A 57,409-nucleotide genomic window follows, 5' to 3' on the forward strand; every position below is an offset into this window, starting at 1 on the left:
GAAACACAAGTATAATCGTCGTTCCTTTTCCAACTTCACTATCAATGAAAATCGTTCCGTTATGGGCATGAACGAGCTGTTTTGTAATGGCGAGACCAAGTCCAGTTCCGATGTTGCTTTCTTCTGTATTCGTTCCTCTGTAATATCGCTCGAATAGAAGTTCTTTCGTTTTATCATCCATACCTTTTCCATTATCTGAAATAGATAGTGTAAATGAATTTGCATTTTGCGAAAGTTTTACGATTACGTATGTCGTTTCATTATTATGTTTTACAGCGTTTGCGAGTAGGTTTTCGATAATACGTTGGAACCATTTTTCTTCAATAAAATATTGGATTTTGCTTGAACTTGGCACGAATTCAATGTTTTGATTTTGTAGTGTCGGGTTATTAATAAATTGTAATAGTACTTTTCGGACGAACTGATTAATTTCAACATTTACATGTTGCGCAGGAAGAGTATCATTTTTTAATTGATATGTTAAGCTTAAGTCATCAATTAATGTAGTCATATATTGAGATTTTTCTTTCATTACATGGCCAAATTGTTGAATGTCTTGATCCGTCCAATTATATTGCTTCGATTCTAGTAATAATGCATAGCCGTATATAGAGCTAAGCGGTGTTTTTAGATCATGCGTCAGGCCGGTAATCCACTCTTCACGTGTTTGTTGCAGTACTTTTCTCATTGCATCGTTCTTTTTCAAAGTAATAGAAAGGTGCTCTAGTGAGTTTGTAACATCTTTAAATATGCGGAACGACCATTTTTCTTTACCGGAGCGCCGAAACCGAACAGGTTTGCCTTTTTTACTAACAGGTTCTTCATATTTTCCTCCGGCTATGTTTTTAAGCCAGCGCATCGTGTGTAATAAAGGCTTTCCAAACTTATTTCCATACCAAATTGAAAGAATGACTAAATAAGCAAACACAATAAGGAGGATTAAGCTGCATCCGATTAGAAGTTTCTTGGTAAATATATCATCTAATTCATCATCTGGATAATAATGAGCGTTTGGGGCGGATACAACGACGAGATGACCGCTATTTGAATCGTAAAAACTAGATGTATTTTCTTTATAATTCCACGGTTCTTTTTCATTAAGAGCCGTTTTTATAGCCGAAAATGTTTTTTTCTTCCCAGTTGGATAGGAAAAAACTTCTTCGCCATTGTTATTAAATATTTGCAGTGTTGCTTTTTCTTTAGAAAGTAATTGTTTTTCTTGTTCAGTTAATGCAAATTCATTTAATGATAAAGAAGGGTGTCCTTGTTGTATCGTTTTTAGTAATACATTACTTTTTAGTTTGGCACCGTAAATAACGATCACTGGTTTCTTTTCTAATTTAATTTCCCAATAGTTAAATTTATAAATGTTGTTGTTACTATTCTGTAAATACGTAAGTAAGGATGTCTTTGTGTAAGAGGTCGGAACATCGTTAGGCGTATTAAAGTTGTAAAGGACCTTTCCATCTTCATCTACAATTTGAAGCCAATCACTCTTTTCTGTTATTAAATCTTTTACCTCAGATTTTAAAGTAATGTTATTGTCTTCAGAAGAAATATATTCGGAGATTGTAAAGGTATCATAATCAGAAATATTAGGTTCATATAAAGTACTATTAAGAAGAAAAATTAAATAAGAAAAAGAAGCAATTACTGCGATAAGTAACGTAACTAAGACAAAAACGTGTTGTAAAATAAACTGGATTATAAGTCGTTTATTAAAATTCATATCTTTAACCTACTTTGTAATGAACTTATAGCCAAGTCCACGAACTGTTTTTATGTATTCTGGTTTACTTGGATCTTGTTCAATTTTTTCACGTAGTTTTCGAATGTGAACCATAACAGTATTATCATCTCCATTATAGGCAGGTGCTCCCCAAACTTTTTCATATAATTCTTCCTTCGAAAATACGTAGTTCGGATTCTCACAAAAGAATAGTAGTAGTTGAAAGAGTTGAGCGGAACATTCGACAACGTTTCCATCTACTGTTAGTTCCGCAGAATGTTGATCAATTTCAAATCTCCCAAAAGAAAAGGAGTATATTCTTTGTTCTTGTATGTTTTGTTTCATATGTCTTCGGAGTTGAGCTTTCATACGAGCGACTACTTCTAGTGGATTAAATGGTTTCGTAATGTAATCATCCGCACCGTATGAAAATCCGGAAATTTTATCTACATCAGATGTTTTTGCTGTTAGGAAGAAGATAGGGCAATCCGTTTTTTGGCGAAGGATTGGACAAATGTCAAAACCGGATTGTCCAGGAAGCATTACATCTAAAATAATTAAATCGTAATTGTTTTGCTCGGTGAGAGATAAGGCTATTTCCGCAGATGTTGCAGTTGTAATATGAGAAAAACCTTCTTTTTCAAGAATGGTAGTTAGTAATTGTAAAATTGCTGTTTCATCATCAATGAGTAGAATATTTGCGTGATACATATGAATCCCTCCTAATTTCCTCGAATATCATATCATCTTTTTGTAACTTATGGAATTTTTAAGGAAATTTTAAGGTTTTCTTTCACAAAAAATTAAGATTCAAATGATATGATAAAAGTAACATGGGGAGGAGATGAATGTGAATCCGTTTCAAACGATGCGAGCTAGATATTTTTTAATTGTATTTGCATTACTAATTTTAATAGCACGAAGTAGTAATGAAGTGCTAGAAAATACATTTCATATACAGAATTCATCTTTTATAAATATGCTTATATTTTATATCCTTCCAATAATATGGCTTTTTTACGGATATAGAAAGCATCGTGTTTCATTTTCATTATTTATTAATAGAAACGAAACATTTAACCTAGTGCAAGTTTTGTACATCGCGATTATGCTTTGTATGTTTAGTTACGGCTATCTTATTTTATATATGTACAGCTTTGCATGGATTACACCAGATTTTATTATGAATGCCTTGCATGAACCGATTATAGATAGTACCGGGGGATATGTATTTCAATTTATTAGGGTTGTATTTATTGCGCCTATTGTCGGAGAGTTTGTTTTTCGAGGGTTTTTACTGCAGCGTTTTGCAGCAAAATGGGGTACTAGTATAGCAATGGTCGTTGTAGCACTTTTATTTGCTTGCTTACATGTTGATTTCCTTGGTGCAGTTGTGTTTAGCATCGTACTATCAATTGTATATATTCGTACGAAAAGCTTACTCATGCCAATTGCTATTCATATGTTAAACAATGCGTTTGTGCTTAGTTCTTCTTTTTTAGTAAGTAGAGAAAAGATAATGAGTTTTGCCGATTTTTCGCACTATACGACGTTCTTTCCAGGACTTATTATTTTTATAACGGGATTAAACTTAGTACTCATCTTTTTATTTGTTAACCGCAAATATTGGAATAAAGAAATGCCAGCTATATATGTAGAGCAGGGAAAGAGTTTTTCAGATGTAGTGGGGGGTAAGTAAGATGAAGAAAACGTTTGAAAAAATATTGAAAGACATTATAGAGTCTACGTCTCTTACAGATATGTGTGATAAAAGCGTTTGTCATTGGGTGCAACCTGTAGTAGATACAATTGTGTTTCCAGAGTATTACTTATTTTCTAGTACTCATTTAAAAGGAAATATTATTTCTCTTCTTATTGTGTTAGGGGTTTTACTAATATTTGGTCTAATTGTAGAAGAAATGATGAAGCGCATCTTCAAAAAAAATGAAGAGAAGTATATGTGGGTTCATAAAGTATTCGAGAAAGTAATGGTGGCTTTCCTTTTGTTTTATGGCATGAAAACAATCATTTACTTTATAGCTTTGAAACATCATTAATTCGAAATTTGAAAGGGATGTATAAAATTATATGAATGAAACAATATCATCAAATAAGTTTTTTTATTTGATTGTGCTTAGTATAGTGCTGATAACGACAGTCAATGTTATTCTTCGCTGGGAGGAAGCTTATTTCTTTATGTATTTAGCACTCCATTTGTTAGGAATATTATGTATAAGCGGCGGAGTAGTTGCTGAGAAAAAGCATGAAGAAAGTATTAATTATATGTGTGTGATGGGTCTTATTTTACTTCTAACTGTACAAGGTATTATGAAATATAGTTCTTTTTCTTTGCAAGATTTTAGTTTGTTAATAGATGTACTTCCTTAAGGAGAGGCTCTTTATTTTATCTAAAAGGCGGTTTGCCAGTGCATTTCTTATCCCAGATTATGAACCGAATAAAGTGTCTAAAGGTAGGTGAAACTCTTCTTATGTAGAAGAGTTTTTTTATGTAAGTAGAAGGCTCTCGAGCAATTCTCATAATAAGCTTGTTCTAATTTAGCATGTACGAACTTACAATAATAATAGACAGGCAGCATAGAGGAGGGAATAGCGTGAGGAAAGTTATTGGGTGGTCGTTTTTTTTGTACGTTGGGTTTGCGTTACTTATATATTGGTATTTATTTGGATGGAATCATGAACTCATTCCGGACATGTATAAAGGAACGAGTGCAGATCCAGAAACTTTTATGAATGCGAGGGAGCTTACGCTAAGCCAAGATTATTCGCGCGTGAAAAACTTACTGTTCTTTTTAGCGACGCCTCTTGAATGGATTATTTTATTGTTTGTACTTGTGCTCGGTATTTCAAAAAAGTTTGAGAAATGGTCGAAGGAAACGACCAAAATAAATGTCTTACAAGTTGCGATTTATTTCTTTTATTTATCACTACTAACAACAGTTCTTGCATTACCGATGCAATGGATCGGGCGTAAAGTATCCGTTGATTACGGAATATCTACGCAAAGCACACAAAGCTGGATAAAAGATCATGTCATCGATTTTTGGGTGAACTATGCGACTATGTTACTCATTGTTTCGGTTCTGTTATGGCTCATCCGTAAATTTCCGAAGAGATGGTGGCTAGCAGGATGGGCGCTCTCTGTTCCGTTTACGATTTTCTTAACGTTTGTGCAACCTGTTGTAATTGATCCACTTTATAATGATTTTTCAACGCTGAAAAATAAGGAATTAGAAACGAAAATTTTAGCGATCGCAGATAAAGCTGATATTCCAGCTAAACACGTATATGAAGTAAATATGTCGGAAAAAACGAATTCGTTAAATGCGTACGTAACGGGAATTGGCCCTAACGCCCGTATTGTAATGTGGGATACAACACTTAAGCAATTAAAAGATAAAGAGATTTTATTTATAATGGCTCATGAAATGGGACATTACGTAATGAAACATATATATTGGGGCGTTGCGAGCTATGTGTTGCTATCGTTTATAGGTATGTATTTAATTAGTCGTATTATAAATATGTGTATTCGAAAATGGGGAGATACACTGCAAATTCCAAAATTAGCATGTTTCTCAATTTTACCTTTATTTTTCTTAATTTCCTCTTTATTATCTTTTGCAGCACAACCAGCAACAAACTACGTTTCTCGTATAGAGGAACGAGCGGCAGATCAATATGCTTTAGATATGACGAAAGATGGAAAATCAGGTGTGAAAACTTTTCAATATTTATCAAAAACGAGCTTAAGCCAAGTGAATCCGCCTGCGTTAGTGAAGTTTTTCTTATATACACATCCACCAATTTTTGAAAGAATTCATACATTTGAACAATATGAAAAAGAGAAGAAGCAGTAGTGTACTGCTTCTTTTTATTGTGGATGATTCGAGTTTTGGAAAATTATAGTGTATAATACGTAGAATATTCAGTTAAATATTTAGGAGGTTAATATTTTGTTTCATTCAAAATCAATGCCGGCTATAAAAATGATCCTTTCGATGTCTATTTTCGGATCGATTGGATTTTTTTCTGTCCAAACGGGTTTACCATCTTTTGAATTAGTATTTATTCGTTGTATTTGTGCGACTTTATTTTTAACGCTATGTTGGTTTGCAACAGGACAATATAAAAATGAGAAATGGAATAAAAAAGAAATTGTACAAATATTAGCGTGTGGCGTATTTCTCGTTTTTAACTGGGTGTTTTTATTTAAAGCGTTTGAAGTCATGTCGATTACAATTGCGATTTCTGTATATCATCTTGCACCGATCATCGTATTAATGATTGGTAGTATTGTATTTAAAGAGAGGTTAACAGCATTTGCGGTTCTGTCCATTACCATATGTTTCATCGGTACAGTTTTAGTAGCTGGGGTAGATGGAAGTATGTCGCTTGAGAAACTTATGTCGTCTGGAATGGTGTGGGCGCTTCTTGCGGCTTTATTTTATGCATTTACAACGTTGCTCGGAAAAGGAATTAAGCATACGAGTGCATATGCGATGACATTTTTACAAACTTTTTTGGGTATATTTTTATTGCTACCATTCGTAGACTTCGGGAAGTTTCAAGGATTAACAGAGATGAACTGGATGATGATCACAGCGACAGGACTTATACATACGGGATTTGTATATTACTTATTTTTTGACAGTTTAAGAGATTTATCGACGAGATTAATTTCGGTATTAGTGTTTTTAGATCCTGCGGTTGCAATTTTGTTAGATACGGTCTTTACCGGTTTTAGACCGACTAGTATGCAAATTGTAGGGATTATTCTTATATTTGTAGGAATGGCGTTTACTTTTCGAAAAACGAAGGATGAAAAAATGGTGGTAAAAGAAAATACGTATTATGAAGTGTGAAAAATTACCTCCTAACGTATTGAGAATTTTCTTATTTTTTGTACAATATAAAAGTAGGAAAATAAAGGAAGAGGCGGATGAGAGAGATGAAAAAGTTATTAAAGATAGCGACATCATTAACTTTAATAGGGGGGATATTTGTTAGCGGTAATATTGTTTCAGCAAATACAGATGGAATTCAACAATCTCCACCTCCACCTGATATTATGCTAGAATTTGATGATTTAGCAAATGATCATTGGGCTTATAATGAAATTATGAATTTAGTATATCACCGTATTATGTATGGATATGGAAACGGTAAGTTTGGGGTAGAAGATAATATAACACGTGAACAAGCAGCAGCAGTACTACATCGCGCACTCAATTTAAAAAGAAGTCCATTTGAAGAGAATCCATATGGAGATATTAGTGGGAAATCAACAATGTTCCCTTACGAAATTTTACATTTAACAAGCCTTGGTATTTTTAAAGGAGACGAAAATGGGAATTTCCGTCCGAAAGCAACATTGACTCGTGCAGAATTAGCACAAATTTTAACGAAAGCATATACGTTAAAAGCAAAGCATCCGCATACATTTACAGATATACTAGAAAACTATTGGGCAAGAGATGCAATTAGTGCATTGCAGTCTAATAAAGTCGTAGTAGGAACCGGAGATGGTAAGTTCGAGCCTGAAATGCTCGTTACACGTGGGCAATTCGCTAAGTTTCTACAACAAGCAATTTATAATTCACCAGGGAAATGGGAATAAATAAGAGTATAAAAAAGTACAAGTAGATTATACTTGTACTTTTTTGTCTGAAAGGTGAAGTTTTTAGAAATAAAGGTTTTCTAAGTGAAAGAAAAACATACATTTACTGACATACCAGAAAACCATTGGGCTAAAGATGCGATAAGCACCTTACAATCTAATAAAGCTATAGTTGGAACGGGTAATGGTTTATTTGAACCAGAAAAACTTGTAACCCGTGAGCAGTATGCGAAGTTCTTAAATAATGCACTTCATAGATTCTACGCAAACGATTAATCTATGAAGCTCGAAAAAAGCGCAAATATGATATTTGCGCTTTTTTTGTCTATAAAGTGAAATTTTTATAAGTGAAGGACTTGATTAGTAGATAGTAGAATATTGTATATATAACATCTTTGCAAAAGCTTTTGTTTATCCTTTTTGAAAATCAAACAGAGAAACTAGAGCGCAAAGATAAGAATATTTCTTCAAATGATTTGCATGCAATTCAGAATACCAATTGGAATTGAGAGCGAATTGGCTCACCTAGTAATCTTCAAAATAATAGATGTTAAAAATGAAATATATTACATACGGTTTGCAAATGCAGCATATGTAATATGGGAAAAGAATTTAGTCTATTATTTTCCACTTTTAATAAAGTGGAAATGAAGGAGAGAGGACAATGAAGAAAAAAGTGTTCCGTATAATGGCGGCAGCGACTATTATGGGTGGATTATTGGTAAGCGCAAATGTTCCTAATATAAAAGCAGAAGAATATCCAGAAATGATTGTATTTGATGATGTTCCAGTAGACCATTGGGCATATGAATATATTATAGAAGTGGCGTATCATAAAGTTATGCTAGGTTATGGAAATGGAAAGTTTGGTGTAGGTGATAATGTAACCCGTGAACAAGTGGCGGCAATACTGTATCGCGCACTTAATATAAAACATGAAGGCCCATTAAAAAATCCTTATAAGGATATTTCTGAAAGATCAACAATGTTTCCAAATGAAATTTTAGCATTAACAGAGCGCGGTATTTTTAAAGGTGATGAGAAGGGGAACTTTAGACCTAGAGAAACAATAACACGTGCAGAGGTAGCGCAAGTTCTTACACAGACATATTCCTTTGAAGCGAAGCAACAGCATACATTTAAAGATGTACCAAATAATTACTGGGCAAAAAATGCAATTAGTGCTCTGCAAGCTAATAATGTCATAGTAGGAACAGGGAATGGAAAGTTTGAACCAAATAAAGTTGTAACACGTGAGCAATATGCAACATTTTTAAATAAAGCTATTATTAATTTTAATTTGAAAGATGAATAACATGAAACGGAAGTTTTTAAAAATATAGTACAAGAAAAACAAAATTATATTAATATATCATATTTCTTTAAAAAAAAGCGCGGAAATTACGCGCTTTTTTCTTATTTTAAATTGTTTATCTGTATGTTTATTCTACTGTTCATAGTTCGGTGGTTAGTATTTATGGAAAAAACAGGTTAATTATAGTTACTTTTTATGAGTGAAAAGTACGGTTTAGTAACTTTATTGTTAATTAAGTATAAAGATAAGTATGTGAAATACAGTTCACAAATTAGACAAATATTATATGGATAAGTGTATTGTTAGTTTTCCATAAATTCTTTATATTAGAAAAAAATATGTTTTTTTTAGGGAGAGAATACAGTGAAGAAAAAGATTTTAAAAGTAGCAACAGCTTTAACAATTATGGGTGGAATTGGATTAAGCGGACAAGGTACTACAGCAAATGCTGAAGTAGCTGTGAAACAACAACAAGCTACTCCTGTTACATTTAAAGATGTACCGAAAGGGCATTGGTCTTATGGAGCGATCCAAAATCTAGCAGATTGGGGAATTATTGCTGGTTACGGAGATGGAAGATTCGGTTTTGGTGATAATGTAACACGTGAGCAAGTAGCGGCGTTAATTTACCGTACAATTGATGGGGACCAATACTTTGATGAAGATCATGAGTTTGTAAGTACATATAAAGATATCGTTGATGATAACTCAACAATGTTCCCAATTGAAATTTTAGCATTAACAGAATTAGAAATCTTTAAAGGTGATGGTAGTGGAAACTTCAGACCAAAAGATACGTTAACACGTGCAGAAATGGCACAAATTTTAACGGAAACATTTGAGTTACAAGTGAAAAGTACACCAGGATTTAAAGATGTACCAGCAGGACATTGGGCAGCTAAAGCAATTAATGCAGTAGGTTCAAATGGCATTTCAGCAGGTGATGGTTCAGGTAACTTTGCACCAGGTATGAAAGTAACACGTGAACAATATGCACAGTTCCTATACAAAGCAATTTTAAATGATCAGCAACAATAATTTATCCCGCTATTTGAGGGCAGTAAGACTCCCACCTCAAAATTCGGCGAATGCGAGGGAGTTAGGTGGGAGATCAACTGCCCGTAAAAGCCCGATTGGTGAGAGCCAATAATCAGTGGGGGATGAACAACCCCCCCACTGATTATAGTTTCACTTTATAAAAAAGAGCCAGTGTTATATAACACTGGCTCTTTTTTTGCTTGGAATCATAATGGATAAGCACAGTTTTGTAAAAAAATCATTAAATTTTCAAAAAAAACTTCCTTTTCTGAAGATTTGTTATATAATATAAAACATAAAATCAAACCTGTTATAAGACAGTTTAAAAAGGGGATGCTAATATGTCGACGCAAACTTCACGGGTTACACTGGCCGGAGAAATGTTACCAGCGTACAACGAAATATTGACACCTGAGGCGCTTAGTTTTTTAAAGGAACTGCATGAAAATTTCAATGAACGCCGCACGGAACTTTTACAAAAGCGTGTGGAGAAACAAAAAAGAATTGATGCAGGGGAGTTTCCTACGTTTTTAGAAGAAACAAAGCATATACGTGAAGGGGATTGGACAATCGCCCAGCTTCCGAAAGATTTAGAGGATCGCCGCGTGGAGATTACTGGACCGGTGGATAGAAAGATGGTCATTAACGCTTTAAATTCAGGAGCACATCTTTTTATGGCAGACTTTGAAGATTCGAATGCACCAACTTGGAGAAATGCTGTCGAAGGTCAAATTAACTTACGAGATGCGAGTAAGGGAACGATCTCACATAAAAATGAAAACGGAAAAGAATATCGTTTAAATAGTAAAACAGCTGTATTAATTGTGCGTCCGAGAGGGTGGCATTTAGAAGAAAAACATATGCAAGTTGACGGCAAGAACATGTCTGGCAGTTTAGTAGATTTTGGTTTGTACTTTTTCCATAATGCGAAGACGCTTTTAGCAAAAGGAAGTGGCCCATACTTTTACTTACCGAAAATGGAAAGTTACTTAGAGGCAAGATTATGGAATGACGTTTTCGTATTCGCTCAAAAGTATATCGGTATTCCGAACGGAACGATTAAAGCGACTGTGTTAATAGAAACGATTCACGCTTCATTTGAAATGGATGAAATTTTGTATGAACTAAAAGATCATTCTGCTGGTTTAAACTGCGGACGATGGGATTATATATTTAGTTTCTTAAAGAGCTTCCGTAATCATAATGAATTTTTACTTCCGGATAGAGCGCAAGTCACGATGACAGCGCCGTTTATGCGCGCGTATTCTTTGAAAGTTATTCAAACGTGTCATCGTCGTAACGCGCCAGCAATCGGAGGGATGGCGGCGCAAATTCCAATTAAAAATGATCCAGAAGCAAATGAGGCAGCTTTCGAGAAAGTGCGTGCTGATAAGGAGCGCGAAGCTTTAGACGGTCATGATGGGACTTGGGTTGCCCACCCGGGACTTGTACCGGTTGCAATGGAAGTATTTAATCACATAATGAAAACGCCAAATCAAATTTTTAGAAAGCGTGAAGAAATACGTGTAACAGAAAAGGATTTATTAGAAGTACCGATGGGAACGATTACAGAAGGTGGTCTTCGCACGAATATTAACGTCGGTATTCAATATATTGCATCTTGGTTAAGCGGGCGGGGAGCAGCTCCAATTTATAACTTAATGGAAGATGCAGCAACAGCGGAAATATCAAGAGCACAAGTATGGCAGTGGATTCGTCATGAGGGTGGAAAGCTAAGTGATGGCCGTAATATCACTTTTAAATTAATGGAAGAATTGAAAGAAGAAGAACTAGCAAAAATAGAAAGAGAGATTGGTAAGGAAGCATTTAATAAGGGGAGATTTGAAGAAGCTACAAAACTGTTTACAAACCTTGTTCGTAATAACGAGTTCATGCCGTTTTTAACATTACCGGGTTATGAAATTTTATAAGAAACAAGAAAAGGGGATGGAACATATGAAAAACGAAAGAATTGATAAATTGCAGGAAAGCTGGGAATTAGATACGCGCTGGAAAGGGATAACACGTCCATATACAGCTGAAGATGTAATTCGTCTGCGCGGATCGATTGATATTGAACATACGTTAGCGCGCTGCGGTGCAGAGAAGCTTTGGAAATCACTTCATACAGAAGATTATATTAATGCACTTGGGGCATTAACAGGAAACCAAGCGATGCAACAAGTGAAGGCTGGATTAAAAGCAATTTATTTAAGCGGTTGGCAAGTAGCGGCAGATGCGAATCTTTCTGGACATATGTATCCTGACCAAAGCTTATACCCAGCGAACAGTGTGCCAGCTGTTGTAAAACGAATTAACCAAACACTTCAACGTGCTGATCAAATTCAGCATATGGAAGGTAGCGGTGATACGGATTATTTCGTTCCAATTGTGGCGGATGCTGAAGCTGGGTTTGGTGGACAGTTAAACGTATTTGAATTAATGAAAGGGATGATTGAAGCGGGTGCATCTGGCGTGCACTTTGAAGACCAATTATCTTCAGAGAAAAAATGCGGGCATTTAGGCGGAAAAGTATTATTACCGACGCAAACAGCGGTGCGTAATTTAATTTCGGCACGTCTTGCTGCGGATGTAATGGGTGTACCAACAATTATCGTCGCAAGAACAGATGCAGATGCGGCAGATTTAATTACGAGCGATATCGATCCAGTTGATCAAGAGTTTATTACAGGTGAAAGAACGCCAGAAGGGTTTTATCATACGAAAGCAGGTCTTGATCAAGCAATTGCACGTGGTTTAGCGTATGCGCCGTATGCAGATCTCGTTTGGTGTGAAACGTCGGAGCCAAATTTAGAAGATGCAAAACGCTTTGCGGACGCAATTCATAAGAAATATCCAGGGAAGCTACTTGCTTACAACTGTTCCCCTTCTTTTAACTGGAAACAAAAATTAGATGAAAAAACGATTGCAAGCTTCCAAAAAGAAATTGCATCGTACGGTTATAAATTCCAGTTCGTAACGCTTGCTGGATTCCATTCATTAAATTACGGCATGTTTGAATTAGCGCGTGGTTATAAAGAGCGCGGCATGGCAGCGTACTCTGAATTACAACAGGCAGAGTTCGCAGCAGAGAAATACGGTTACTCTGCAACGCGCCATCAACGCGAAGTAGGAACAGGATACTTTGATGAAGTAGCACAAGTGATTACAGGCGGTACTTCATCAACGACTGCTCTAAAAGGATCCACAGAAGAAGAACAGTTTACGAAATAAAGGTATAAGTAGGTGCCCCAAAAAATATTTTTGGGGCACTTTTCTTATTTATTATTACGTCGCTGACATTGTTAAACTTTGTCGGAAAGTTGATGTAATTTTATTTGTCGTCGTATTGTGGGACGTTCACTTCTATTTAAAATATCCAATCCAATATAGTGAATATACCAACGATAGCAGTAAAAAGAAGGAATGCGAATAATGATAGACAGCCCCATGTAAATAGTTTGTCTTTCCATGTTTCTTCATAATCATCAATTAGTTCCTCTATCACTTTTTTCTGCAATGGCTGTAAGGGACGTTCGGTGTGTAGTCCTGTAATAATGTTACGATCTCCTTTGAATTTTAAAGCACGTACAATATGATAAGAGTCGTTTCCCATCGATTTTTCAAATTGTAGACATGCCGCGTGCATAACATCTGTTTTCTCTTTTTCAAGATACCAATACCGTCCAGCCATTTCTGGGTATTGTAATGTAAAGTAAATGTCACCGAGTTTTTTCCTAAGTGCTAATTCATTCGGATAAGTAGTGATTAATCCGTGTAATCTATCTCTTGCTTTTCCAAGGTTGTTATTTTCAATATCTTTTTCAATTCTCTTTAATGTTTTTTTAGGGATTATTTCTGTCATACACGCCTCCTTATTAGAATAGGTGTGGTTATATTTTATAAGAAATACTAAAATTTAGAAATTTTATTTTTAAAAAGGATTGTACATTCTATTTTAAGTATGTTATGATAATACCAGTTGAATAATTAAATTAAGCAATCCATATATTATCAAATGCCGAAAACAAACGGGAAAAAGTATGTGAGAACTAGTTTATGTTTCGAATTTGATAATGTGTGGATTCTTTTTTTATACATGAAGACTAAATAAAATGTATTTTCGTAGGAGGAAATAATTATGACAGTTACAGGACAAGTAAAATGGTTTAACAACGAAAAAGGCTTCGGTTTCATCGAAGTTCCAGGCGAAAACGATGTATTCGTACATTTCTCTGCAATCGAAACTGATGGTTTCAAATCTTTAGAAGAAGGCCAAAAAGTTAGCTTCGAAATCGAAGATGGCAACCGTGGACCTCAAGCTAAAAACGTAATCAAACTATAATTTTATAGTTTATTATAGAAAAAAGGATGGCTTATGCCATCCTTTTTTTTGTTGTTGAGATATACGATATTTATATTAGTAATAAAGACAGCCTAAAAAGTACGATTGAAGAAATAAAGGCGTACTCGAAAACTTATGAAAATGATAAAGTGACGGTAATTGATTTGAGGAAGTCTCATTCTCGGTATTTAGATCAAGAACCATATATAATCATAGTACAGGTTGAAAGAGATACAGAGAATATTGGAAGAAAAAATAGTAGGTTTTTTTGAGGATGAAGAAGAATGAAGGAAATGGCAATCAGTATGTAAAAAGGGCTTTCCGTAAAGGAAGGCCTTTTAGTGTTCTTTCACAGCTTTTTTCTTTTCACGTTTCTTGCATTCTGGACATTTAGATTTACGAAAAGGCTTCGCGAAGAACAGTAAAATAAAAAATAAACCGAATATAATACTCGCTGAATTTTTTACGATAACAATGCTACTATTTTTCATTTGAATTGTTGGATGATCTTGCTTTTCTTCCATGAGAGACCTCCGTATATTTGATTTATATTTTAATTATAGCAAAATTAATTGCTGTAATTATATGAAAAGGGGAATGTGTTAAACATATTACAAATGATATAAATTCTTTTTTCGTATATAGAATCCTCTTTTTATACAGATTATTCTTTTGATATCCATACATTGTTATTAATAGATTTGTATTATATTTGATTTATTATAAGTATTTGTAAAGAATCGCAGAATGTAAACCATTTCCTTTTCGTAGGTGCTACTATAAAAGGGAAATGAAGAAGGGAAATTAAATAGCAATCGAAAATTAAAAAAAGAGAGGTGAAAAATCTGTTACTAACAAAAGAGCGAGTATAGATAAAAATATTCTTAGCGTGCAAAAACTACATACTCTAAGGATATACATTTGCCTATATTTGTAGTAACAGACAGTAGACTATGGAAAGTAAAGTAGAACGTTATGTCGAAAACTATGTTGTAAGCAAAAATACAATGGCCTTACTTCCTGTTGTTCTAGGAGAAAAGAAAGTTGTTACGCGAATTGTAGAAATGGAAGATTCTTTTTTCGTATTTCAAAAGCCTCTTGATATTATAGAGAGAAGTTGCCGGAAGCATGGTTCTAGTTTCTTTGGAAGAAAAGAAGGAACGAAGGAGTTAACTCGTATTACACATAAAGCTCCTATCGCAATTAGCCCGACAGATCAACTTTATTTTTTCCCTACGTATTCTTATTCTCGAAAAGAGTGTGCGTGGTTGTCTCATTTTCATATTGAAGATAATAAAGAATTAAAAGATGGAAATCTTATTATTAGATTTATAAATGGTTTCGCTGTGAAACTAGAAATGTCAAAAAGTAGCTTTGAAAATCAGCAAAATCGTACAGCGAAATTACGGACAGAGTATGAAGATCGTAAGAAAAAACAAGGAAATCCTTGCTTTAAAGAGATTGATAAAAATGAAGAATCTAAATTAACACCAGCATATGAGAAAGTGTATTTTGTGAAGGAAGGCGAAGTGTGAGAGGGAAAGGATGGGGAGACTCATCCTTTTTATTTGTCTGTTTTTGTCGGAAAGTCGATAAAAATCAAATTGTGGTCGATGTATTCAGAAAATCACCGCTGTAATTTCATTTACCGAAAAATCATCAAAAAATATTGTTCCTCAAACAACCAAACGTACAACAAACCTTGTCGAATATTGAAAGATTATCATAGCATAATAATGAAGGAATTCTAGCGAACGATATGGAAACTTTAATAAATACATCTCCATATGTCGTATCTACCATTTCCTCTTTCATTTAAGCAATGATACAGTAGAGGTAGTAATTAGAGTAAAGGGGTAAAGTGTAGAATGGATTTTCAAAAGATCAAAGAGTATTTTTCACCAGAAAATATGGATCATATTGTTGAAAGTTATCGTGCGTTCGGACCGCTTCTCGGTATTGGCTTACCGATGATTGAGGCGCTTATTCCGGCATTGCCACTCATTGTGTTTGTGTTGGCGAATGCTGTTGCATTTGGTTTTTGGTTCGGTTTTCTTTATTCATGGATTGGGTCAGTAATTGGTGCAATGCTTGTATTTTTCATTATTCGTAGCTTTGGAAGAAGTCGTTTCTTTTCTTTTGTAAATAAGCATGAGAGAGTGCGAAAAGCGATGGGATGGATTGAAAGAAAAGGGTTCGCGCCAATCTTTGTTATATTTTGTTTTCCGTTCACACCATCTGCGCTTATAAATGTTGTAGCTGGTTTGTCTCGCATTAGCGTAAAACAGTTTGGACTAGCATTAGCATTCGGAAAGCTTGTTATGATCTTTATTTTAACGTATATCGGTCATGATTTAGTGTCATTTATTCATAAGCCGGTGAAATCGGTTATTGTGGGCGTTGTTATTTTTATTTTATGGTATGTCGGTAAAAAAATTGAAGTAAAGTTAGAACTACATTAGGAAAAGTCTTCTTTGTAAAGATAAGCTTCATCATTAAAGGGCGAGGGGAGAAGCGAATGAAGAAAACTTTGAAAAAAGAAGGGCTAGAGTGGGTAAGAACAATTTTAATTGGTGTACTATTAGCTGTATTTTTTCGAACGTTTTTCTTTTCAACGTACGTTGTAGAGGGGAAGTCAATGATGCCGACATTGCAAGATGGAAATATGCTCGTTGTGAATAAGGTGAGTTATCAAGTAGGGGACTTGAATCGATTTGATGTCGTCGTTTTTCATGCGAATAAAAAAGAGGACTATGTAAAGCGAATTATCGGTTTACCTGGGGATCATATCGAATATAAGCATGATAAATTATATATAAACGGACAATTCGTGGATGAACCTTATTTAGAGACGTATAAGAAAGAGACAAATGGACGGCAATTAACAGGCGATTTTAAACTAGAAGAGTTAACGAAAGAAAAGTTTGTACCACCCGGTTCTATTTTTGTAGTTGGTGACAACCGCCTTGGTAGCTGGGATAGTAGGCACTTCGGTTTTGTGAAAGCTGATACAGTTGTCGGTAAAGTTGATTTACGATATTGGCCGATTCAAGAGGTACAAACGAATTTTTCAAAAGGCTGATATAATAAAATGAAGTATAAGGAAAAGACAAACGAGTATGTTTGTCTTTTTTATCGTCCTATAATACAATTGTGATAGCAAACTAACGTTCGTTATGTAAGTGAAAGGTGGGGTTTCATGTCACTTCGATTTGTGATTGGTAGAGCTGGAAGTGGAAAAAGTACACTTTGTTTACACGAAGTGCAAGAAGAGTTAAAACAGCGCCCAAGTGGGAAAACAATATTATATCTTGTGCCAGAACAGATGACATTCCAAACGCAGCAGGCGTTAATTGGGAGCGAAGATGTAAGAGGTTCTATTCGGGCACAAGTTTTTAGTTTTTCGCGATTAGCGTGGAAGGTGCTGCAAGAAGTTGGCGGAGCGAGTCGTCTTCATATTGATGAAGCGGGTGTACATATGTTGCTTCGTAAAATTGTAGAATCTCGTAAAGATGGACTATCTGTGTTTCAAAAAGCAGCGGAGCAAAACGGTTTCTTTGAACACCTTGGTAGTATGATTGCTGAGTTTAAACGTTACAATGTGACGCCGTCTAACGTATATGAAATGTGGCAACAATTAGACACGCATAGCAGTAGTGCAGAGCAAAAGCTACTAGCGAATAAAGTGTATGATTTACAGTTACTATATGATGATTTTGAACGTGCTTTAATCGGAAAGTATTTAGATTCAGAAGACTACTTACAATTATTAATTGAGAAGCTTTCAGACTCTGAGTATGTAAAAGGCGCGGAAATTTATATAGATGGATTCCATTCATTTTCTCCTCAAGAGCTAGAAATCGTTAGAGGGCTAATGAGATTAGGAACAAGAGTAACAATAACATTAACGATAGATGAAAAAACGTTAGCGCAGCCAGTGAATGAACTAGATTTATTTTATGAAACGACATTAACGTATGAAAAAATAAAACAAGTAGCGCGTGAAGAGAAAATAGAAATTGAAAAAACAATTCCACTTATGGAACAACCGCGTTTTCATTCTCCAGCATTAGCTCATTTAGAAACGCATTATGAAGCGCGTCCGAATGAAAAGTATCATGGTGAAGCGAGTGTAACAATTAGTACAGCAGCTAATTTACGAGCTGAAGTAGAAGGTGTAGCTCGTGAAATTAGAAGACTTGTGGCGGATGAAGACTATCGTTACCGAGATATCGCAGTCCTTCTTCGTAACGGAGAAAGTTATTACGACGTAATGCGAACGTTATTTACGGATTATAATATCCCGCATTTCATCGATGAAAAACGCCCAATGTCACATCATCCGCTAGTAGAATGTATTCGTTCTGCACTCGAGATTATTAGCGGGAATTGGCGTTATGATGCAGTATTCCGCTGCGTGAAAACAGAGCTTTTATATCCATTAGATGTAAGAAAAGAAGCGATGCGCGAAGAGATGGATGAGTTTGAAAACTACTGTTTAGCGTACGGTGTACAAGGGAAGAGATGGACTTCTGAAGATCCGTGGATGTATCGTCGTTATCGTTCTCTTGATGATGCGAGCGAAATGATAACAGACAGTGAGCGTGAAATGGAAGAGAAAATAAATCGACTTCGCGACGTTGTAAGAACGCCAGTTATTCGTATGCAAAAAAGACTGAAGCTTGCTGGAACAGTTATGCAAATGTGCGAAGCGGTATATTTATTTTTAGAGGAGCTTGACGTTCCGAAAAAACTAGAAGAATTACGTGTTCGTGCAGAAGAAAATGGAGATTTCTTATTTGCGACAGACCATGAGCAAGTATGGGAAGAAGTGATGAATCTTCTTGATACGTTCGTTGAGATGCTTGGCGAAGAGAAGATGTCCCTTTCAATGTTTACGGAGGTTATGTCGACAGGACTTGAGGCACTTCAATTTGCGAACATTCCGCCGTCACTAGATCAAGTGTTAGTTGCTAATATTGATCATTCTAGATTATCAGATATTAAAGCGACGTTCATTATTGGAGTAAATGAAGGAGTGATTCCAGCAGCGCCTATGGATGAAGGTATGCTTTCTGATGAGGAAAGAAATGTTCTCACCGCTGCAGGTATCGAATTAGCACCAACGACGAGACAAACTTTATTAGAAGAACAGTTCGTTATGTATCAAATGGTGACGAGAGCATCTGAGAAGTTATACATTTCCTGTCCGCTTGCGGATGAAGAAGGAAAGACGTTACTTGCTTCTAGTTTTATTAAAAAAATAAAAAGAATGTTCCCTGATGTGAAAGAATCGTTTATTACGAATGATGTAAATGACTTATCGCGTTCGGAACAAATCTCATATGTAGCAACGCCAGAAGTAACGTTGTCTTATGTCATGCAGCAACTGCAAACGTGGAAGCGATACGGATTTGAAGGCAATTTAGACTTTTGGTGGGACGTATATAACTTCTACGTTACTTCAGATGAATGGAAGCAAAAAAGTAGCCGTGTGTTATCAAGTTTATTCTACCGAAATCGTGCACAGAAACTAAGTACAGATGTAAGTAGGGATTTATATGGAGATACAATTAAGGGAAGCGTTTCTCGTATGGAACTATTTAATCGCTGTGCGTACGCTCATTTTGCTCAGCACGGTTTATCGCTAAGAGAGCGTGATATTTTCAAACTTGATGCGCCAGATATCGGTGAATTATTCCATGCAGCGCTGAAGAGAATTGCAGACAAGCTATTACGTGAAAATCGGACTTGGGCGGATTTATCAATAAAAGAGTGTGAACACCTTTCTGCTTTAGTAATAGAAGAAATTGCACCGTTATTACAAAGACAAATTTTATTAAGTTCGAACCGTCATTTCTATTTAAAGCAAAAACTACAACAAATCATTTTCCGTACGTCACTTATTCTTCGTGAACATGCGAAGTCGAGTGGATTTGTACCAGTTGATTTAGAAGTACCGTTCGGTATGGGCGGGACTGGATCTCTTCCGCCAATGGAATTTGCGTTGCCAAATGGTGTGAAGATGGAAGTAGTTGGCCGTATTGACCGTGTTGATAAGGCGGAAGATGAGAGTGGTACGTTCCTTCGTATTATTGATTATAAATCAAGTTCGAAAGCGTTAGATTTAACGGAAGTGTATTACGGACTCGCACTTCAAATGTTAACGTATTTAGATGTTGTTACTTCAAATGCACATACGTGGATGAAAAAGGGCAGTACTGCATCACCGGCGGGTGTATTGTATTTCCATATTCATAACCCGATTGTTGAGATGAAAGGCGATGCATCTGAAGAAGAAATTGAGAAAGAAATTTTAAAGAAATTTAAAATGAAAGGTCTCGTACTAGGAGATGCTGACGTTGTGCGTTTAATGGATAATAAACTTTCAACAGGAAGCTCTGATATTATTTCTGCTGGTCTGAAAAAAGATGGTAGTTTTAGTGCGCGTTCTAGCATTGCAAGTGAACAAGAGTTTAACGTACTTCAAAAATATGTACACCACTCGTTTGAAAATATCGGAAAAGACATTACAGAAGGTGTTATCGATATTGCTCCTTACAAAAAGGGGAATAAAGCGGCATGTACGTTCTGTAACTTCAAATCTGTTTGTCAATTTGATGAATCACTTGAAGATAACCAATTCCGTACGTTAAAAGATATGAAAGATAGCGAAGCGATGGAGAAAATTAGAGAGGAGGTTCGCGGAGAATGGTAGAAAATTGGCCTCAGAAACCAGAAGGTAGTCAATGGACAGATGACCAGTGGAAAGCGGTTGTAGCGAACGGACGTGATATTTTAGTCGCAGCGGCAGCTGGATCAGGGAAAACAGCGGTATTAGTTGAACGTATTATTAAAAAGATTATAAGTGAGGAAAATCCAGTCGATGTCGACCGCCTGCTCGTTGTAACATTTACGAATGCAGCGGCGCAAGAAATGAAAAATCGAATTGGGGAAGCGTTAGAAAAAGTATTAATTGATGGGCCAGGTTCACAGCATATAAGAAAGCAGCTTAGCTTATTAAATAAAGCTTCCATTTCTACAATTCATTCATTTTGTTTACAAGTTATTAGAGGATATTATTACATGCTTGATGTCGATCCTCGTTTTCGTATTGCGAACCAAACAGAAAATGAGTTATTAAAAGAAGAAGTGCTAGATGACATATTAGAAGAAGAATATGGAATCGAAGATAATAGTATTTTCTTTGAACTAGTTGATCGTTATACGAGTGACCGTAGTGACGATGACTTACAACGAATGATTTTAGCGCTTCATACAGAATCAAGAGCGCATCCAAACCCGGAGAAGTGGCTTGATAAATTAGTAGAAGCATACGACGTTGAAGGAAAGACGATTGAAGATTTAGTGTACGCTTCTTACTTATTAGAAGATGTAAAATTCCAGCTTGAAACAGCGGAAAAGCATATTCGTAAGGCGACTGAACTCGCAATGCTTCCTGATGGTCCAGCGCCTCGCGTTGAAACTTTACAAGCGGATTTAGCTTTACTTGGAACGTTATCCTCAGCAGCGCGTGGATCGTGGACAAGCGTTTATGAAGCGATGCAAAATGTATCGTGGCAAACGTTAAAGCGTATTAAAAAAAGTGATTACAACGAAGATGTTGTAAAACAAGTAGATTCTCTTCGTAATAAAGCGAAAGATGAAGTGAAGAAATTACAAGAAGAGCTATTTAGCCGCAGACCCGAAAGTTTCTTACGAGATTTTCAAGATATGCATCCTGTATTAGAAAAACTCGTGAAGCTTGTAAAAGTATTTACAGAGCGTTTCCAAGCGATTAAGCGAGATAAAGGAATGGTCGATTTCACAGATTTAGAGCATTTCTGTTTGCAAATTTTAAGCGAGCAAAGTGAAGGCGGTGAAATGAAGCCATCAGCAGTAGCGCTTCAATATCGTAATAAATTTGCTGAAGTACTAGTTGATGAATATCAAGATACGAACTTCGTACAGGAATCAATTATTAAATTCGTAACGAAAGATTCTGAGAGTGAAGGAAATTTGTTCATGGTTGGTGACGTAAAACAGTCAATCTATCGTTTCCGACTAGCAGAGCCTGGTTTATTTTTAGGAAAATATAAACGTTTCACACAAGAAGGATCGGGCGGCGGAATGAAGATTGACTTAGCGAAAAACTTCCGTAGCCGTCATGAAGTGCTAGCAGGTACGAACTTTATTTTCAAACAAATTATGGGCGAAGAAGTCGGCGAAATCGATTATGATGCTGACGCTGAATTAAAGCTAGGTGCTAGCTATCCAGAAGGTGAAGATGTAGCGGCAGAGCTATTATGTATTCAGCAAACTGAGGAAGAAGTGCAAGACGGTGAAGAAGGTGCCGAAGTAGAAAAAGCGCAGCTTGAAGCTCGTCTTATGGCGCAGCGTATTAAAGCAATGGTCGATTCAGGCTATGAAGTGTATGATCGAAAAACTGATAGTATGCGCCCAGTGCAATATCGTGATTTCGTTATTTTACTTCGCTCCATGCCATGGGCGCCGCAAATTATGGAAGAGTTAAAACTACAAGGAATTCCGGTATATGCTGACCTTGCGACTGGTTACTTTGAAGCGACAGAAGTAAATATTATGATGAACGTATTCCGCGTCATTGATAACCCGATGCAAGATATTCCGCTTGCAGCTGTACTTCGTTCACCGATCGTTGGACTAAATGACGAAGAACTTGCGACGCTTCGTGCTCATGGAAAGAAGGGCTCGTTTTATGAAGTGATGAGCTCATTCTTAAAGGGAGCGCCGCTTGAAGAAGAACAAGAACTGCATGATAAATTAGAGTGGTTTTATAACTTACTGCAAGGGTGGCGTGAATTTGCGCGTCAACAATCTCTTTCTGATTTAATTTGGAAAGTGTACGGTGAGACAGGCTATTACGACTTTGTCGGCGGTTTACCAGCCGGAAAGCAAAGGCAGGCAAACTTACGCGTACTATATGATCGCGCAAGACAATATGAAGCAACATCGTTTAGAGGATTATTCCGCTTCTTGCGCTTTATTGAGCGTATTTTAGAACGCGGAGATGATATGGGAACGGCGAGAGCCCTCGGAGAACAAGAAGATGTTGTTCGCATTATGACGATTCATAAAAGTAAAGGGCTAGAGTTTCCAGTCGTATTTGTAGCTGGACTTGGTCGCCGTTTTAATACACAAGATTTAATGAAGCGTTTCTTACTTCATAAAGATTTCGGTTTCGGTTCACAATTTATCGATCCTCGTAAACGAATTAAATATACGACATTATCGCAACTAGCGATTAAGCGTAAAATGAAGATGGAATTAATTGCGGAAGAAATGCGCGTACTATACGTAGCGTTAACACGTGCAAAAGAGAAGTTAATTTTAATTGGAACAGTTAAAGATGCAAATAAAGAAATGGAAAAATGGCTCGATGCAAGAGAGCATAGTGAATGGTTATTACCAGACCATATTCGTGCCGGAGCGTCTTGCTACTTAGACTGGATTGCACCTTCCTTATATAGACACCGTGATAGTGAAATGCTTCTTGAATTAGGACAAGGAAATATTCCAGGCGAAATTTATGAATATAGTGCTAGCTGGAAAGTAGAAGTTGTTGAAGGAAAAGATTTACTTGCACCAGAACCAGTTCAAGAAGAGAAACAAGAGTTATTAGAAGCGCTTCGTGATAAAAAAGCTGTTCCGTTAGAAAGTGAACGGAAAGAAGAAGTGTACGACAGATTGATGTGGGAATACGGGTATGCGGACGCGACATCTCACCGTGCGAAGCAGTCTGTTACAGAAATAAAGAGAAATTATCAATCTGAAGAAGGTAGCGATAACGCCTTTATTAAAAAACTTCGTGCACCAATTAAAACACGTCCGCGCTTTATGGAGAAAAAAGGGCTAACATACGCAGAGCGAGGAACAGCAGTCCATGCCGTTATGCAGCATGTAGATTTGAAGAAACCAATTACGATTGAAGTTCTTCAAGAACAAATTGCAAGAATGGTAAATGAAGAACTATTAACATTTGAACAAGCTGAAGAAATAGCGATTGAAAAGGTAATTTCATTCTTTGACAGTAACTTAGGTAAAAGGGTATTAGCAGCAAAAAGTGTTGAACGTGAAGTACCATTTACGATGATGCTTTCAGCAGAAGAAGCGTATCAAGATTGGCAAGGGAAGAAAGGCGAATCAATACTTGTCCAAGGGGTTATCGACTGCATGATCGAAGAGGAAGACGGAATTACTTTAATCGACTTTAAAACAGATACGATTGAAGGAAAGTTCCCAGGCGGATTTGATCAAGCGAAACCAATTTTAGAAGACCGATACAAAGTACAGCTTTCACTATATGCAAAAGCACTCGAGAAAAGCTTAAAACATCCTGTGAAAGAGAAATGTTTATATTTCTTTGATGGAAATCATGTTGTAAATATTGACGAATAGAGCTTAGAAAGAGGTTATGGATTATGGCGACGTTAAGAACTTGTGATCAAGGACACGAGTACTACAAAAGTAGCGATTGTCCAACTTGCCCAACCTGTGAGAAAGAGAGAAAGCCAAAAGAAGGCTTTCTTTCTCTTCTTTCAGCACCAGCAAGGCGAGCGTTAGAGCACCATGGAATAACGACTGAAGCAGAACTTTCAAAGTATAGTGAAAAAGAAATTTTGAAACTGCATGGTATAGGATCAGCATCTTTACCTAAATTGAGAGCGGCTTTAGAAGATAAGGGATTATCATTTAAATAAAAAAACTAATCACTAGCGGGGAGTAGAATCTTCATTAATGATTAGTTTTTATAATCGGTATTAATTAGCTAGATAAACGCGTATAACGAAATCCCATTTTGAAAATCGTAAATCGATGGACAAAACGCTTTAAAAGATGGAGTTATGAAGTATAGAGAACTTGATAAAGAAGATAAGCGAATTGATTATAATATTAAGGAAGGAAGTGCAACACGATGGATTTTGAAACAGTAATGCAAGAGCTTGAAACTCTCGGCAAGGAACGAACTAAAAAAATATACATATCCAATGGTGCAAAGGAACCACTTTTTGGAGTAGCTACAGGTGCTATGAAACCAATCGCGAAGAAAATAAAAATCAATCAAAGTTTAGCTGAAGAGCTTTATGCTACGGGTAACTATGATGCGATGTACTTTGCAGGCATTATTGCAGATCCAAAAACTATGAACGAATCGGATTTTGATCGTTGGATGGATGGGGCGTACTTTTATATGCTGTCCGATTATGTGGTGGCAGTAACTTTATCAGAATCAGATTTTGCACAAGACGTTGCTGATAAATGGATTGCAAGTGGTGACGAACTAAGAATGTCAGCGGGATGGAGTTGCTACTGCTGGCTTTTAGGGAATCGAAAAGACCATGAATTTTCCGAAAGTAAGATTACCAATATGCTAGAAGTTGTGAAAAATACAATTCACGATGCGCCAGAACGAACGAAATCCGCTATGAATAATTTTCTAAACACCGTGGGGATTTCATATGTGCCGCTACATGAAAAGGCGGTTGAAACTGCAAAGGAAGTAGGCATAGTGGAGCTAAAACGGGACAATAAAAAAAGCAGTTTTCTAAATGCTTACGAAAGTATTCATAAAGAACTTGATAGAGGAAGACTCGGATTCAAACGTAAATATGTAAGATGTTAAAATTAAAAGAAACAGCCCTAGCTCTACACAAAATAGAGCTAAAGCTGTTTCTTTTTTACGCTGTTCCAATTTGATCTTGGTCTGCAACGTCCGAATCAAATGTATTTGTTGCGCTAACGCCGCTAAAAGTGTTGACGACAAATCCGACATTGGAAGCCCCAGAGCCGTTATAAGCTTTCGTATTTTCTTTCGGAGACACGTTATAAAAATCTCCTAAGTTGAAAGAGCCGTTACTGTTTTGAACGACAAGATTTCCTACAACCGAAGGCATACCATCCACCTACTTTACTAAGCTTTTTAATTACTATATGAATTATTTATTGGAAGGTTCATCAGTAATGTATTGGCGGATTTGCATAATACGAGAGTTATTAAAAGCATAATCAACATTTCCAATTTGAAAGCAACCAGAATTTAAAAGTGTCCGCAAGTGAACATCATTTACTTCAATAAAAGGGCACTCATTTACAATATTCATTCTTACATCTGTGGTTCGTTTTGGAATAGTAATGTGTTCATCTGTGAAAATTTCAAAAGCATCTAAGCGACCTTCTCCTTTTAAATAACAAGGAATTTCCCGATGAACCAAAAGCGCCCTGCTTTTTAATTCCATTTGATTTGCATCACCAACTTGAAATACTGCAGCAATCCCCAAAGAAATAATAGAAACATTTTGGACAACTGAAACATGATGTAACATAATTTTGAGTCTCCTCAACCTGGAGTCGTAGGGACAGCTGTTACTAATGGTACAAATGGCCCCTCTGTAACGGATTCGAATGGCGTATCAAGAATAGAAGAAAGGATGAGAAGGTTAGCATCTCCAATTAAAAATAATGCGGAAGAAGAAACCCCGTTCATTTTAATCTGACCTACTTTTAACTCGCGGTTTACAACATTTAAATTCATGCATACTCACTCCTTTCGGAAATTGCCCGGTATGTGTTGAATAAAGGAAAGGAACGCCTTGTCAATATCTTGTTTCATCGCTTGAATAATGATGTCTCGTAAATAATCGGGATCTGTGGAAATACCCTCATACGATTGAACTTGTGATAAATAATATGGAAGTCTATGTTCCATCTGTTTTTTTATGTCATCCACCATCATTTGTCGATACATCTCATCAAGCGGCGTTCTCTCTTCTTGTTCAAAATGGAGAATTCGACTATATGCTTCTTCATCTAAATAGCGATGCATTTCTTGAAGGATACCTTGATAAAAGTCTGGATTTGTTTCTGTTTCAGGATTTACTTTTAATGTTTCTGTATCCACTTGAAAATCTTCAATTTGTTGCCCCTTTGATGAAAATGGATTCAAGCCAATATTTAAAGTGCCGTTTAAATTTTCTACTTTTAATTGATCGAATTTATATTCCACTTTTCCTATAGAAGAGGAGGGACGACTTTTTAACTCATTAAGCTCTTCTTGTAGTAGGCGAACTTGCTCTTCAAGGTTTAGAATAGTTTGCTGCTGTATTTGGAGAGCTTGTTGAAGTTGGTGTAGGTAAGTATATATATCTTGATTCATTTGTGAAACCTCCTTTTCAATAGGGAGGGGAAATATATTCCTGCTATATATTTATGACAAGGATACCTTAAGAAGAACTAGTTGATGGTTTGATGGAAATAATTTGTCCTTTCGCATGTAAAGGGCGAAGCGGTTCTGTAAATCCGCCAGAATTTGAGAATTTAGAAAGAGCCTTAATACTACCTGCAGTTCCAATTTGAAAAACGGAAGAGGTCGTAATGCTATCGATTTTAATGCTGTTAATGATGATACTTTGGTTCACATAAAAATTCAATGCAATCGCCCCCTTTAGTTCGAACCAATTATTGCTTGATCAATTACATCTGAATCATTGACGGTCGTTGAGCTTTGATAATTGTAGACAGAGACGTTATCCCCAACATTAAATGAACCGGCTCCGGCAAAAGCGCGTGAATAACTAATAGGCCTAATCGCAAATACATCTCCAATATGAAAAATACCACTTGATCCAATATTAACGATACGAATATGTCCGACCATAGCTGGCATACAAAACACCTTTCGTTTTTAAAATTTTCTTTTCTACTATTGTATGGGCGTTTTCAATAAAATGTGTATTTTTTCGAAATAAAAGAAACACATACGTTATTGAGTATGTGTTTCGAACATTTGAGTATGTGTGCAATCTGTATGTATAGGCCAAACAACATTTAAGAGCCTGTCCAATTCCTGGCTACAATCTACTGTTTTTTGAGAAGTCATTCCGTAGCGTTCAGCAAAATAGATCATTTTTTCGCGTTTTTTTTCGATAGCTTGCTCAAACATTGAAATCGGCTCCATCTCTCAATAAATTTTATGTATATATGTAGTACATATTATACAAAAATCCCATAAAAAAGAAACATCTTCGCTAAAAAAAGTATAATTTCTACATTTTATGTCAAATAACGGATGAGGAACAAATATAATAACGGTTGAATATTGTAAAAATTAGCGTGTATAAGAAGGTTTTTTTCTTAAGGATGCGAATACAATTATAGGGTATGAGTTTTAGGATGGAGAGTGGAAGTATTGCGTTTTGTAACGGCTAAGAAAGAAGAAAAAGTATTTGTAGGTATTGTGGATGAAGAGGAAGAAAAGGTATTACATTTAAGAGAAGCGCAAAGACAAAAAGGGGAAAAGGTTACTATCCCAATTACCATGTTAGAGTGTATTGAAAGAGGAAGTGAATGTCTGGAGAAAGTGTACGATATTGTAAATTGGGCGAAGGAAAATGCGGGATCGGCGTATTATCCGTTAGCAGAGGTGAAAATATTAGCACCGATTCCAAGGCCGAGAAAAAATATTCTTTGTGTTGGAAAGAACTATCGTGAGCATGCGGTAGAAATGGGCGGAGTAGAGTCTATCCCTGAAAATATAATGATTTTTACAAAGGCGCCAACAACAGTGATTGGAATTGATGAGCAAATTAATGGTCACCCTCACGCGACGAATGAACTTGATTACGAAGGTGAACTAGCAATCGTTATCGGTAAGCGAGGGAAACAAATAAAAATAGAAAAAGCTCTTGATCATGTTTTTGGATATACAGTTATAAATGATGTAACTGCTCGGGATATTCAAAGAAAACATAAACAATTTTTCCTAGGGAAAAGTTTCGATACATTTTGTCCGATGGGACCGTATTTAATTCATAAATCGATGGTTAGAACGCCGAATGCATTACACATTGAAACAGTGGTAAATGGAGAAGTAAGGCAAACTTCAAATACGAGAGAAATGATTTTTTCAGTAGAAGAAATTATTTCAACTATAAGTAAAGGCATGACATTAGAGCCAGGAGATATCATTGCAACAGGGACACCAGCTGGTGTTGGTAAAGGTTTTACACCACCGAAGTTTTTACATGCTGGTGATGAAGTTGTTATTACAGTAGAGGGAATTGGTACGTTAAGAAATATAGTGAAATGAAAAAAGAGCTATCTTGTGAAAAGATAGCTCTTTTCTATGGGCGTGGATTAACGGAGTAATCTATGATGGCGAAAATATACAATCCGATTAATGCTAAAGTACAAATTCCAATTAGCATAACTGCAAGTGCGCTTCTCTCACGGCCAAAACCGATAATTGTAAGGAAAACAGCAGCCCAAAATGATGTTTTGAGTAGTGTGAATGTATTAGGAGTTGAATAATGACTGAGTAAAGTTGTAGATAATATGAAGCCGATGAATGTCATAGAAATAAAAATTGTAGCTAAATTGTTAATGTGTTTACCGTATTTCAATAGCATACAGTTACCCCCTTTTTGACGAAAAACAGAATATTCAATTTTATTTTACGATAAACTACTAAAAAAAGAAAGAGGTTGTCCTATATTTAGGACAACCTCACTATGATTAAGATAGTACAGCTTTAATTTTTTGGAACGCCCACTCTAAATCTTCTTCAGAGATTACTAGAGGTGGTGCAATACGAATTACGTTTTCGTGTGTTTCTTTACATAATAGACCAGCTGCTTTTAGTTGTTCACAGTAAGGACGAGCTGGCTCGTTTAATTCGATACCGATGAATAAACCTTTACCGCGAATGTCAGTAATCATTGGGTTATCAATTTCTTTTAATTGCCCAACTAGTTTTTCTCCTAATTGAAGAGAACGCTCTGTTAATTTTTCTTCTTCTAATACTTCAAGAGCTGCAATAGAAACAGCACATGCAAGTGGGTTACCACCGAATGTAGAACCGTGAGAACCTGGCTCGAATACACCTAAAATGTCGCTGTTTGCTGCAACACAAGAGATTGGGAATACGCCGCCGCCAAGTGCTTTACCAAGTATGTACATGTCAGGAGTTACATTGTCCCAGTCACAAGCAAATACTTTACCCGTACGGCCTAAGCCTGTTTGGATTTCATCTGCTACGAATAAAACGTTTTCTTTTTTACATACTTCAAAAGCTTCTTGTAAGAAACCAGCTGGTGGAATGTTAATTCCTGCTTCACCTTGGATTGGCTCTAAAATGAATGCAGCTGTATTTGGTGTAATCGCAGCTTTTAATGCTTCTAAATCACCATAAGGAATTACAATAATGCCAGGAAGCATTGGACCGAAGCCGCGCTTGTACTCTTCGTTTGATGACATAGAAACAGCACCCATTGTACGTCCGTGGAAGTTATCTTCACAAACGATGATTTCTGCACGGTTTGCTTCTACCTTTTTCACATCATAAGCCCAGCGACGAGCTGTTTTAATTGCAGTTTCAACAGCCTCTGCACCTGTATTCATAGGAAGTACCATATTTTTATTTGTTAGTTTCGCAACTTTTTCGTACCAAGGACCTAATTGATCGCTATGGAAAGCACGAGAAGTTAACGTCACTCGATTAGCTTGGTCAATTAAAGCGTTAATGATTTTTGGATGACGATGACCTTGGTTTACTGCAGAATATGCACTTAATAAGTCCATATAGCGGTTTCCTTCAGGATCTTCTACCCAAACGCCTTCTGCTTTAGAAATAACGATTGGAAGTGGATGGTAGTTATTTGCCCCGTATGTGTCTGTAAGTTCGATAATATCCTTAGTTTGAATCATGATTGTTCCCCCTTTTGTTATTACAAGAAGTTTGTAAATACTCTAAATATTATAGCATTTAAATATAAAAAAGCGAAACATTTCCTGAAAATATATGAACATGTTATCATATAGAGTGAAAAAGTGTGAAAAAGAGGAGGTAGGGATACGATGGTACATATGCATATTACAGCATGGGCGTTAGGATTAATTTTATTCTTCGTTGCGTATTCACTTTATTCAGCAGGAAGAAAGGGTAAAGGTGTACATATGGGGCTTCGCCTTATGTATATCATCATTATTGTGACAGGTTTCATGTTGTACATGAGTATTGTGAAGACGGCAACAGGTAGCATGCACATGTGGTACGGCATGAAAATGCTAGCTGGTATATTAGTAATCGTTGGAATGGAAATGGTTCTTGTGAAAATGAGCAAGAACAAAGCAACAGGGGCATTTTGGGGATTATTTATTGTTGCACTAGTAGCGGTATTTTACCTTGGACTGAAATTACCGATTGGTTGGAAAGTATTCTAATAAAAAATAAAACCACCTTATGATCTCAAATATTTGGGAGATAAGGTGGTTTTTATTTTATGTCGCATCAATATGCAACTCTTCTCCGTTTGCTTTCGTAAACCGCAAAATATTTTTATTAGAGGAAGAGTGGCGTACAAAATGATGCTGCAATGTACAAATCATTTCGTCGTTATCGAATAAAAGAATATTTACTCCTTCGCATGCTTCCTCTTTTGGCAAGAAGGATAAATAATTATGACAATACATGCAATCATATAAAGAGTAATTAAGTGATTGCAATGATTCGGTTAATAATGTAAAGACAGAGTCAGGTAATTCCTCAAGCCATTCATTATAGCTAAGAAGTAATTTTTTTCGAATTCGTATCATTTCCCCGTTTTGGAGAGAATGTTGTTCATTTGCAATTTGTAATATATCTTGTTCATAAAAACGAGCTGGTAGCCAATTGTTGTTATATAAAATTTCAAAACCATCTTCAGCAATATCTTCTAATAGAAAAGCCTCATCATTTTCATCATCAAAGAATACCCATTCTTTGTTTATATATTCTACATTACCGACTGTATGAGCGCGCGGTTGGTTATACAAAATGTGTTTGCGTTGTATCATAGTTCATTTCTCCTTTTATAGAAATAGTTATTCTTGTTATGGACAGTTCGTACGTTCTTTATAACTAGACACACCTAAAGATAGATGGGCATACAATAAAACACGCTTTACACTGTGAAACTGCTATTCCATATGTGGATAGTTAGTTATCGTCAAGTTTGTTGTTTTTATGTATCCGCACTCATAGGGTGGGGATTACTGCACGTTCAGAAACAGATATTAGATTAGGAAGGATGATTCTTATGTGCGGGATTACAGGATGGGTAGATTATAAACGCTCATTAGAAGGGGAAAGGGACATCGTGACGAAGATGGCGGAAACGCTAGCGAAACGCGGTCCAGATGATAATAAAGTTTGGATTAAAGGGAACGTCGCATTTGGGCATAAACGGTTAATCGTTGTAGATCCTGAAGGTGGTAAACAACCCATGACTTGTTTAAAAGACGAAACGAGTTATGCGATTTGCTATAACGGAGAGCTCTACAATACAGAAGATATTCGCAAAGAGTTATTAAGAAGAGGTTATACATTTAAAGGGCATTCCGATACAGAAGTACTATTGGCATCTTATATTGAATGGAAAGAAGAATGTGTCGATCATTTAAACGGTATATATGCGTTTGCAGTATGGGATGAGAAAAATGAACGAGTCTTTATTGCCAGAGATCGATTAGGTGTAAAACCGCTTTTTTATAAATATGATAGCGGACGATTATTATTTGGTTCAGAGTTAAAAGCGATACTAGCGCATCCAGATGTGAAGGCGGAAGTAACGTTAGAAGGGTTGTCAGAAATATTTGGCCTCGGACCATCTAGAACGCCTGGTCATGGTGTATATGCTGGTATTCAAGAACTGCGTCCGGGTCATGCAATGACGTTCTCAAAAGACGGTTTATGCATATGGAGATATTGGAATGTAGAAAGTAAAAAACATGAAGATTCATTTGAAGAAACAGTAGAGAAAACTCGTTTTTTATTACAAGATGCGATTACGAGACAATTAGTTTCTGACGTACCACTATGCACTTTTTTATCAGGAGGTGTAGATTCAAGTGCTATCACAGCAATTGCCGCGAAAGAGTATGAAAGATCAGGGAAAGGTCAATTGCACACGTATTCTGTTGACTATGAAGATAACGACAAATATTTTAAAGCGAATGCGTTTCAGCCAAATTCAGATGCACCATTTATTAATTTAATGACAGAGACATTTCAAACAATTCATCATCGCTGCGTCATTTCTAATGAACAACTAGCACAGTATTTAACAGAAGCAGTACTCGTTCGCGATTTGCCTGGTATGGCAGATATTGATTCTTCATTATTATGGTTTTGCCGTGAAATAAAACAAGATTTTGTCGTCGGTCTATCTGGAGAATGTGCAGATGAAATATTCGGAGGTTATCCGTGGTTTTATAGAGAAGATGATTTACAATCAAGTGCATTTCCGTGGATGCGTTCTACAGAAGCGCGTGAACAACTTCTGAAGAAAGAATGGAGAAATAAATTAAATTTACAACAATATGTACAACAACGCTATGAAGAATCCATTCAAGAAGTTCCTATTTTAGAGGGAGAAAGCCCATTAGAAGCGAAGAGACGACAATTATTTTATTTAAACATGGTATGGTTTATGACAACATTATTAGACAGAAAAGACCGTATGAGTATGGGGGCAAGCTTAGAAGTACGCGTTCCATTTGCGGACCACCGACTTGTCGAATATGCGTGGAATATTCCTTGGGAAATGAAAATGTATAAAAACCGCGAAAAAGGTCTATTGCGTAAGGCTTTAGAAGGATTACTTCCAAATGATATATTGTATAGAAAGAAAAGTCCGTATCCGAAAACGCATAACCCGCACTATACGAAAGCAGTAACAGTATGGCTCCAAGATTTATTAACGGATAAAGGCTCAATTTTGCATGAATTGTTCGATAAGGAGCAATTGAGCGGATTGATCGAGTCTGGCGGCAGTGCATTTCAAAAACCATGGTTTGGTCAATTAATGACTGGGCCGCAGCTTTTAGCTCATTTAGCGCAAATTCATGTTTGGTTTAAAGAGTATGGGGTAAATATTAAGGAATAGGGAAAGAGCGGCTTATATTTATGTGAGCCGCTCTTTTTCTTAAATAAATTGTCATATAAAATTCGAAATCATATTAGAAATAATACTTATTTATAATTATTATTTTGACGTACTTATTATTGCTTGTTATAATTGGAAACAAATGTTCTTGAAAAAGATTCTCATTTCCAAAATTGAGGTGCTATATAGATGACGAAGAAGAAAATAGGTTTGCTTGTAATGGCATATGGAACACCGGAGTCATTAGATGATGTAGAAGCTTATTATACTCACATTCGTCATGGCCGTAAGCCATCTGAAGAAGCGCTCCAAAATTTAATCGGACGGTATAAAGCAATTGGTGGAATTTCACCGCTTGGGAAAATAATGAAAGAGCAGGTGCATAAATTAACAGATTCAATGAATAAAATGTTTACAGAGTATGAATTTGTTTGTTACTTAGGTTTAAAACACATTGCTCGATTTAGGAGTTTTATATGACACCGATTATGAATGTAAAGTTGTAACTGATGAATTAAATGCCGCATATTTTAGACTAAATATGCCCAATTCACAATCTGTATTTATTGATTGTTTAGCTGAAATTGTTTCCAAAAAAATGAAGGAAATAGTTGACAAGGATTTAAATTTGAATAATAATTAGTTTATAATAATTTTAAATAAATAATAATTACTATGAAGGAAAGAGGAGGATCACCCTTGATGAATCCAAATAAGCGCTTAACAACAAACCAAGGTGCTCCAGTTGGAGATAACCAAAACTCTCGTACAGCTGGTCGCCGTGGACCGGTATTGTTAGAAGACTATCATTTAGTAGAAAAACTTGCTCACTTTGATCGTGAACGTATTCCTGAGCGTGTTGTGCATGCACGTGGTGCAGGTGCTCACGGTGTATTCGTAACGAAAAACAGCATGCAGCAATATACGAAAGCAGCGTTTTTACAAAATGAAGGAACTGAAACACCTGTATTCGTTCGTTTCTCGACGGTTATTCATGGTCAAGGTTCTCCAGAGACAGCTCGTGATCCGCGTGGGTTCGCTGTTAAATTTTATACAGAAGAAGGAAACTATGATATCGTAGGTAACCATTTACCGGTTTTCTTCATTCGTGACGCAATTAAATTCCCTGACATGGTGCATTCTTTAAAGCCAGCACCTGATACAAATGTTCAAACACCAGATCGTTACTGGGATTTCATGACGTTAACTCCAGAATCTACACATATGATGACGTGGGTATTTTCTGATTATGGTACACCGGCAAACTACCGTGAAATGGAAGGATTCGGCGTACATTCATTTAAATGGATTAATGCAGAAGGTAAAATTGTTTACATTAAATACCATTGGAAGCCACAGCAAGGTGTACGTAATTTAAGTGCGAAAGAAGTGCAAGAAGTGCAAGGGAAAGACTTCAATCATGCAACTCGTGATTTATTCGATGCAATCGAAAAAGGAAACTATCCGAAATGGGATTTACACGTACAAGTAATGCAACTAGATGAAACGGACTCTTTAGACTTCGATCCACTAGATCCAACGAAAGTATGGCCAGAAGATCGTTTCCCATTAATTGAAGTAGGGACGATGACGTTAAATCGTAACCCGAAAAACTTCTTTGCGGAAGTAGAACAAGTGGCGTTCTCTCCAAGTGCAACTGTAAATGGTATTGAACCATCTGAAGATAAATTATTACAAGGTCGTTTATTCTCTTACCCAGATACACAGCGTTACCGCCTTGGTGCAAACTATTTACAAATTCCTGTAAACTGCCCATACGCAGCTGTTCGTAATCAACAACGTGATGGTGCGATGCAAGTGGATCAAAACCCATCTACAATAAACTACGAACCGAGCCGTCATACTGAAAATCCAGTGGAAGATCCGGCTTACCGCGATTCAACTATGAAAGTAGAAGGCTATGTATCTCGTGAAAAAATTGAAAAACCAAATGACTTCAAACAAGCGGGTGAGCGTTACCGTTCATTCTCTAAAGAAGAGCAAGACAACTTAATTGCGAACTTAACAAACGACTTAAAAGGCGTAAATGAGCAAACAAAATTACTAGCTATTTGCAACTTCTTCCGCGCGGATCATGACTACGGAATGCGTTTAGCAGGGGCGTTAAATGTTGATATTACGCAGTATGTAGGGAATGTTCCGAAGTAAATAGGAAAAGACGACTGTTAAACGGTCGTCTTTTTTGTGTAAAATCATGCAGGGTATTTTGCGTTTTAGCTATGTCGGAATTCGTCGGTAAATCGATATATTGAAAGAAACGATCGATATATTTATGGGAATACAGGGTGGGGTATGCTAATCAGTGCGATAAAAGAGATGCAATCTACTATTAATAGATTGCATCTCTTTTTTAATTTACTCGCTCTGTATACTCATAAGCTTTCTCTCCGTGCATCGAAATATCAAGCCCCATTTGTTCTTCGTGCTCATCGACGCGAACAGGAAGGAAGAAGTTAATGGCTTTAATAATGGCGTACGTCATTATGATTGTGAATGCATATGTTGCTCCGATTGCTACAAGTTGTTTGAAAAGGAGAGTGGCGTTTCCGTAAAATAATCCGTTAGCACCATCGCTATTTATAGTAGTAGTAGCAAATAGTCCAGTTGCAATACCGCCCCAAGTTCCTCCGATGCCGTGGCATCCAAATGCATCGAGTGTATCGTCGTATCCGAACTTGTTTTTTAAGAAGAAGACAGCTCCGAAGCATAATATACCGCCGATTGCTCCGATAAGAAGAGCGGAGAAAGGTGTAACGAATCCACAAGCCGGCGTAATTGCGACTAAACCAGAAACAACCCCGGAAGCAGCTCCCATCGCAGTCGGTTTTGATTGGAAGAACCATTCAGAAAGCATCCAAGTTAGAGCTGAGGCAGCGGCGGCTATATTTGTATTAATAAATGCGGTTAAAGCTACGTCATTTAAAGATAATGCACTACCGACGTTGAAACCGAACCAGCCGAACCAGAGTAAGCCTGCGCCTAACATTGTAAATGGTAAATGATGAGGGGAGGTACCGCTTATGTTTTTTCGTTTTCCAAGGAAAATAGCTAATACAAGACCGGCAACGCCAGATGTGATATGAACGACATTACCGCCAGCGAAGTCTAATGCGCCGAGTTCTCTCAGCCATCCGCCAACGCCCCATACCCAATGAGCAACAGGATTGTAAACGATTGTTGTCCAAAGAAGGATAAAAATAAGAAAGGCAGAAAATCGCATTCTTTCGGCGAATGCCCCTGAAATTAAAGCGGGAGTTAAAATAGCGAACATGAGTTGGAACATCATAAATAAATTGTGAGGAATAGTAGATGAGTAGTCTGGGTTTGGTGCGTAGGTAACTCCGTTTAGACCGAACCAATCGAGATTGCCGATAAGTCCGTGCCAATCTGGCCCGAATGATAAAGAATAACCGATAACAATCCATTGAATCGAAACGATAGCCATTGCGCTATAACTGTGCATTGTCGTGCTGAGTACGTTTTTACTGCGAACCATACCCCCATAAAAAAGTGCCAATCCTGGTGTCATCAACATGACCATTACTGTCGTTACAAAAATAAAAACTGTATCTCCCGTATTCATTCTCTCTCCTCCTATGATGTTAGAAAAAATAACATCTATATGTTATGTTTCGTATCATATTCGAAATAAAAAGAAAAATCAACTAAAAATTCAGAAAACTTTTTAGGAGATGTTAGAAAACCTAACATTATGTATTTTTTGGGGATAAAATCAACGTATGCGATTTGTTCTAAAAATTGGTATAATATTCTTACAATTGTAAGTTTGGGGGATGCGTGTGAAAAAAATATGGACTAAGGAACTATTCATTTGTTTTTGTTTAGCTGTTATTTTGTTTGTACCAGTACATACTTTTGCGGAAGAAAAAAGGGAATGGCGAGATGAAGTTATATATTCCATTATGATTGATCGCTTTAATAACGGAGAATCGAAAAATGACAAACAGTTAGACGGTGGTAATTTAGAAGGGTATCAGGGCGGAGATATACGTGGGATTATAAAAAGATTGGACTACATAAAAGAAATGGGATTTACTACTATTATGCTTTCGCCGCTTTTTGAAAGTGAAAAGTATGATGGATTAAGCGTTCGAAATTTTCGAAAAGTAAATGAACATTTCGGAACAGAAAATGATGTGAAAGAACTTGTAAATGAGGCTCACAAAAAAGGAATGAAAGTTGTCTTTCAATTTCCGTATGAAGAAAATGAACAACAATTAATAGACTCGATGAAATGGTGGATAAAAGAAGTCGATTTAGACGGAAGTTATGTGATACATAGTGAAAAAAAGTCGCGTGCTTTTTGGGATGAAGTGCAAAAGGATTTGCAGAAGGTAAAGAAAGATTTTCACATTATGACAAAGGAAGATAATGAGTACTATAAAAAAATAGTAGAGTCATTTTCAAAAGCAGATATGTCTGTGAAACCTTTATATGATGTGAGTGGAAAAGAAGAGGAATTCGCTACGTTTTTAGATAATCAAGAAACAAAGCGATTTGCACGTATTGCAAAAGAAAATATGTATTACCCGCCGTCTCGTTTAAAACTAGCGATCACTTACTTATTAACATCCCCGGGGATACCGAATTTTTATTACGGAACTGAAATCGCATTAGATGGGGGAGATGCTCCAGATAATAGACGATTAATGGATTTCAAATCTGATGAAAAGTTTATGCAGCACATAACGAAGCTAGGTGAACTTAGACAAACGAGACCATCTTTACGACGTGGTACGTTTGAACTTCTATATGATAAGGATGGAATGAGTATACTAAAAAGAAAGTATAAAGATGAAGTAACACTAGTAGCGTTTAATAATACGAAAGAAACGCAAAAGGTCTCCTTACCTGTAAGTGCAATTGGTGAAAAACAAGAGTTAAGAGGATTGTTAGAAGACGAAATTATAAGAGAAGAAAACGGAAAGTTTTATCTTGTTTTAAAGCGCGAAGAGTCGAATGTGTATAAAGTTAGCGAAGAAACAGGTGTGAATTGGTTGTTTATCTCCTTAATAGTCGGTGTGAACGTATTATTTATTGCTTTTTTAATTGCGGTTAAAAAGAAAAGATCCTCTGTATAGATAGAGGATCTTTTTTTCTTAGCGATAGTTAATGAATTGTACGTCGATTGGTAAGTCGACGCTGCGAACGGCTGCGATTACTGCTTGTAAGTCATCACGGCTTTTCGCTGTTACGCGTACTTGGTCATCTTGTACTTGCGTTTTTACTTTTAATTTCATTTCTTTAATGATGTTGTTAATTTTTTTCGCGTTATCTTTATCGATACCTTGTTGCAGAGTTGCACGTTGGCGAACAGTATTACCAGATGCAGTTTCAACTTTTCCATAGTCCAAGTTTTTAATTGGAACGTTACGTTTTACAAGTTTAGAAATTAGAACGTCTTTTACTTGGTCTAATTTGAACTCGTCATCAGAAGTTAAAACAAGTACTTCTTTTTCTAATTTAATATCACTTTTACTACCTTTAAAGTCATATCGGTTTTGGATTTCCTTTAATGCGATGTTAATTGCGTTTGTTACTTCAGGTAATTCTACTTTCGAAACGATGTCAAAAGAACTCTCTTTTGCCATAGTTAGCACCTCCAAATAAATTTCTATCTTTTCATGCACCTAAATAGGCTATGTAATATACATATTAAAGTATAGCGGAAAATACATCGATTAGATAGAGTGTTGCAACTTAAGTGTTTTGACGGATCATCCGTAGGGGAATATAGTCCTATAGATACAGTCTTTATTTAATTATAGTGAATTTTGGGCAGTTGGACAAATAAAGGAAAAATCGTGTTATAATTAACTTTTGTTTGGAATGATAAAAAAGATAATTTTATATATATAGAAGGGAATTAAAAAATATGTATTTGCAATTAGGATCGATTGAACAGGTAACTGTTTTACGCGAAACGGAAATCGGATATATGGTTGGAAACGAAGAGGAAGAAATCTTCCTACATAAAAACGAATTAGCTGGAGAAATTGCAGAAGGCGATACGATTGATGTATTCTTATACCTTGATCACCAAAATCGTATTTCAGCAACAATGAAGGAACCAATTATTACAACACATGATTGGAATTGGGTAAAGGTTGTAGAAGTTATTCCTAGTTTAGGTGTGTTTGTTGATATTGGTGTATCAAAAGATATACTAATTCCACTTGATGAGTTTCCAATTTATATGCCAGTATGGCCTCAGGAAGGCGACGAATTATATTGTACGTTAAAATTAACGAATCGTGATCGTTTAATTGCTCTTCCGGCAAGAGATAGTGATATGCAAGAAATTATCGTAGATGCAACGCCATCTATGCGTAATAAAAACGTAAATGGACGTGTGTATCGCTCACTTCAAGTTGGTTCATTCATACTAACTGACGAGCATTTCCGTGCTTTCTTACACCATACAGAAAGAAAAGAACAAGTCCGCATCGGTGAGCGCGTAACAGGTCGTATTATTGACGTGAAAGACGACGGTACAATTAACATTTCACTTCTTCCTCGTAAAGAAGAAGGAATGGAAGATGATGCAGCAGTACTTTATGCATATATGGAAGAACGAGGCGGAGCAATGCCGTTTTGGGATAAGAGCAACCCAGAAGACATTAAAGAACGTTTCAATATGAGTAAGGCTGCATTTAAGCGTGCACTTGGTAAACTGATGAAAGAAGAAAAGATTTACCAAGAAGAAGGCTGGACTTACTTTAAGAAATAAGATAAATGAAAAAGAACTATTTTTTCTCTTAATTTTTAAGAGAAGAGATAATTCTTTTTTTTATTATAAAGTACATAAAAAGTAAATAAGGTGTAATAAAATTCGCAAAATCTGAAGATATACAAACGACTAGAATACGTTATGGTTTTTATTATAACAAGAAAGAAGAGTATTTCGAATAAAAAGAATATTAAAATGAGTTTTTGGGCTTTTAGTTAACAAAGTTTCGAAAATACACACTTTATAAAGGTTTCCTTTAAATATGATTATTGTGTTTCGAGGGTTTCCTTATAAATCTTAGCTATATATTTTACAAAATCAATGATGGGATAGTGTATGAGCGAGCGGTGCTGCGTAAAACGAACTCCTGATTTTTCCATTTTTGAAATGATTTGTTCAATTCCCAACTCTTTTTGTTGTATCTTATTATAATTTTGATATACAATGTTTTTCCATTGATAGGAAGAACCATGAAAATAACTCTCTCCTTTTACCCTGTGATTAAATATTATTTCTATTTTTTCTCTACGTTGTCTTTCCTTCATATACGATTCCGTTGACTGCATGGTTATCGCCTCTTTCCTTTGTATTGTATACTGTTTCCGAAAATTCGGTCTAACTCATCATAGCCAATGTACAGTGATTTTGTTGGGGATTGTCGTTTAAGGCTATCTTATCAACTGTATATATTTTGCAATTTCTTAATCTAATATCTTATATCTAAATAAATTGTTAGTGTGTATAAAACGCCATTAATCTTTTAAGTTTTTGCTACCAATAACAAAATTAGAAAGTAGTGAAAACGGATGAAAGATAAATTGTTTATCAATCTTTATTATAAAACGATTCTTTATGGATATGCACCTTTTTATACTCACCAAGATTTACAATATGACGAGTATCTTCATCCATGAATGTTATCCTCTATTTGCTGAGGATAGTTTTTTTATTTAGGCTAAGCAACATATCGTATGCCTCAGAACCCTTTTTATAAAAAAGGACAATATATGTAACGGTTTCCCTTTTGATATGAAAAAAATCATATAGAAATAAAGCGTTCTTAAAGTGGTTTGTTAAAAATTTGTTGTATTTGACTTAAAAAAAGGAAAGTAATATTTATTTGTAGAAAATTTTTAAGGATACAAATGAATGTAAAAATAGAATGACTATCTACGATAAAAAAGGGGGCACTTATATATGCTAACAAATGATTTAGATTTCCGATTAGAACCACGTTTAAAAGAACTGTATGAACAACATAAAATAAGAGCGCGGAAGATAGACTGGGGTTATCATGAGTTTTTACCATGGGATAAGGGAATGGACTTTAAAAGAGTTCCTTGGGATGAAAGTCAAGTTACTCTTCCTTCTGGTGTAATTACGGCTATTGAGACAGCTTTATTAACAGAAGTGAATTTACCGTGGTTTACAACGTATTTATCGGCGACCTTTAAAGGATCCCTTTCTGTTATTACAGACTTTATTCATACTTGGACCTCAGAAGAGGATCAACATTCGAATTTATTGGAGACATATTTACTACTCACTCGAAGTGTGAACCCTAAACGAATACATGATTTAAGAAAGTCAGTCGTTGAGGGTGGATTTGAGCCTGATTTTCATACACCAATCGAAGCAATGACGTATACGACGCTACAAGAACTTGCAACGCTGGTGTTTTATAATAACGTAGCTAAGGTTTCAAGTAAGCATGATCCAGATCTTGCTACATTATTACGTCGTCTCGCCAAAGATGAGACTCTTCATTATGCGTTTTATCGAGACGTCATTCGAACACATTTGGAATTAGAACCTAATTATTGCTATCATATTGCCAATGTGATTAAGAATTTTAAAATGCCAGGTGCCGTCATGCCTGATTTTGAAAATAGAATGGCTGTGATTGCAAAAGAAGCGAATTATGGACCACTACAATATTTTGATCAAGTACTTGATGTAGTGGTTGATTATTGGGGGTTAAAAGACTTACGACCAATTGCGCCTTTAGCTGAAAAAGCAAGAATTGAGATTTTGGAATACCACACAAGATTGAAAAAAATACGGGATCGATTTGGTCGTTTTCAAGGGAAAACTGATCTACGTTAATGAGTAGAGATTTCTGAATATAAGTGGGGGAATCTGACACACTCCCTATTGTTTTTGGGGTGTTTTTTACTTGATTTAATTTTTGTCAAAAAAGTAGTTGACGATAAAAACAATTTTATGATATTATAAAATATTTGATAAAAAATCACATATATGTTAAACTTGAGAAGGTTACCATATATGGAGGTGGATTATATGTTTCAAATTGGCGATAACATTGTTTATCCAATGCACGGAGCAGGTATAATTGAAGCCATAGAAGAAAAAGAATTCTCAGGAAAAAAACAACAGTATTATGTTATAAAAATGTCGATCAGTAATATGCAAGTCATGATTCCTATGGGGAAAATATTAAGTTCGAGTATACGCCCAGTTACTGATATACTTGCATTAAAACACATTATACAAATTTTTCAGCATGGAGAATCAGATAAATTATTGCCGTGGAAACAAAGGTATAAAGTGAACACGGACAAAATAAAAACGGGTGAAATACAAGAAGGTGCTGAAGTTGTACGTGATTTAATGCGTATGAAGAAAGAAAAGGCACTTAATACAAGCGAAAAAAAAATGTTGGATAACGCACATGAATTTTTGATTAGTGAACTAGGATTAATTAAAGGAATCACTGAAAATCAAATAAAAAGTTTCTGTTAAGATTCATTATAGATAATGTATTACATCCCCCGAAAATATCCTGAATTTTTCGGGAATATGATGATTATTAAAAGTAAATCATTTCAAAGACATTCAACTTCTTTAACTCACTTTTAGAGTAGGAACCTCTTTTGTTATTACTTCAATCTAATCCATTTTTATTTTTAAATTTCTTTTACGAACGTTCGAAGTTTCATCAAATAACTCGATTAAATAGTCACTTGATTTTGCAATCCTGATTCACACTGGCACGGACAAGGAGCCGTAAGGGTGAAAGAGAGGTAGGGCTTTCATTGTTTTAGGTAATATACTATCTAAGTCATTATTTCTAGAAGAAAACACAATCAATCTCACCGCTATCTTTAAGAATTTCTTACATCTACTGAGACAGTGAATAGTAATTGTTTATCTTCTTTACGTAAAATTGATAAGCGAACTGGTAACACCATATGGTTAACTACAAAAAATGGTTTCCAGACCAGGAAACCACTTTTAATTTTATTTACATAACAATAGTAAATTAAGCAGTAAGAAGGAGTGCACACATGAAAAAAATGTTAACCAAAGAATTAAGTAAAGAATTAAAGAAGCGGGAAGGGGTCATTTCTATTACAGTTGAGCCTTATGAAAAAATCGAAGTTGGTGGAATTCGTGTAGATGGACCAGCTGTTATTCTAATTAATCAAGAATAGCTAAAAATAGTTGAATGCACGAAGAAAAGGATCAGCCTTTAAGAGAAGGGAGGATCCTTTTTGTTTGCTGCAGCTAATATGGGATACACATAATTTTCATCTGATGTGTTGGGGTTAATAGGAAGGAGAGGGTCGGGGATTATCAAAGTGGAAAGCTTAACATTGGTAGGATTTCTTTTCATGTTATATACATTAGTTGCTAAAAAACAAACTAATTATTTAAAACGATATATGGTTTCCTTTTTAAGGGCGAGATTTATTTGATAGTGAAATGGATAATGTAAAGGAGGAATTTAGATGGATGCAAGGAAAGAACGCATAAAATACGAAAAGATGTCAAAGAATTATGACCGTATTTATTCAGTTTCGTTTCTCCTATTAATTGTACTTGTTTGTAGTAGTGTGATTATCATAGGAGCTACAGGGGGAAATATGGAGTGTTTTTATTGTTAGCAATTTTACTTACCGCACGTATTACGAAAGAATCTCAAAAAAAGTATGAGCAGTATTCTAATAAAGCGCGTATTTAAAATGATACATATCTTGAAAGGAACAACCTGGATGTACATTCAAAATATCCCTATATCATCACCTATTAACTAGTAAAAGTAACCTTATATAAATAATTTTTTAGCAATTTAGGAATAGAAAACGCACCTTATTAAAATGTTAGTTTCGTTTTTTATAATGAATTATCCTTCTAGTATAGTTATAAGATTTATATCATATATTAAGAGAAAAAATGTAAGTTAGAAAGGAGTCCTATAGAATGAGCTTTTTAGAGGCAAATGACTTTAGTGAACAAAATATGGTAAGTGTACCTAATCCCTACGTATATTAGACATTACAATCGGTAATTGGTAAACATGTGGTTATTGAAGCTGTAAGAGGTAATGTAAGAGGAAAGTTAAAGAATGTGAACCGGATCATTTGCTCATTGAAGATAAGGTGCCGCATATTGTACGTATTCAACAAATTGTATGGATTATGCCAAAACAATGATCAAATTACATCTAATTTGATTTATAACAGATTGGCGTCATAGACGATCAAGTAAAAACACAGGGTTTTATCTCTGTGTTTCTTCAAATTTTCGTTTTTGAATATATGCTTGAGCATGAATGATTTCTTCCTGAAGTGCTTCTAATTCTTCCGTAGATCCTGATTCAATCCTCATATAAGTAGTAACTAAACTAATCATCATATCCATCTTCTCTACTATATTTTGAATGACCTGTTCAGATTGCTCTTTTTTAGGGTGTTGTATTGCTATTAATACATTTTCCATATAATTGTTCTTTCTTTGCTGGATATCATAAATAAACTGTTTTGTGTTTGAGTTCATTTGTTGTTCCTCCTTTTGGATATATTTTCATTCTATCATATTTGAATAGAAAATATTGGATTCCCCTAAATTCACACCTGTCTCGTATATCTCCACAAATATACAAACTAATTCCTTAACGTACAGGGAATAAATTGAAATACGTCAATTTAATGTCTAAATGTACAGTTTTCTTTTTTGGGTATGGTGCCCCTAATAGCTTCAGTTGAATTTTGTATGCTTTTGTTACAAGAGATTAAGAAAGAATAGATGAGATATTGAAACGGAGGTACGGAAGTGCAAGATAATGTACTAGAACAATTAATAAACCGTCTTTCCGTAGTATGCCCTGAAAAAGAACGTGAAATATTAGCGGTGGATTTAAATGATATATATGAGAGTAGTGAAAGATTCGAAAAATTGCTTGAAAATATTATGAAATCTCAGCAAAATAAAGACGACTTAATAGATATATTAATTGAAGTAGAGATAGAACTAGATCACATCAATTGGCATTATAAAAGTCTGAAGAAAAAGCTGAAAGTATTAATGAAAGAATAAAAGAAGTAGGCTGCTCAAGCAGCCTACTTCTTTATGTTGTTAATTTTTGTCGGTAAATCGATATATTCGAAAAACCGCCGATACAATCTCATTTACCATCATGCATACTGTTCAAAAAGTTTGCACCCTCGTTTTTTAGTTCTCTTTCCCAAAAAGATGAGAAAATGTATCTTTCAAGTCACTATCGTTTATTTTAATATCCGCCTTTTTTAATTCATCTTGTAATAATTTTTGACCGAAGGAAGGGTCGGCAAGACGTTCTTCTTCTAAGTCTTTACGTATAGAGTCTTTCACTTTATCGTAAGGTTGTAAATCTTTTTTATCAGTTAGTTTAATAATGTGATAGCCGTTTGGTGATTTTACGGGATTGCTAATTTGGCCGGGCTTTAATTTGTAGGCAGCTTTTTCAAATTCAGGTGTCATTTTGCCTGCCCCGAAGTATCCGAGGTCTCCGCCATTATCTTTTGATGCTAAATCTTGAGATTCTTGTTTTGCTAATTCTTCAAATGAAGTGCCGGTATCTAATTTCTTCTTTATCTCTTTCGCTTCATTTTCGTTACTTACTAAAATGTGACTAGCTTTAATTTCTGGTTTATAGTGGTCTTTCACATCTTTTTCTGTAACGCTTTGTTTAATCGCTTCATTCAATGCAAGTTTGAATTTAATTTGATTTTTGAAATCTTCTTCATCTTTTAAACGATTATTTTCTAGTGTTGCTTTGAATTGTTCTCCATATTGATCTTTTGCTTTTTCTACTTCTTTATCTACTGCATCATCAGATACTTTATATTTTTTAGTAATAACATCTTGTGCTACCATTTCGTATAGCGTGTCTTTTCCGTATCGATCTTTCAATTGTTTTTCGAAATCGCTCTTCGTAATGGTTGAGTTTGTTGTTGTAGCGATTGTGGCCGAGTCATTTTTTTGTCCGCAAGCAGATAGCATTAATATACTTATTAGTGCAGTGATAATGAATGTACTTTTTCCTTTCATGCTAACACCTCATCCGAATATGTTATCGCTATTGTAGAATATAGAAGTGAACATGAAGTGAATTTTTAATGTTTTTTTCCTGTAAAATGTAAAAAAAGTACATCAACATTAACGTTGATGTACGATGTAATCAAAGGTGATCGGTTTTCTTAGAATATGCACGTTTTCCTTGCTGAATATTTTTTTGCTCTTGTTCATTTTTTTGAGTGCGCTTTGCATTATTGTCGCGTGCTTTTTTGTCGTTATCGCTAGTATGTGGCATATGTATCAACTCCATTTCTAAACGTTGTATGTTTATCATTTCCTTTTTCGTAAAGACTATGTATAGCGGTGCATTCATGAATACTAAAGGTGGATTAGAAATGGATTTGAAGCTGAATTATACTGAACTTATTAAGAAGTTAGTCGTTGTAATTATTGCGGGTTTATTAAATGCGATTGGGATGAATTTATTTTTAACACCAGCGAAAGTGTATGCGAGTGGTTTTGCTGGATTGTCTCAATTATTGTCACAAATATTAGGTGACTTTTTATCTATTCATATATCTACGGGGGTATTGTTTAGTTTGTTTAATATTCCTGTCGTTATTTTAGCGTGGAAAAAGGTTGGGAAGGCCTTTACATTTTTTAGTTTTCTTTGTGTTGTATTTATGACTTTGTTTTTAGAAATTATCCCAGTTAGAGCGGTTTCGCACGATATTATATTGAATGCGATTTTTGGTGGTATTATTTCAGCGATTGGGGTAGGGGTTGCTTTAAAGTGGGGGGCTTCTACAGGTGGTCTAGATATTATTGCCATGATTTTATCAAAAATAAAAGATAAGCCTGTCGGCACGTATTTTTTCTTCTTTAATGCACTTATCATTATCGCTGCTGGCTACGTGTATGGATGGGAAAAGGCATTATATACTTTAGTCACTTTGTATGTATCAACGAGAATTATTGATGCGATTCATACCCGTCATGTGAAGATTACGGCATTAATTGTTACAAAGAACGGGGCAGATGTGCGAAAAGCGATTCACTCTCGCTTAGTGAGGGGGATTACAACTATACCAGCAACAGGTGCTTATACAAATGAAAATAAAGAAATGTTAATGATTGTTATTACTCGTTACGAGTTGTACGAATTAGAGAGGGTTATTAAACAAGTGGACCCAGGTGCATTTACAAATATACTGCAAACGGTCGGTGTGTTTGGATTGTTTAGAAAAGATTAAAGAGGACCAAAGCTGGTCCTCTTTTTTTAATGTGAATTCGTAATGTTTTGCAATTGCTCCTGCATTTCACGTAGCTGAACTTTTTCAGCAGTTGAAGAGTTTGCATAAGCAGAGTGCAAAGAGTTTTTTGCTCTATAAACGAGTTCCTGTTGTTCAGCGCCACTTGAACAAGAAACGGCACTTGAAACAGCGTCTCTAGCTTGTTGGAATAGTAAGTTCCCCATTTAAACCCCTCCAAATGAAGAGTTACTTCTCGCTTTTTCTGCCTCAGCTAATGTACCTCTGTACGGGAATCTTGCATCATGCTTCATAACAGCATCGGCTCCTTGCTGGATAAAACGCTTTGATTTGTTCTTTTTACCCATTCGAAAAACCCCCTTTATTTAGCTGAAAACAATTGACGCGCTTTCTCTTGCGTCTAATAATAGTATGAGCGTTTGGCGAGAAACTATAAGCAGGGAATTTTTAGATTACAATCCAAGAACCTCTTCTAAATATAGAGCGATACCATCTTCTTCATTCGTTAATGTCGTATGATTTGCGAGTGATTTTAATTCAGGAATCGCATTACCCATTGCGATTCCATGACCAGCAAATTCGATCATTTCAAAGTCGTTATCCTCATCACCAAAAGCGATAATTCGCTCTTTAGGAATATTATAATGGCCTGAAATTTTTTGTAATCCGACAGCTTTATTTAATCCGCTTTTTACAATTTCAATAATTGGCCAAGGCGCACCCCATTTTCTATGGTCGATGACTTCAGCATGCATATCTGTTAAATGTTGGCGAATTGCAGCAGAATGCTCGTCATGTGCATCGATTAATAAGCAAGTTGGATGGTCATTTAAAGTATTTAATAAATCTCCTGTGAAAATCTTTGGAGAACCGAATTCAAAAATATGTTTTTTATCTTCATCAATTTCACGGACATACACATCATCGATGACTTCAGCATAGACATTTTTCACGCCGAAATCAAAGCAAGCTCGGACGATTTCTTGCGCTGTTGAAAGTTCAAGAGGAGAGTGATGTGTTCCCCAACTTGAATCAAGAGGGTGATGAACGTAAGCTCCATTAAAGTTTACGATTGGTGTGTTAAGGCTAAGTTCTTTATAATAATCGTAACTAGCGCGGAATGGACGTCCTGTTGAAATAACGACAATATGTCCTTGTTCTTTTGCTTTTGCAATTGTGTTTTTCGTTCTTGGAGAAATTATTTTGTTGTCTGTTAATAAAGTTCCGTCTAAGTCTAATGCGATTAAATGTTGTTTATTCATAATTTCACCTCTTATAATAATTTTTTTGTTTCTATCTGTATTTCCGTTTTTAATATGCAGAAATAAGAGGTTAGACTGGGTGAAACTACTGTAAATGAAAGTTTCACTATATATCCATCTTACGTCGCGAAGCGCTGTGGTGTCTACTATTTCTCATTGGAAATTAGGAAAAGTCAACATATTTTTAGAAAGTTCAAACAATGTTTCTTTCATTATGTACAATTTGTGAAAAGGGTTACATTGTTTGAGCAATGCGACTTATAATGAACATGTAATCTTCTCGTATATGTTTGACTCTCCTTTGAAACTGGCCTAAAGTAGGTTGGTTTCTTTTTTTTCAACAAATATGCCAATAATTCCTGCTTAAGCTTGTGTAATTATATATATGTACATGGGTAAACGGTAGTACTTGTTTCCTAAACATGACAGAAAAGCTTTCTTTTAAAATGGATATACTAATGAGGCAAGACGTCATGGAAGGAGAATGGAAATGGGACAAAATCGCAGGTTTCGTTCAGGGCAAAAAGCGCCAAATGATGGCATTTACGTAGAAATTGGTGAAACGGGAAGTATGGTGAAAAATCCGCAAATGGTACAATTAACTGCCGGTGAAAAGTTTCCAGAGAACGCAAATCATAACCGTCAGTGGACATATAAAAGAAAACCGTAACAGAAGCCGCAATCGTTATTGCGGCTTTTTTGATTAGGAAAATGAATGTTACTTTTTTCTTTTTCCAATAATAAGTTTGAACTACATAAGCAAAATTATTGTATAAAAAAGTCAGTTGGCGTATAATCAAATCAAAGGTCAAAGAAAGTCAAACATTTGGAGGGCTGTAAAGATGGACTTAAATCAAATGACAACGAAAACACAGGAAGCGATTATGAGTGCTCAATCTTTAGCGGTATCTCATCATCATCAAGAAGTAGATACTGTTCATCTATTGCTTACGTTATTAGAGCAACAAGACGGATTAACGGTACGTATTTTTCAAAAAATGAATGTCGATATAGAAGCGTTAAAGCAAGGTGTAGAAAGTTTAATTAAGAAAAAGCCTTCTGTAACTGGAAGCGGGGCAGAGGCAGGGAAATTATATGTAACAGGTGCCTTGCAACAACTGCTTGTAAGAGCAGGAAAAGAAGCGGAGAAATTGCAAGATGACTACATTTCAATCGAACATGTATTACTTGCTTTTTCTGAAGAAAAAGGCGATATAAATCAATTATTCGCAAAATTTTATATTACGAAAGATAACTTATTACAGTCTTTAATGACAGTTCGGGGGAATCAAAGAGTGACTAGTCAAAATCCAGAAGCAACTTATGAAGCGTTAGAAAAATATGGCCGTGATTTAGTGGCTGAAGTAAGAGCGGGGAAAATTGATCCTGTAATTGGCAGAGATAGTGAAATTCGCCGCGTGATCCGCATTCTTTCACGCAAAACGAAAAATAACCCCGTTTTAATCGGAGAGCCAGGTGTTGGTAAAACAGCAATCGTTGAAGGATTAGCGCAGCGTATTGTGAAAAAAGATGTCCCAGAAGGATTAAAAGATAGAACAATTTTCGCTTTAGATATGAGTGCACTTGTGGCCGGAGCAAAATTCCGCGGTGAGTTTGAAGAACGTCTGCAAGCTGTATTAAATGAAATTAAAAAGAGTGAAGGTCGCATTTTATTATTCATTGATGAACTTCATACAATCGTCGGCGCTGGTAAAACAGAAGGAGCGATGGATGCGGGAAATATGTTAAAACCAATGCTAGCGCGTGGTGAACTGCATTGTATCGGGGCAACGACATTAGATGAATACCGTAAATATATTGAGAAAGATCCAGCGTTAGAAAGACGTTTCCAACAAGTGTTAGCAGAAGAGCCAACTGTTGAGGATACAATTTCCATTTTACGTGGTTTAAAAGAGCGTTTTGAAATTTATCACGGTGTAAATATTCATGACCGCGCGATTGTAGCGGCATCTGTTTTATCAGATCGATATATTTCGGATCGTTTCTTGCCCGATAAAGCAATTGATCTTGTTGATGAAGCCTGTGCAACAATTCGAACAGAAATTGATTCTATGCCAACAGAACTAGATGAAGTAACGCGCCGCATTATGCAGCTGGAAATTGAAGAAGCTGCTCTTGGGAAAGAAAAGGACTTAGGTAGTCAAGAGCGCCTAAAAACATTGCAACGTGAATTATCGGATTTAAAAGAAGTTGCAAGTAGTATGAGAGCGAAATGGGAGAAAGAAAAAGAAGACATTCATAAAGTGCGTGACTTACGTGAACATTTAGAGCGCTTGCGCCGTGAGTTAGAAGAAGCAGAAGGAAATTATGATTTAAATAAAGCAGCTGAGCTTCGCCACGGGAAAATTCCAGCTATCGAAAAAGAGTTAAAAGAAGCGGAAGAGATGGGTGCACATAATAAACAAGAGAATCGTTTATTACGCGAGGAAGTAAGTGAAGAAGAAATTGCAGACATTGTTTCAAGGTGGACTGGTATTCCTGTCGCAAAACTCGTTGAAGGTGAACGTGAGAAATTATTACGTCTTGAACAAATTTTATCAGAGCGTGTTATCGGTCAAGAGGAAGCGGTAAGCCTTGTATCAGACGCAGTACTTCGTGCTCGCGCTGGTATTAAAGATCCGAATCGTCCAATTGGTTCATTTATTTTCTTAGGCCCTACAGGTGTTGGTAAAACTGAGCTTGCAAAAACGTTAGCGCAAACATTATTTGACAGTGAAGAGCAAATGATTCGTATCGATATGTCTGAGTATATGGAGAAACACGCAGTGTCACGCTTAATTGGAGCGCCTCCTGGATATGTTGGATATGAAGAAGGTGGTCAATTAACAGAAGCAGTAAGACGTAAACCATATTCTGTTATTTTGTTAGATGAAATCGAAAAAGCACATCCAGAAGTATTCAACATTTTATTACAAATGTTAGACGATGGACGCATTACAGATTCACAAGGACGTACAGTAGACTTTAAAAATACGGTTATTATTATGACTTCAAATATTGGATCTGCTCACTTATTAGAAGGGCTAGAAGAAGATGGTTCTATTAAAGAAGATTCAAGAGAACTTGTAATGGGACAATTAAGAGGACATTTCCGACCAGAATTCTTAAACCGTGTCGATGAAATTATTTTATTCAAACCTCTGACAAGGAATGAAATTAAAGGTATTGTTGATAAGATTGTACAAGAATTACAAGGGCGTTTAGCAGATCGCCACATATCATTAGAATTGACGGAATCTGCAAAAGAATTTGTTGTAGAAGCTGGATTCGATCCGATGTACGGAGCTCGTCCTTTAAAACGATACGTACAGCGTCAAGTTGAGACGAAATTAGCGAGAGAATTAATTGCAGGAACGATTACGGACAATAGTCACGTAGTTGTTGATGTAGAAAATAACGAATTAGTCGTTCATGTAAAGTAAAAAAAGAGTTCGGATAAAATCCGGACTCTTTTTAGTGTTGTTCTACTGGCTCGTTTGGAATCGCAGCTGCAATCGCTAATACTAATACCGCAAGAACAACTGAGAAAATAGACGCTTGGTTAAAATCGTATGTACCGCCAGTCATAGAGCCGATTACATAGCTCATCATATGTACAAGTGCGAACGACCAAATTAATGCCCAAATGAAACGCATATTTTACACCTCTATTCGTTCAATCTGTCCTTATTGTAACACAATTGAAAAAAGAATATAGAAAAATATTTGTAGATTTTTCAACGCAAATTTGCATTCTGTTCATACATTATAAAAGAGTACTTTTATACGTTTAGAAAATAAGGCGGGAGAAAAATGAGTATTACGGAACGTTTTTTTTACTTAGAAAAAGAACCATGTGTAATTTATTTACCAGAAAAGCCAAATGGATTTTCTGTTATGCTCCTAGGGGATTATAACTATTTTATTGAGAATGGTACAAGTTTATGGACACAACATACAGGGAGAGCTTATTTTTTACAGGGTCTTATTGAAAAAGGCTATACGGTCTTTTCATCTAACTTATACGGAAGGCATTGGGGAAACGATCGAGCTGTTCGTCTTGCAAAACGTTTGTACGATGTCGTTTTAAGAAAAGAGACATTAAATACGAAAATGCACATTATGGCAGATGGTATGGGGGCGCTTGTAGCACTTGAGATGATGAACAAATACCCGGAATGTATACGTTCTGTCGTTATGTTAAATCCGTGTTTAGATTTACCAGAATATGTGGAGTTTGAGAAAGAGCATAAGTTTTTTTACAAAAGATTAGTGAAGGAATTAAGTTTGGCGTATGATTCCAAAGAAGAAGAATTAGAATCAAAAATAAATAAGAAATCATTTGCGCTTCTTCCGTCTTGTGTACCTGTTAAGATTTTCGTATCAACACAGGAAAAAAGAGGAAGAAAACAATTGTTACGTAAATACGAGAAAATGAGGCAATTCAATCAATGCGATACTTCTGTTTTATTCCATCTGCAAGATGTGAAATATAAAATGGTTAGACAAACAACTGATTTCTTTAAAAAATATGAAGAAGAATTGTGAAGCTCCCATATACATAAATGAGGAGCTATTTGTTTCAAGGGGAAAGGGTTGGTGGTATGAAACGCGTGCTGATTATAGGTGCACTTACGTTTGTAGGTTATCACCTTGTGAATAAAATGATTGCAGAAGAAGTAGAAGTATATGGTCTTGATTTTGATGAATTTGATAGTATGACAAAAATTAATGAAGAGAAATTATTGTTGATTGGACGGAATGCGTTATTTACGTACTATTCTATAAGGGATGAAGACGGATGGCGATCGGTTGAGGAAGAGAGTTTCGATACGGTTTATTTTTGCTTGTATGAGCCGAATCAGCAAAGTGGATTTCGGAATGAAAGGGTCATATTACAATATTTAAAACGAATCGTAAGGATGTGTGAAAAAAATAAAGTAAAGTTAAATCTAATTTCTTCTATTGAAATAGGAAGCACTGAAGAATCCGAAAACAAACATCTATTTTCGAAAGTGGAAGAAGGGTTGAAAAAAGGCGAATTACAATATAGTGCATATCGAGTTCCTACATTATATGGGCCGTGGCAACCGTCGTTTATGATGTATCATCAGCTTATTTTATCAGAACTTGATGAAAAAGAGTGCCGTTGTATAAATGGAGAAAAAGGAATCGATTTACTTTACGTTGAAGATGTATGTGAATATTTATGGGAAAATGGAATGAATGTAAAACACCTCGGTATATATAACTTACTTAGCGGAAAAGAAGCGTTATGGGAAAAAGGTATGACCTTGCTGCATGCAGATGATAAAGTAAATAAAAAAAATGTGGAAGTAAGAGATGAAGCTGTAGAGGTTATTTCTATTCAAAAAAATACACCAGTAGAATTCGGTTTAAATAAACAATTAGCACATATGAAAAAATATAAAGAGTTATACGAAGGGTAGCGCACGTGTTAAACTATTGTATGGATAATTGATTGAAAAGCTTTAATGGAGAGGAAGAGATTACATGAACGAAAAAAGTATGCAATTTTTACAAATCGCAATGAAGCATTTACCAGAAGCAAAGGCAATTTTAGATTCTAATGGAATTGCACTTGATATGGAGAAAGCACAGCCGGTGTTAGAGCTATTGATGAAAGTAATGGGCGAAGCATATGAGCTTGGGAAAGCAGATAAAGAATAAAAAAACCTTCTTTTTTGATGGAAGAGAGGCTCGAACCGTGGATAGAAGCGGTAAGGGCCTTTTTTTATTTCGAGCGAGGTAAGACCAGAGGGATGATGAGGCTAAAGTGGAAGGTTATGAGGAGAAGGTCTTAGTTTTGAAGGGAAAGCAGATAAAGAATAAAAAAAACCTTCTTTTTTGATGGAAGAGAGGCTCGAGCTGTGGATAGAAGCGGTAAGGGCTTTTTTTGTTGCGGGCGGAGTAAGGTCAAAAGTATTGGGAAGTTTATCTTTTGAAAGGATAGGGATTTTTCTGTTTCTTTTAATGAAAAATAAAGTTAGTAATACGCTGTCTTATTTTTTTAGCTGAAATATATCCTAGACAAAAGTACATTTATGTTTTAAAATTAGTACCAAGTCATAATAATTGATATAAAACGGAGGGCTGCGATGTGAACGTGGGCATTTTAGGGATCGGAAGATATGTGCCAGAAAAAGTAGTCACAAATCACGATTTAGAGAAAATCGTAGATACATCTGATGAATGGATTCGTACGAGAACGGGAATTGCAGAAAGACGCATTGCCGATGATACAATAGATACTTCATATATGGCGGTAGAGGCTTCTAAAAAAGCACTTGAAGATGCCGGGATTAGCGGAGAGGATATCGATCTTATTTTAGTGGCAACAGTAACGCCAGATCGCGCATTCCCAGCAGTAGCTTGTGTAATCCAAGAAGCAATTGGCGCAAAACACGCAGCCGCAATGGATTTAAGTGCAGCATGTGCTGGCTTTATGTACGGAATGATTACAGCGCAGCAATTTATTCAAACGGGAACTTATAAAAATGTATTAGTAGTTGGTAGTGACAAACTATCTAAAATTGTAGACTGGAACGATCGAAATACAGCAGTACTATTTGGAGACGGAGCAGGTGCTATCGTAATGGGAGCTGTTTCGGAAGGAAAAGGTGTACTTTCTTTTGAATTAGGAGCGGACGGAAGTGGCGGTAAGCATCTTTATCAAGACGAGTATGTTATGATGAACGGCAGAGAAGTCTTTAAATTTGCTGTTCGCCAACTTGGTGATTCCTGTCTTCGCGTGTTAGAAAAAGCGGGACTTACGAAAGAAGATGTGGACTTCTTAGTACCACATCAAGCGAATATTCGTATTATGGAATCTGCAAGAGAAAGATTAAATTTACCGAAAGAAAAAATGAGTATGACAATTGAAAAGTTCGGTAATACATCGGCTTCTTCAATTCCAATTGCAATGGTAGAGGAATTGCAAAATGGACGTATTCAAGATGGTGATTTAATTATACTAGTCGGTTTTGGCGGCGGGTTAACATGGGGAGCAGTAGCTCTTCGTTGGGGTAAATAAGGACTGAGAGAAAAAAAGGAGTGTATTTTGTATGGAAAAAAAGAGGGTCGTAATTACAGGGCTAGGAGCTGTTACACCGATCGGAACAGATGTTGAAACAGCTTGGGAAAACATTAAAAACGGTGTATCCGGAATCGGACGACTTACAAGAATAGATTCAGAACAAATTCCTGCAAAAGTAGCAGCAGAAATTAACGACTTTGAAGTCGAAAAATATATAGATAAAAAAGAAGCGCGCCGTATGGACCGCTTTACGCAATATGCAGTAGCAGCAGCGAAAATGGCAGTTGCAGATGCGAAGCTTGAAATTACAGAAGAAAATGCACCACGCATTGGTGTATGGGTTGGTTCTGGTATTGGTGGTATGGAAACATACGAAGAACAATTTAAGATTTTTACTGAAAAAGGTCCGCGCCGCGTGAGCCCATTCTTCGTACCAATGATGATTCCAGATATGGCAGCAGGTCAAGTGTCAATCGCTACAGGAGCGAAAGGAATTAATACTTGCTCTGTAACAGCTTGTGCATCTGGAGCAAACTCAATTGGTGATGCGTTTAAAGTAATCCAGCGCGGTGATGCTGATGCGATGATAACAGGCGGAGCAGAAGCGCCATTAACAAGTATGGCATTCGCTGGGTTTAGCTCAGCGAAAGCATTAACATTTAATGAAGATCCAGCAACAGCTTGCCGCCCATTCGATAAAAATCGTAGCGGTTTCGTAATGGGT

The 57,409-nt window shown here is 36.0% G+C and carries 61 protein-coding genes and 5 pseudogenes (2 of these 66 running past the window's edge); 42 read left to right on the forward strand and 24 right to left on the reverse strand.

Annotated elements, in window-relative coordinates; genetic code table 11:
• Together NSS97_RS05945 and NSS97_RS05950 are read right to left on the reverse strand one after the other, a co-directional pair.
• Positions 1-1,729 carry the 5' portion of an ATP-binding protein gene (locus tag NSS97_RS05945; RefSeq protein ID WP_107887040.1) on the reverse strand. It extends 14 nt beyond the left edge of the window, so only the first 1,729 of its 1,743 coding nucleotides appear in the window; the start codon lies at positions 1,727-1,729; the stop codon falls past the left edge of the window.
• 9 nt (positions 1,730-1,738) lie between these two features.
• Positions 1,739-2,440 (reverse strand): response regulator transcription factor, encoded by a 702-nt coding sequence (locus NSS97_RS05950; RefSeq protein ID WP_002011226.1) that lies wholly within the window; start codon positions 2,438-2,440, stop codon positions 1,739-1,741.
• Between the two features lie 139 nt (positions 2,441-2,579).
• Here NSS97_RS05950 and NSS97_RS05955 point away from each other — a divergent pair, with 139 nt between their 5' ends.
• The 11 genes from NSS97_RS05955 (at position 2,580) to aceA (ending at position 12,954) form a co-directional block, all read left to right on the forward strand.
• The gene (locus tag NSS97_RS05955) at positions 2,580-3,428 is read left to right on the forward strand and encodes a CPBP family glutamic-type intramembrane protease (RefSeq protein ID WP_107887039.1); all 849 of its coding nucleotides are present in this window, start codon (positions 2,580-2,582) and stop codon (positions 3,426-3,428) included.
• A 1-nt stretch (position 3,429) separates the two neighbouring features.
• Complete coding sequence (locus NSS97_RS05960) at positions 3,430-3,786, forward strand: hypothetical protein (RefSeq protein WP_131929237.1); 357 nt, start codon at positions 3,430-3,432, stop codon at positions 3,784-3,786.
• A 31-nt stretch (positions 3,787-3,817) separates the two neighbouring features.
• Positions 3,818-4,117 (forward strand): hypothetical protein, encoded by a 300-nt coding sequence (locus tag NSS97_RS05965; RefSeq protein WP_088292285.1) that lies wholly within the window; start codon positions 3,818-3,820, stop codon positions 4,115-4,117.
• Positions 4,118-4,341: 224 nt separating this feature from the next.
• Entirely contained in the window at positions 4,342-5,607 is a 1,266-nt protein-coding gene (locus NSS97_RS05970) for a M48 family metallopeptidase (RefSeq protein WP_088030988.1), read from the forward strand.
• A 96-nt stretch (positions 5,608-5,703) separates the two neighbouring features.
• Positions 5,704-6,612 carry a DMT family transporter gene (locus NSS97_RS05975; RefSeq protein WP_341111935.1) on the forward strand — a complete coding sequence of 303 codons (909 nt, stop codon included), beginning with the start codon at positions 5,704-5,706 and terminating at the stop codon, positions 6,610-6,612.
• A 77-nt stretch (positions 6,613-6,689) separates the two neighbouring features.
• Positions 6,690-7,367 carry an S-layer homology domain-containing protein gene (locus NSS97_RS05980; RefSeq protein ID WP_002011235.1) on the forward strand — a complete coding sequence of 226 codons (678 nt, stop codon included), beginning with the start codon at positions 6,690-6,692 and terminating at the stop codon, positions 7,365-7,367.
• 84 nt (positions 7,368-7,451) lie between these two features.
• On the forward strand, positions 7,452-7,643 hold the full coding sequence (locus tag NSS97_RS05985) for an S-layer homology domain-containing protein (protein ID WP_131929235.1): 192 nt from the start codon (positions 7,452-7,454) through the stop codon (positions 7,641-7,643).
• Positions 7,644-8,031: 388 nt separating this feature from the next.
• Positions 8,032-8,682 carry an S-layer homology domain-containing protein gene (locus NSS97_RS05990; RefSeq protein WP_044444023.1) on the forward strand — a complete coding sequence of 217 codons (651 nt, stop codon included), beginning with the start codon at positions 8,032-8,034 and terminating at the stop codon, positions 8,680-8,682.
• 363 nt (positions 8,683-9,045) lie between these two features.
• Positions 9,046-9,720, forward strand: a complete 675-nt coding sequence (locus NSS97_RS05995; RefSeq protein ID WP_107887036.1) for an S-layer homology domain-containing protein — start codon at positions 9,046-9,048, stop codon at positions 9,718-9,720.
• 341 nt (positions 9,721-10,061) lie between these two features.
• Positions 10,062-11,651 (forward strand): malate synthase A, encoded by a 1,590-nt coding sequence (gene aceB, locus NSS97_RS06000; RefSeq protein ID WP_107887035.1) that lies wholly within the window; start codon positions 10,062-10,064, stop codon positions 11,649-11,651.
• 25 nt (positions 11,652-11,676) lie between these two features.
• Positions 11,677-12,954 carry an isocitrate lyase gene (gene aceA, locus NSS97_RS06005; RefSeq protein ID WP_002125874.1) on the forward strand — a complete coding sequence of 426 codons (1,278 nt, stop codon included), beginning with the start codon at positions 11,677-11,679 and terminating at the stop codon, positions 12,952-12,954.
• 136 nt (positions 12,955-13,090) lie between these two features.
• Here the strand turns inward: aceA and NSS97_RS06010 are convergent, their stop codons facing one another.
• The gene (locus tag NSS97_RS06010; RefSeq protein WP_002011284.1) at positions 13,091-13,585 is read right to left on the reverse strand and encodes a DUF6584 family protein; all 495 of its coding nucleotides are present in this window, start codon (positions 13,583-13,585) and stop codon (positions 13,091-13,093) included.
• Positions 13,586-13,861: 276 nt separating this feature from the next.
• Between NSS97_RS06010 and cspA the strand changes: the two genes are divergently transcribed.
• Both cspA and NSS97_RS06020 read left to right on the forward strand, forming a co-directional pair.
• Positions 13,862-14,065 (forward strand): RNA chaperone/antiterminator CspA, encoded by a 204-nt coding sequence (gene cspA, locus NSS97_RS06015; RefSeq protein ID WP_002011282.1) that lies wholly within the window; start codon positions 13,862-13,864, stop codon positions 14,063-14,065.
• A gap of 26 nt (positions 14,066-14,091) precedes the next feature.
• Positions 14,092-14,353, forward strand: a pseudogene (locus tag NSS97_RS06020) (hypothetical protein).
• A 50-nt stretch (positions 14,354-14,403) separates the two neighbouring features.
• Here NSS97_RS06020 and NSS97_RS06025 read toward each other — a convergent pair.
• On the reverse strand, positions 14,404-14,589 hold the full coding sequence (locus NSS97_RS06025) for a hypothetical protein (RefSeq protein ID WP_002011281.1): 186 nt from the start codon (positions 14,587-14,589) through the stop codon (positions 14,404-14,406).
• 302 nt (positions 14,590-14,891) lie between these two features.
• Between NSS97_RS06025 and NSS97_RS06030 the strand changes: the two are divergent.
• From NSS97_RS06030 to NSS97_RS06065, 8 genes and pseudogenes are all read left to right on the forward strand, one after another.
• Positions 14,892-14,969 (forward strand): annotated as a pseudogene (locus NSS97_RS06030) (RNA-guided endonuclease TnpB family protein); the annotation flags it as partial.
• A gap of 49 nt (positions 14,970-15,018) precedes the next feature.
• On the forward strand, positions 15,019-15,600 hold the full coding sequence (locus NSS97_RS06035; protein ID WP_002011279.1) for a competence protein ComK: 582 nt from the start codon (positions 15,019-15,021) through the stop codon (positions 15,598-15,600).
• Positions 15,601-15,933: 333 nt separating this feature from the next.
• Positions 15,934-16,527, forward strand: a complete 594-nt coding sequence (locus tag NSS97_RS06040; protein ID WP_341111940.1) for a TVP38/TMEM64 family protein — start codon at positions 15,934-15,936, stop codon at positions 16,525-16,527.
• A 56-nt stretch (positions 16,528-16,583) separates the two neighbouring features.
• Entirely contained in the window at positions 16,584-17,147 is a 564-nt protein-coding gene (lepB, locus tag NSS97_RS06045) for a signal peptidase I (RefSeq protein WP_002011277.1), read from the forward strand.
• 117 nt (positions 17,148-17,264) lie between these two features.
• Positions 17,265-20,783, forward strand: coding sequence for a helicase-exonuclease AddAB subunit AddB (gene addB, locus NSS97_RS06050; protein WP_341111941.1), 3,519 nt, complete (start codon positions 17,265-17,267; stop codon positions 20,781-20,783).
• The gene (gene addA / locus NSS97_RS06055) at positions 20,777-24,502 is read left to right on the forward strand and encodes a helicase-exonuclease AddAB subunit AddA (protein ID WP_107887032.1); all 3,726 of its coding nucleotides are present in this window, start codon (positions 20,777-20,779) and stop codon (positions 24,500-24,502) included. Before addB ends, addA begins: the two co-directional genes overlap by 7 nt.
• A gap of 23 nt (positions 24,503-24,525) precedes the next feature.
• Positions 24,526-24,804 carry a DNA-directed RNA polymerase subunit alpha C-terminal domain-containing protein gene (locus NSS97_RS06060; protein WP_107887031.1) on the forward strand — a complete coding sequence of 93 codons (279 nt, stop codon included), beginning with the start codon at positions 24,526-24,528 and terminating at the stop codon, positions 24,802-24,804.
• A gap of 215 nt (positions 24,805-25,019) precedes the next feature.
• A complete protein-coding gene (locus tag NSS97_RS06065) occupies positions 25,020-25,727 on the forward strand; it encodes a DNA alkylation repair protein (RefSeq protein ID WP_044437737.1) in 708 nt (235 codons plus the stop codon).
• Positions 25,728-25,782: 55 nt separating this feature from the next.
• Here the strand turns inward: NSS97_RS06065 and gerPF are convergent, their stop codons facing one another.
• The 7 genes from gerPF to NSS97_RS06100 all read right to left on the reverse strand — a co-directional run bounded on the left by gerPF (position 25,783) and on the right by NSS97_RS06100 (position 28,043).
• Complete coding sequence (gene gerPF, locus NSS97_RS06070) at positions 25,783-25,998, reverse strand: spore germination protein GerPF (RefSeq protein ID WP_001141570.1); 216 nt, start codon at positions 25,996-25,998, stop codon at positions 25,783-25,785.
• A 42-nt stretch (positions 25,999-26,040) separates the two neighbouring features.
• The gene (locus NSS97_RS06075; RefSeq protein ID WP_044437740.1) at positions 26,041-26,427 is read right to left on the reverse strand and encodes a spore germination protein GerPE; all 387 of its coding nucleotides are present in this window, start codon (positions 26,425-26,427) and stop codon (positions 26,041-26,043) included.
• Positions 26,428-26,441: 14 nt separating this feature from the next.
• On the reverse strand, positions 26,442-26,636 hold the full coding sequence (gene gerPD, locus NSS97_RS06080; RefSeq protein WP_016104152.1) for a spore germination protein GerPD: 195 nt from the start codon (positions 26,634-26,636) through the stop codon (positions 26,442-26,444).
• 6 nt (positions 26,637-26,642) lie between these two features.
• On the reverse strand, positions 26,643-27,257 hold the full coding sequence (gerPC, locus tag NSS97_RS06085) for a spore germination protein GerPC (RefSeq protein WP_044437743.1): 615 nt from the start codon (positions 27,255-27,257) through the stop codon (positions 26,643-26,645).
• 67 nt (positions 27,258-27,324) lie between these two features.
• Positions 27,325-27,531, reverse strand: a complete 207-nt coding sequence (gerPB, locus tag NSS97_RS06090) for a spore germination protein GerPB (protein ID WP_001012505.1) — start codon at positions 27,529-27,531, stop codon at positions 27,325-27,327.
• 14 nt (positions 27,532-27,545) lie between these two features.
• On the reverse strand, positions 27,546-27,767 hold the full coding sequence (gerPA, locus tag NSS97_RS06095) for a spore germination protein GerPA (RefSeq protein ID WP_001111190.1): 222 nt from the start codon (positions 27,765-27,767) through the stop codon (positions 27,546-27,548).
• Positions 27,768-27,863: 96 nt separating this feature from the next.
• Positions 27,864-28,043 carry an aspartyl-phosphate phosphatase Spo0E family protein gene (locus NSS97_RS06100; protein ID WP_002087032.1) on the reverse strand — a complete coding sequence of 60 codons (180 nt, stop codon included), beginning with the start codon at positions 28,041-28,043 and terminating at the stop codon, positions 27,864-27,866.
• A 246-nt stretch (positions 28,044-28,289) separates the two neighbouring features.
• Here NSS97_RS06100 and NSS97_RS06105 point away from each other — a divergent pair, with 246 nt between their 5' ends.
• A complete protein-coding gene (locus NSS97_RS06105; protein WP_044438097.1) occupies positions 28,290-29,189 on the forward strand; it encodes a fumarylacetoacetate hydrolase family protein in 900 nt (299 codons plus the stop codon).
• 34 nt (positions 29,190-29,223) lie between these two features.
• Here NSS97_RS06105 and NSS97_RS06110 read toward each other — a convergent pair whose 3' ends face one another.
• Both NSS97_RS06110 and rocD read right to left on the reverse strand, forming a co-directional pair.
• Positions 29,224-29,508, reverse strand: a complete 285-nt coding sequence (locus tag NSS97_RS06110) for a hypothetical protein (RefSeq protein WP_000925332.1) — start codon at positions 29,506-29,508, stop codon at positions 29,224-29,226.
• A gap of 106 nt (positions 29,509-29,614) precedes the next feature.
• The gene (gene rocD / locus NSS97_RS06115) at positions 29,615-30,805 is read right to left on the reverse strand and encodes an ornithine aminotransferase (RefSeq protein WP_000616665.1); all 1,191 of its coding nucleotides are present in this window, start codon (positions 30,803-30,805) and stop codon (positions 29,615-29,617) included.
• Positions 30,806-30,955: 150 nt separating this feature from the next.
• On the opposite strand from rocD, the gene NSS97_RS06120 reads away from it, so the two are divergent.
• Positions 30,956-31,321 (forward strand): DUF1516 family protein, encoded by a 366-nt coding sequence (locus tag NSS97_RS06120; RefSeq protein ID WP_107887029.1) that lies wholly within the window; start codon positions 30,956-30,958, stop codon positions 31,319-31,321.
• Positions 31,322-31,378: 57 nt separating this feature from the next.
• Here NSS97_RS06120 and NSS97_RS06125 read toward each other — a convergent pair whose 3' ends face one another.
• A complete protein-coding gene (locus NSS97_RS06125; protein WP_044437749.1) occupies positions 31,379-31,933 on the reverse strand; it encodes a DUF2777 domain-containing protein in 555 nt (184 codons plus the stop codon).
• A 242-nt stretch (positions 31,934-32,175) separates the two neighbouring features.
• Between NSS97_RS06125 and asnB the strand changes: the two genes are divergently transcribed.
• The 3 genes and pseudogenes from asnB (at position 32,176) to katB (ending at position 36,192) form a co-directional block, all read left to right on the forward strand.
• Positions 32,176-34,023 carry an asparagine synthase (glutamine-hydrolyzing) gene (asnB, locus tag NSS97_RS06130; RefSeq protein ID WP_044437751.1) on the forward strand — a complete coding sequence of 616 codons (1,848 nt, stop codon included), beginning with the start codon at positions 32,176-32,178 and terminating at the stop codon, positions 34,021-34,023.
• 189 nt (positions 34,024-34,212) lie between these two features.
• Positions 34,213-34,666 (forward strand): annotated as a pseudogene (locus NSS97_RS06135) (ferrochelatase).
• 59 nt (positions 34,667-34,725) lie between these two features.
• Positions 34,726-36,192, forward strand: coding sequence for a catalase KatB (gene katB, locus NSS97_RS06140; protein ID WP_060749455.1), 1,467 nt, complete (start codon positions 34,726-34,728; stop codon positions 36,190-36,192).
• Positions 36,193-36,394: 202 nt separating this feature from the next.
• On the opposite strand, the gene NSS97_RS06145 is transcribed toward katB, so the two are convergent.
• On the reverse strand, positions 36,395-37,627 hold the full coding sequence (locus NSS97_RS06145) for an ammonium transporter (protein WP_002011245.1): 1,233 nt from the start codon (positions 37,625-37,627) through the stop codon (positions 36,395-36,397).
• A gap of 211 nt (positions 37,628-37,838) precedes the next feature.
• Between NSS97_RS06145 and NSS97_RS06150 the strand changes: the two genes are divergently transcribed.
• On the forward strand, positions 37,839-39,146 hold the full coding sequence (locus NSS97_RS06150) for an alpha-amylase family glycosyl hydrolase (RefSeq protein WP_341111950.1): 1,308 nt from the start codon (positions 37,839-37,841) through the stop codon (positions 39,144-39,146).
• Positions 39,147-39,164: 18 nt separating this feature from the next.
• Here NSS97_RS06150 and NSS97_RS06155 read toward each other — a convergent pair whose 3' ends face one another.
• On the reverse strand, positions 39,165-39,656 hold the full coding sequence (locus NSS97_RS06155; protein WP_002030284.1) for a YajQ family cyclic di-GMP-binding protein: 492 nt from the start codon (positions 39,654-39,656) through the stop codon (positions 39,165-39,167).
• 284 nt (positions 39,657-39,940) lie between these two features.
• On the opposite strand from NSS97_RS06155, the gene NSS97_RS06160 reads away from it, so the two are divergent.
• The gene (locus NSS97_RS06160; RefSeq protein WP_002011240.1) at positions 39,941-40,795 is read left to right on the forward strand and encodes a CvfB family protein; all 855 of its coding nucleotides are present in this window, start codon (positions 39,941-39,943) and stop codon (positions 40,793-40,795) included.
• Between the two features lie 266 nt (positions 40,796-41,061).
• Here NSS97_RS06160 and NSS97_RS06165 read toward each other — a convergent pair whose 3' ends face one another.
• Positions 41,062-41,361 (reverse strand): hypothetical protein, encoded by a 300-nt coding sequence (locus NSS97_RS06165; protein ID WP_107887025.1) that lies wholly within the window; start codon positions 41,359-41,361, stop codon positions 41,062-41,064.
• A 631-nt stretch (positions 41,362-41,992) separates the two neighbouring features.
• Between NSS97_RS06165 and NSS97_RS06170 the strand changes: the two genes are divergently transcribed.
• From NSS97_RS06170 to NSS97_RS06190, 5 genes and pseudogenes are all read left to right on the forward strand, one after another.
• On the forward strand, positions 41,993-42,901 hold the full coding sequence (locus NSS97_RS06170) for an acyl-ACP desaturase (protein WP_107887024.1): 909 nt from the start codon (positions 41,993-41,995) through the stop codon (positions 42,899-42,901).
• 195 nt (positions 42,902-43,096) lie between these two features.
• Positions 43,097-43,558, forward strand: a complete 462-nt coding sequence (locus tag NSS97_RS06175) for a CarD family transcriptional regulator (protein WP_002166152.1) — start codon at positions 43,097-43,099, stop codon at positions 43,556-43,558.
• A 545-nt stretch (positions 43,559-44,103) separates the two neighbouring features.
• A complete protein-coding gene (locus tag NSS97_RS06180) occupies positions 44,104-44,250 on the forward strand; it encodes a BC1881 family protein (protein ID WP_002011296.1) in 147 nt (48 codons plus the stop codon).
• A 297-nt stretch (positions 44,251-44,547) separates the two neighbouring features.
• A pseudogene (locus NSS97_RS06185) lies at positions 44,548-44,780 on the forward strand (hypothetical protein).
• 239 nt (positions 44,781-45,019) lie between these two features.
• A pseudogene (locus NSS97_RS06190) lies at positions 45,020-45,252 on the forward strand (YuzF family protein).
• A 67-nt stretch (positions 45,253-45,319) separates the two neighbouring features.
• On the opposite strand, the gene NSS97_RS06195 reads toward NSS97_RS06190, so the two are convergent.
• Positions 45,320-45,595, reverse strand: a complete 276-nt coding sequence (locus NSS97_RS06195; protein WP_002166150.1) for a hypothetical protein — start codon at positions 45,593-45,595, stop codon at positions 45,320-45,322.
• Positions 45,596-45,871: 276 nt separating this feature from the next.
• Between NSS97_RS06195 and NSS97_RS06200 the strand changes: the two genes are divergently transcribed.
• On the forward strand, positions 45,872-46,135 hold the full coding sequence (locus NSS97_RS06200; protein ID WP_044437763.1) for a hypothetical protein: 264 nt from the start codon (positions 45,872-45,874) through the stop codon (positions 46,133-46,135).
• A 135-nt stretch (positions 46,136-46,270) separates the two neighbouring features.
• Here the strand turns inward: NSS97_RS06200 and prsA are convergent, their stop codons facing one another.
• Both prsA and NSS97_RS06210 read right to left on the reverse strand, forming a co-directional pair.
• Complete coding sequence (prsA, locus tag NSS97_RS06205) at positions 46,271-47,128, reverse strand: peptidylprolyl isomerase PrsA (RefSeq protein WP_002011303.1); 858 nt, start codon at positions 47,126-47,128, stop codon at positions 46,271-46,273.
• Between the two features lie 130 nt (positions 47,129-47,258).
• Positions 47,259-47,390, reverse strand: a complete 132-nt coding sequence (locus NSS97_RS06210) for a DUF3941 domain-containing protein (protein WP_001120851.1) — start codon at positions 47,388-47,390, stop codon at positions 47,259-47,261.
• 100 nt (positions 47,391-47,490) lie between these two features.
• Here NSS97_RS06210 and NSS97_RS06215 point away from each other — a divergent pair, with 100 nt between their 5' ends.
• Positions 47,491-48,348, forward strand: coding sequence for a YitT family protein (locus NSS97_RS06215; RefSeq protein ID WP_002125914.1), 858 nt, complete (start codon positions 47,491-47,493; stop codon positions 48,346-48,348).
• A 26-nt stretch (positions 48,349-48,374) separates the two neighbouring features.
• On the opposite strand, the gene NSS97_RS06220 is transcribed toward NSS97_RS06215, so the two are convergent.
• The 3 genes from NSS97_RS06220 to NSS97_RS06230 all read right to left on the reverse strand — a co-directional run bounded on the left by NSS97_RS06220 (position 48,375) and on the right by NSS97_RS06230 (position 49,628).
• Entirely contained in the window at positions 48,375-48,572 is a 198-nt protein-coding gene (locus NSS97_RS06220; RefSeq protein ID WP_002011309.1) for a DUF3813 domain-containing protein, read from the reverse strand.
• The gene (locus NSS97_RS06225; RefSeq protein WP_000516816.1) at positions 48,573-48,713 is read right to left on the reverse strand and encodes a hypothetical protein; all 141 of its coding nucleotides are present in this window, start codon (positions 48,711-48,713) and stop codon (positions 48,573-48,575) included.
• A 105-nt stretch (positions 48,714-48,818) separates the two neighbouring features.
• On the reverse strand, positions 48,819-49,628 hold the full coding sequence (locus NSS97_RS06230; protein ID WP_002201383.1) for a Cof-type HAD-IIB family hydrolase: 810 nt from the start codon (positions 49,626-49,628) through the stop codon (positions 48,819-48,821).
• Between the two features lie 490 nt (positions 49,629-50,118).
• Here NSS97_RS06230 and NSS97_RS06235 point away from each other — a divergent pair, with 490 nt between their 5' ends.
• Both NSS97_RS06235 and clpB read left to right on the forward strand, forming a co-directional pair.
• Positions 50,119-50,298 (forward strand): YjzC family protein, encoded by a 180-nt coding sequence (locus tag NSS97_RS06235; RefSeq protein ID WP_002086997.1) that lies wholly within the window; start codon positions 50,119-50,121, stop codon positions 50,296-50,298.
• A gap of 172 nt (positions 50,299-50,470) precedes the next feature.
• Positions 50,471-53,071, forward strand: coding sequence for an ATP-dependent chaperone ClpB (clpB, locus tag NSS97_RS06240; RefSeq protein ID WP_107887023.1), 2,601 nt, complete (start codon positions 50,471-50,473; stop codon positions 53,069-53,071).
• A 31-nt stretch (positions 53,072-53,102) separates the two neighbouring features.
• On the opposite strand, the gene NSS97_RS06245 is transcribed toward clpB, so the two are convergent.
• Complete coding sequence (locus NSS97_RS06245; RefSeq protein ID WP_001211111.1) at positions 53,103-53,285, reverse strand: YjzD family protein; 183 nt, start codon at positions 53,283-53,285, stop codon at positions 53,103-53,105.
• 156 nt (positions 53,286-53,441) lie between these two features.
• Here NSS97_RS06245 and NSS97_RS06250 point away from each other — a divergent pair, with 156 nt between their 5' ends.
• From NSS97_RS06250 to fabF, 5 genes are all read left to right on the forward strand, one after another.
• Positions 53,442-54,176, forward strand: a complete 735-nt coding sequence (locus NSS97_RS06250; protein WP_044437771.1) for a hydrolase — start codon at positions 53,442-53,444, stop codon at positions 54,174-54,176.
• 29 nt (positions 54,177-54,205) lie between these two features.
• Positions 54,206-55,078 carry an NAD-dependent epimerase/dehydratase family protein gene (locus tag NSS97_RS06255; RefSeq protein WP_107887022.1) on the forward strand — a complete coding sequence of 291 codons (873 nt, stop codon included), beginning with the start codon at positions 54,206-54,208 and terminating at the stop codon, positions 55,076-55,078.
• A 64-nt stretch (positions 55,079-55,142) separates the two neighbouring features.
• Positions 55,143-55,319, forward strand: a complete 177-nt coding sequence (locus NSS97_RS06260) for a ComZ family protein (RefSeq protein WP_002011319.1) — start codon at positions 55,143-55,145, stop codon at positions 55,317-55,319.
• A 430-nt stretch (positions 55,320-55,749) separates the two neighbouring features.
• Positions 55,750-56,682 carry a beta-ketoacyl-ACP synthase III gene (gene fabH / locus NSS97_RS06265; RefSeq protein ID WP_001100550.1) on the forward strand — a complete coding sequence of 311 codons (933 nt, stop codon included), beginning with the start codon at positions 55,750-55,752 and terminating at the stop codon, positions 56,680-56,682.
• Positions 56,683-56,713: 31 nt separating this feature from the next.
• Positions 56,714-57,409, forward strand: the 5' portion of a protein-coding gene (fabF, locus tag NSS97_RS06270) for a beta-ketoacyl-ACP synthase II (protein WP_002030364.1). The gene runs 543 nt beyond the window's last position; 696 of the gene's 1,239 nt are visible here — the first part of the coding sequence; the start codon lies at positions 56,714-56,716; its stop codon lies beyond the right edge, outside the window.

The sequence above is a fragment of the Bacillus sp. FSL R12-0074 genome (genome assembly GCF_038005725.1).
GTDB lineage: Bacteria > Bacillota > Bacilli > Bacillales > Bacillaceae_G > Bacillus_A > Bacillus_A mycoides.

Bases quoted from the DNA above. Each gene is read 5' to 3' on its own strand.
- NSS97_RS05950 (WP_002011226.1), bottom strand. From the start codon at position 2,440: ATGTATCACGCAAATATTCTACTCATTGATGATGAAACAGCAATTTTA.
- NSS97_RS05960 (WP_131929237.1), top strand. From the start codon at position 3,430: ATGAAGAAAACGTTTGAAAAAATATTGAAAGACATTATAGAGTCTACG.
- NSS97_RS05965 (WP_088292285.1), top strand. From the start codon at position 3,818: ATGAATGAAACAATATCATCAAATAAGTTTTTTTATTTGATTGTGCTT.
- NSS97_RS05980 (WP_002011235.1), top strand. From the start codon at position 6,690: ATGAGAGAGATGAAAAAGTTATTAAAGATAGCGACATCATTAACTTTA.
- NSS97_RS05990 (WP_044444023.1), top strand. From the start codon at position 8,032: ATGAAGAAAAAAGTGTTCCGTATAATGGCGGCAGCGACTATTATGGGT.
- aceB (WP_107887035.1), top strand. From the start codon at position 10,062: ATGTCGACGCAAACTTCACGGGTTACACTGGCCGGAGAAATGTTACCA.
- aceA (WP_002125874.1), top strand. From the start codon at position 11,677: ATGAAAAACGAAAGAATTGATAAATTGCAGGAAAGCTGGGAATTAGAT.
- NSS97_RS06010 (WP_002011284.1), bottom strand. From the start codon at position 13,585: ATGACAGAAATAATCCCTAAAAAAACATTAAAGAGAATTGAAAAAGAT.
- cspA (WP_002011282.1), top strand. From the start codon at position 13,862: ATGACAGTTACAGGACAAGTAAAATGGTTTAACAACGAAAAAGGCTTC.
- NSS97_RS06025 (WP_002011281.1), bottom strand. From the start codon at position 14,589: ATGGAAGAAAAGCAAGATCATCCAACAATTCAAATGAAAAATAGTAGC.
- NSS97_RS06035 (WP_002011279.1), top strand. From the start codon at position 15,019: ATGGAAAGTAAAGTAGAACGTTATGTCGAAAACTATGTTGTAAGCAAA.
- NSS97_RS06040 (WP_341111940.1), top strand. From the start codon at position 15,934: ATGGATTTTCAAAAGATCAAAGAGTATTTTTCACCAGAAAATATGGAT.
- lepB (WP_002011277.1), top strand. From the start codon at position 16,584: ATGAAGAAAACTTTGAAAAAAGAAGGGCTAGAGTGGGTAAGAACAATT.
- addB (WP_341111941.1), top strand. From the start codon at position 17,265: ATGTCACTTCGATTTGTGATTGGTAGAGCTGGAAGTGGAAAAAGTACA.
- addA (WP_107887032.1), top strand. From the start codon at position 20,777: ATGGTAGAAAATTGGCCTCAGAAACCAGAAGGTAGTCAATGGACAGAT.
- NSS97_RS06060 (WP_107887031.1), top strand. From the start codon at position 24,526: ATGGCGACGTTAAGAACTTGTGATCAAGGACACGAGTACTACAAAAGT.
- NSS97_RS06065 (WP_044437737.1), top strand. From the start codon at position 25,020: ATGGATTTTGAAACAGTAATGCAAGAGCTTGAAACTCTCGGCAAGGAA.
- gerPF (WP_001141570.1), bottom strand. From the start codon at position 25,998: ATGCCTTCGGTTGTAGGAAATCTTGTCGTTCAAAACAGTAACGGCTCT.
- NSS97_RS06075 (WP_044437740.1), bottom strand. From the start codon at position 26,427: ATGTTACATCATGTTTCAGTTGTCCAAAATGTTTCTATTATTTCTTTG.
- gerPD (WP_016104152.1), bottom strand. From the start codon at position 26,636: ATGAATTTAAATGTTGTAAACCGCGAGTTAAAAGTAGGTCAGATTAAA.
- gerPC (WP_044437743.1), bottom strand. From the start codon at position 27,257: ATGAATCAAGATATATATACTTACCTACACCAACTTCAACAAGCTCTC.
- gerPA (WP_001111190.1), bottom strand. From the start codon at position 27,767: ATGCCAGCTATGGTCGGACATATTCGTATCGTTAATATTGGATCAAGT.
- NSS97_RS06100 (WP_002087032.1), bottom strand. From the start codon at position 28,043: ATGTTTGAGCAAGCTATCGAAAAAAAACGCGAAAAAATGATCTATTTT.
- NSS97_RS06110 (WP_000925332.1), bottom strand. From the start codon at position 29,508: ATGCTATTGAAATACGGTAAACACATTAACAATTTAGCTACAATTTTT.
- rocD (WP_000616665.1), bottom strand. From the start codon at position 30,805: ATGATTCAAACTAAGGATATTATCGAACTTACAGACACATACGGGGCA.
- NSS97_RS06120 (WP_107887029.1), top strand. From the start codon at position 30,956: ATGGTACATATGCATATTACAGCATGGGCGTTAGGATTAATTTTATTC.
- NSS97_RS06125 (WP_044437749.1), bottom strand. From the start codon at position 31,933: ATGATACAACGCAAACACATTTTGTATAACCAACCGCGCGCTCATACA.
- asnB (WP_044437751.1), top strand. From the start codon at position 32,176: ATGTGCGGGATTACAGGATGGGTAGATTATAAACGCTCATTAGAAGGG.
- katB (WP_060749455.1), top strand. From the start codon at position 34,726: ATGAATCCAAATAAGCGCTTAACAACAAACCAAGGTGCTCCAGTTGGA.
- NSS97_RS06145 (WP_002011245.1), bottom strand. From the start codon at position 37,627: ATGAATACGGGAGATACAGTTTTTATTTTTGTAACGACAGTAATGGTC.
- NSS97_RS06150 (WP_341111950.1), top strand. From the start codon at position 37,839: ATGCGTGTGAAAAAAATATGGACTAAGGAACTATTCATTTGTTTTTGT.
- NSS97_RS06155 (WP_002030284.1), bottom strand. From the start codon at position 39,656: ATGGCAAAAGAGAGTTCTTTTGACATCGTTTCGAAAGTAGAATTACCT.
- NSS97_RS06160 (WP_002011240.1), top strand. From the start codon at position 39,941: ATGTATTTGCAATTAGGATCGATTGAACAGGTAACTGTTTTACGCGAA.
- NSS97_RS06165 (WP_107887025.1), bottom strand. From the start codon at position 41,361: ATGCAGTCAACGGAATCGTATATGAAGGAAAGACAACGTAGAGAAAAA.
- NSS97_RS06170 (WP_107887024.1), top strand. From the start codon at position 41,993: ATGCTAACAAATGATTTAGATTTCCGATTAGAACCACGTTTAAAAGAA.
- NSS97_RS06175 (WP_002166152.1), top strand. From the start codon at position 43,097: ATGTTTCAAATTGGCGATAACATTGTTTATCCAATGCACGGAGCAGGT.
- NSS97_RS06180 (WP_002011296.1), top strand. From the start codon at position 44,104: ATGAAAAAAATGTTAACCAAAGAATTAAGTAAAGAATTAAAGAAGCGG.
- NSS97_RS06195 (WP_002166150.1), bottom strand. From the start codon at position 45,595: ATGAACTCAAACACAAAACAGTTTATTTATGATATCCAGCAAAGAAAG.
- prsA (WP_002011303.1), bottom strand. From the start codon at position 47,128: ATGAAAGGAAAAAGTACATTCATTATCACTGCACTAATAAGTATATTA.
- NSS97_RS06210 (WP_001120851.1), bottom strand. From the start codon at position 47,390: ATGCCACATACTAGCGATAACGACAAAAAAGCACGCGACAATAATGCA.
- NSS97_RS06215 (WP_002125914.1), top strand. From the start codon at position 47,491: ATGGATTTGAAGCTGAATTATACTGAACTTATTAAGAAGTTAGTCGTT.
- NSS97_RS06220 (WP_002011309.1), bottom strand. From the start codon at position 48,572: ATGGGGAACTTACTATTCCAACAAGCTAGAGACGCTGTTTCAAGTGCC.
- NSS97_RS06225 (WP_000516816.1), bottom strand. From the start codon at position 48,713: ATGGGTAAAAAGAACAAATCAAAGCGTTTTATCCAGCAAGGAGCCGAT.
- NSS97_RS06230 (WP_002201383.1), bottom strand. From the start codon at position 49,628: ATGAATAAACAACATTTAATCGCATTAGACTTAGACGGAACTTTATTA.
- NSS97_RS06235 (WP_002086997.1), top strand. From the start codon at position 50,119: ATGGGACAAAATCGCAGGTTTCGTTCAGGGCAAAAAGCGCCAAATGAT.
- clpB (WP_107887023.1), top strand. From the start codon at position 50,471: ATGGACTTAAATCAAATGACAACGAAAACACAGGAAGCGATTATGAGT.
- NSS97_RS06245 (WP_001211111.1), bottom strand. From the start codon at position 53,285: ATGCGTTTCATTTGGGCATTAATTTGGTCGTTCGCACTTGTACATATG.
- NSS97_RS06250 (WP_044437771.1), top strand. From the start codon at position 53,442: ATGAGTATTACGGAACGTTTTTTTTACTTAGAAAAAGAACCATGTGTA.
- NSS97_RS06260 (WP_002011319.1), top strand. From the start codon at position 55,143: ATGAACGAAAAAAGTATGCAATTTTTACAAATCGCAATGAAGCATTTA.